Source organism: Rahnella sp. AA, from assembly GCF_002834385.1.
In the GTDB taxonomy this organism is placed as follows: domain Bacteria; phylum Pseudomonadota; class Gammaproteobacteria; order Enterobacterales; family Enterobacteriaceae; genus Rahnella.
This window is the reverse complement of record NZ_PITQ01000009.1, coordinates 177,347-230,899: the sequence shown is the minus strand read 5'-3', so window position 1 is coordinate 230,899 and position 53,553 is coordinate 177,347. Positions and strand designations below refer to the sequence as shown.

At 51.5% G+C, this 53,553-nt stretch carries 43 protein-coding genes and 6 pseudogenes; 30 read left to right on the top strand and 19 right to left on the bottom strand.

Features of this window, described 5'->3' with window-relative positions:
• A partial coding sequence (locus CWS43_RS20695) for a hemagglutinin repeat-containing protein (protein ID WP_198555889.1) occupies window positions 1-6,881 on the top strand: 6,881 nt, incomplete at its 5' end.
• Window positions 6,882-7,265 (top strand): hypothetical protein, encoded by a 384-nt coding sequence (locus tag CWS43_RS20685; protein ID WP_101078964.1) that lies wholly within the window; start codon window positions 6,882-6,884, stop codon window positions 7,263-7,265.
• Between the two features lie 44 nt (window positions 7,266-7,309).
• Here the strand turns inward: CWS43_RS20685 and CWS43_RS20680 are convergent, their stop codons facing one another.
• Complete coding sequence (locus tag CWS43_RS20680; protein ID WP_232777117.1) at window positions 7,310-7,525, bottom strand: SymE family type I addiction module toxin; 216 nt, start codon at window positions 7,523-7,525, stop codon at window positions 7,310-7,312.
• A 61-nt stretch (window positions 7,526-7,586) separates the two neighbouring features.
• Window positions 7,587-7,733, bottom strand: a pseudogene (locus CWS43_RS20675) (integrase core domain-containing protein); the annotation flags it as partial.
• A gap of 70 nt (window positions 7,734-7,803) precedes the next feature.
• On the opposite strand from CWS43_RS20675, the pseudogene CWS43_RS20670 reads away from it, so the two are divergent.
• Window positions 7,804-8,940: pseudogene (locus CWS43_RS20670) on the top strand (IS3 family transposase).
• A 36-nt stretch (window positions 8,941-8,976) separates the two neighbouring features.
• On the opposite strand, the pseudogene CWS43_RS27820 reads toward CWS43_RS20670, so the two are convergent.
• Window positions 8,977-9,859 (bottom strand): annotated as a pseudogene (locus CWS43_RS27820) (transposase); the annotation flags it as partial.
• 55 nt (window positions 9,860-9,914) lie between these two features.
• On the opposite strand from CWS43_RS27820, the gene CWS43_RS20645 reads away from it, so the two are divergent.
• The 7 genes and pseudogenes from CWS43_RS20645 (at window position 9,915) to CWS43_RS20615 (ending at window position 13,574) form a co-directional block, all read left to right on the top strand.
• Window positions 9,915-10,733, top strand: a complete 819-nt coding sequence (locus CWS43_RS20645; protein WP_101078959.1) for an HNH/endonuclease VII fold putative polymorphic toxin — start codon at window positions 9,915-9,917, stop codon at window positions 10,731-10,733.
• On the top strand, window positions 10,723-11,331 hold the full coding sequence (locus tag CWS43_RS20640) for a hypothetical protein (protein ID WP_101078958.1): 609 nt from the start codon (window positions 10,723-10,725) through the stop codon (window positions 11,329-11,331). Before CWS43_RS20645 ends, CWS43_RS20640 begins: the two co-directional genes overlap by 11 nt.
• Before the next feature lie 369 nt (window positions 11,332-11,700).
• Window positions 11,701-11,874, top strand: a pseudogene (locus CWS43_RS20635) (ShlA/HecA/FhaA protein); the annotation flags it as partial.
• A complete protein-coding gene (locus CWS43_RS20630; protein ID WP_101078957.1) occupies window positions 11,871-12,257 on the top strand; it encodes a contact-dependent growth inhibition system immunity protein in 387 nt (128 codons plus the stop codon). The pseudogene CWS43_RS20635 and the gene CWS43_RS20630, both read left to right, overlap by 4 nt.
• 94 nt (window positions 12,258-12,351) lie before the next feature.
• Window positions 12,352-12,789 carry a hypothetical protein gene (locus CWS43_RS20625; protein WP_101078956.1) on the top strand — a complete coding sequence of 146 codons (438 nt, stop codon included), beginning with the start codon at window positions 12,352-12,354 and terminating at the stop codon, window positions 12,787-12,789.
• Between the two features lie 249 nt (window positions 12,790-13,038).
• Complete coding sequence (locus CWS43_RS27815) at window positions 13,039-13,353, top strand: polymorphic toxin type 17 domain-containing protein (protein WP_369825907.1); 315 nt, start codon at window positions 13,039-13,041, stop codon at window positions 13,351-13,353.
• Window positions 13,350-13,574, top strand: coding sequence for an Imm31 family immunity protein (locus CWS43_RS20615; RefSeq protein WP_064540991.1), 225 nt, complete (start codon window positions 13,350-13,352; stop codon window positions 13,572-13,574). Before CWS43_RS27815 ends, CWS43_RS20615 begins: the two co-directional genes overlap by 4 nt.
• A 353-nt stretch (window positions 13,575-13,927) precedes the next feature.
• Here CWS43_RS20615 and CWS43_RS20610 read toward each other — a convergent pair whose 3' ends face one another.
• Together CWS43_RS20610 and CWS43_RS20605 are read right to left on the bottom strand one after the other, a co-directional pair.
• Window positions 13,928-14,455, bottom strand: a complete 528-nt coding sequence (locus CWS43_RS20610; RefSeq protein WP_101078954.1) for a cysteine hydrolase family protein — start codon at window positions 14,453-14,455, stop codon at window positions 13,928-13,930.
• A 261-nt stretch (window positions 14,456-14,716) separates the two neighbouring features.
• The gene (locus CWS43_RS20605) at window positions 14,717-15,634 is read right to left on the bottom strand and encodes an alpha/beta hydrolase (RefSeq protein ID WP_101078953.1); all 918 of its coding nucleotides are present in this window, start codon (window positions 15,632-15,634) and stop codon (window positions 14,717-14,719) included.
• A 110-nt stretch (window positions 15,635-15,744) separates the two neighbouring features.
• Between CWS43_RS20605 and CWS43_RS20600 the strand changes: the two genes are divergently transcribed.
• On the top strand, window positions 15,745-16,647 hold the full coding sequence (locus CWS43_RS20600) for a LysR family transcriptional regulator (protein ID WP_101078952.1): 903 nt from the start codon (window positions 15,745-15,747) through the stop codon (window positions 16,645-16,647).
• 129 nt (window positions 16,648-16,776) lie between these two features.
• Here the strand turns inward: CWS43_RS20600 and CWS43_RS20595 are convergent, their stop codons facing one another.
• Window positions 16,777-18,051 carry a YeaH/YhbH family protein gene (locus CWS43_RS20595; RefSeq protein ID WP_101078951.1) on the bottom strand — a complete coding sequence of 425 codons (1,275 nt, stop codon included), beginning with the start codon at window positions 18,049-18,051 and terminating at the stop codon, window positions 16,777-16,779.
• 37 nt (window positions 18,052-18,088) lie between these two features.
• Window positions 18,089-20,023, bottom strand: coding sequence for a protein kinase YeaG (gene yeaG, locus CWS43_RS20590; protein WP_101078950.1), 1,935 nt, complete (start codon window positions 20,021-20,023; stop codon window positions 18,089-18,091).
• Window positions 20,024-20,544: 521 nt separating this feature from the next.
• Between yeaG and CWS43_RS20585 the strand changes: the two genes are divergently transcribed.
• On the top strand, window positions 20,545-21,294 hold the full coding sequence (locus tag CWS43_RS20585; RefSeq protein ID WP_101078949.1) for a MipA/OmpV family protein: 750 nt from the start codon (window positions 20,545-20,547) through the stop codon (window positions 21,292-21,294).
• Window positions 21,295-21,405: 111 nt separating this feature from the next.
• Complete coding sequence (locus CWS43_RS20580; RefSeq protein ID WP_101078948.1) at window positions 21,406-22,260, top strand: aldo/keto reductase; 855 nt, start codon at window positions 21,406-21,408, stop codon at window positions 22,258-22,260.
• 84 nt (window positions 22,261-22,344) lie between these two features.
• Here the strand turns inward: CWS43_RS20580 and CWS43_RS20575 are convergent, their stop codons facing one another.
• Both CWS43_RS20575 and gapA read right to left on the bottom strand, forming a co-directional pair.
• Complete coding sequence (locus tag CWS43_RS20575; RefSeq protein WP_101078947.1) at window positions 22,345-23,214, bottom strand: D-hexose-6-phosphate mutarotase; 870 nt, start codon at window positions 23,212-23,214, stop codon at window positions 22,345-22,347.
• Window positions 23,215-23,382: 168 nt separating this feature from the next.
• Window positions 23,383-24,378 (bottom strand): glyceraldehyde-3-phosphate dehydrogenase, encoded by a 996-nt coding sequence (gapA, locus tag CWS43_RS20570; protein ID WP_198555888.1) that lies wholly within the window; start codon window positions 24,376-24,378, stop codon window positions 23,383-23,385.
• Window positions 24,379-24,728: 350 nt separating this feature from the next.
• Here gapA and msrB point away from each other — a divergent pair, with 350 nt between their 5' ends.
• Window positions 24,729-25,142, top strand: a complete 414-nt coding sequence (msrB, locus tag CWS43_RS20565) for a peptide-methionine (R)-S-oxide reductase MsrB (protein ID WP_101078945.1) — start codon at window positions 24,729-24,731, stop codon at window positions 25,140-25,142.
• A gap of 94 nt (window positions 25,143-25,236) precedes the next feature.
• Window positions 25,237-25,509, top strand: coding sequence for a YeaC family protein (locus CWS43_RS20560; RefSeq protein WP_101078944.1), 273 nt, complete (start codon window positions 25,237-25,239; stop codon window positions 25,507-25,509).
• 76 nt (window positions 25,510-25,585) lie between these two features.
• Here CWS43_RS20560 and pncA read toward each other — a convergent pair whose 3' ends face one another.
• From pncA to sppA, 3 genes are all read right to left on the bottom strand, one after another.
• Entirely contained in the window at window positions 25,586-26,215 is a 630-nt protein-coding gene (gene pncA / locus CWS43_RS20555) for a bifunctional nicotinamidase/pyrazinamidase (RefSeq protein ID WP_101078943.1), read from the bottom strand.
• 8 nt (window positions 26,216-26,223) lie between these two features.
• Window positions 26,224-27,237 (bottom strand): asparaginase, encoded by a 1,014-nt coding sequence (ansA, locus tag CWS43_RS20550; RefSeq protein WP_101078942.1) that lies wholly within the window; start codon window positions 27,235-27,237, stop codon window positions 26,224-26,226.
• A gap of 124 nt (window positions 27,238-27,361) precedes the next feature.
• Complete coding sequence (sppA, locus tag CWS43_RS20545) at window positions 27,362-29,215, bottom strand: signal peptide peptidase SppA (RefSeq protein WP_101078941.1); 1,854 nt, start codon at window positions 29,213-29,215, stop codon at window positions 27,362-27,364.
• A gap of 189 nt (window positions 29,216-29,404) precedes the next feature.
• Here sppA and CWS43_RS20540 point away from each other — a divergent pair, with 189 nt between their 5' ends.
• The 3 genes from CWS43_RS20540 to CWS43_RS20530 all read left to right on the top strand — a co-directional run bounded on the left by CWS43_RS20540 (window position 29,405) and on the right by CWS43_RS20530 (window position 32,437).
• Window positions 29,405-29,956 carry an NAD(P)H nitroreductase gene (locus tag CWS43_RS20540; RefSeq protein WP_101078940.1) on the top strand — a complete coding sequence of 184 codons (552 nt, stop codon included), beginning with the start codon at window positions 29,405-29,407 and terminating at the stop codon, window positions 29,954-29,956.
• A gap of 224 nt (window positions 29,957-30,180) precedes the next feature.
• A complete protein-coding gene (locus CWS43_RS20535; protein WP_198555887.1) occupies window positions 30,181-32,130 on the top strand; it encodes a DNA topoisomerase III in 1,950 nt (649 codons plus the stop codon).
• Window positions 32,123-32,437 carry a DUF1496 domain-containing protein gene (locus CWS43_RS20530; RefSeq protein ID WP_101078939.1) on the top strand — a complete coding sequence of 105 codons (315 nt, stop codon included), beginning with the start codon at window positions 32,123-32,125 and terminating at the stop codon, window positions 32,435-32,437. The genes CWS43_RS20535 and CWS43_RS20530 overlap by 8 nt, the downstream gene beginning before the upstream one ends.
• Before the next feature lie 65 nt (window positions 32,438-32,502).
• Here the strand turns inward: CWS43_RS20530 and CWS43_RS20525 are convergent, their stop codons facing one another.
• Both CWS43_RS20525 and xthA read right to left on the bottom strand, forming a co-directional pair.
• Window positions 32,503-32,898 carry a pyrimidine (deoxy)nucleoside triphosphate diphosphatase gene (locus CWS43_RS20525; protein ID WP_101078938.1) on the bottom strand — a complete coding sequence of 132 codons (396 nt, stop codon included), beginning with the start codon at window positions 32,896-32,898 and terminating at the stop codon, window positions 32,503-32,505.
• Between the two features lie 6 nt (window positions 32,899-32,904).
• Window positions 32,905-33,714 (bottom strand): exodeoxyribonuclease III, encoded by an 810-nt coding sequence (xthA, locus tag CWS43_RS20520; RefSeq protein WP_101078937.1) that lies wholly within the window; start codon window positions 33,712-33,714, stop codon window positions 32,905-32,907.
• A 255-nt stretch (window positions 33,715-33,969) separates the two neighbouring features.
• On the opposite strand from xthA, the gene tyrR reads away from it, so the two are divergent.
• The gene (tyrR, locus tag CWS43_RS20515; protein WP_101078936.1) at window positions 33,970-35,544 is read left to right on the top strand and encodes a transcriptional regulator TyrR; all 1,575 of its coding nucleotides are present in this window, start codon (window positions 33,970-33,972) and stop codon (window positions 35,542-35,544) included.
• Window positions 35,545-35,630: 86 nt separating this feature from the next.
• Here the strand turns inward: tyrR and tpx are convergent, their stop codons facing one another.
• A complete protein-coding gene (gene tpx / locus CWS43_RS20510) occupies window positions 35,631-36,134 on the bottom strand; it encodes a thiol peroxidase (RefSeq protein WP_101078935.1) in 504 nt (167 codons plus the stop codon).
• 132 nt (window positions 36,135-36,266) lie between these two features.
• On the opposite strand from tpx, the gene ycjG reads away from it, so the two are divergent.
• Complete coding sequence (ycjG, locus tag CWS43_RS20505) at window positions 36,267-37,244, top strand: L-Ala-D/L-Glu epimerase (RefSeq protein WP_101078934.1); 978 nt, start codon at window positions 36,267-36,269, stop codon at window positions 37,242-37,244.
• Window positions 37,245-37,374: 130 nt separating this feature from the next.
• Window positions 37,375-39,009 carry an ABC transporter substrate-binding protein gene (locus CWS43_RS20500; protein ID WP_101078933.1) on the top strand — a complete coding sequence of 545 codons (1,635 nt, stop codon included), beginning with the start codon at window positions 37,375-37,377 and terminating at the stop codon, window positions 39,007-39,009.
• 63 nt (window positions 39,010-39,072) lie between these two features.
• Here the strand turns inward: CWS43_RS20500 and CWS43_RS20495 are convergent, their stop codons facing one another.
• Entirely contained in the window at window positions 39,073-40,275 is a 1,203-nt protein-coding gene (locus CWS43_RS20495; RefSeq protein ID WP_101078932.1) for an MFS transporter, read from the bottom strand.
• 113 nt (window positions 40,276-40,388) lie between these two features.
• Here CWS43_RS20495 and CWS43_RS20490 point away from each other — a divergent pair, with 113 nt between their 5' ends.
• The 3 genes from CWS43_RS20490 (at window position 40,389) to CWS43_RS20480 (ending at window position 43,448) form a co-directional block, all read left to right on the top strand.
• Complete coding sequence (locus CWS43_RS20490) at window positions 40,389-41,324, top strand: LysR family transcriptional regulator (RefSeq protein ID WP_101078931.1); 936 nt, start codon at window positions 40,389-40,391, stop codon at window positions 41,322-41,324.
• A gap of 179 nt (window positions 41,325-41,503) precedes the next feature.
• Window positions 41,504-42,487, top strand: coding sequence for a zinc transporter ZntB (zntB, locus tag CWS43_RS20485; protein WP_101078930.1), 984 nt, complete (start codon window positions 41,504-41,506; stop codon window positions 42,485-42,487).
• 283 nt (window positions 42,488-42,770) lie between these two features.
• Window positions 42,771-43,448, top strand: a complete 678-nt coding sequence (locus tag CWS43_RS20480) for a hypothetical protein (RefSeq protein WP_101078929.1) — start codon at window positions 42,771-42,773, stop codon at window positions 43,446-43,448.
• 51 nt (window positions 43,449-43,499) lie between these two features.
• On the opposite strand, the gene ttcA is transcribed toward CWS43_RS20480, so the two are convergent.
• Entirely contained in the window at window positions 43,500-44,435 is a 936-nt protein-coding gene (gene ttcA / locus CWS43_RS20475) for a tRNA 2-thiocytidine(32) synthetase TtcA (protein ID WP_101078928.1), read from the bottom strand.
• Between the two features lie 110 nt (window positions 44,436-44,545).
• Window positions 44,546-44,810, bottom strand: a pseudogene (locus CWS43_RS27590) (site-specific integrase); the annotation flags it as partial.
• A gap of 476 nt (window positions 44,811-45,286) precedes the next feature.
• On the opposite strand from CWS43_RS27590, the gene CWS43_RS27285 reads away from it, so the two are divergent.
• From CWS43_RS27285 to CWS43_RS20455, 5 genes are all read left to right on the top strand, one after another.
• Window positions 45,287-45,625 carry a hypothetical protein gene (locus CWS43_RS27285; protein ID WP_157825419.1) on the top strand — a complete coding sequence of 113 codons (339 nt, stop codon included), beginning with the start codon at window positions 45,287-45,289 and terminating at the stop codon, window positions 45,623-45,625.
• 633 nt (window positions 45,626-46,258) lie between these two features.
• On the top strand, window positions 46,259-46,420 hold the full coding sequence (locus CWS43_RS27415) for a hypothetical protein (protein WP_232777113.1): 162 nt from the start codon (window positions 46,259-46,261) through the stop codon (window positions 46,418-46,420).
• Between the two features lie 109 nt (window positions 46,421-46,529).
• Window positions 46,530-46,763, top strand: a complete 234-nt coding sequence (locus CWS43_RS20465) for a YgdI/YgdR family lipoprotein (RefSeq protein WP_101078927.1) — start codon at window positions 46,530-46,532, stop codon at window positions 46,761-46,763.
• Window positions 46,764-46,881: 118 nt separating this feature from the next.
• A complete protein-coding gene (locus CWS43_RS20460; protein ID WP_369825906.1) occupies window positions 46,882-48,198 on the top strand; it encodes an alginate lyase family protein in 1,317 nt (438 codons plus the stop codon).
• A gap of 174 nt (window positions 48,199-48,372) precedes the next feature.
• Complete coding sequence (locus CWS43_RS20455; protein WP_101078926.1) at window positions 48,373-50,385, top strand: acyltransferase family protein; 2,013 nt, start codon at window positions 48,373-48,375, stop codon at window positions 50,383-50,385.
• Between the two features lie 187 nt (window positions 50,386-50,572).
• Here the strand turns inward: CWS43_RS20455 and CWS43_RS27810 are convergent.
• Window positions 50,573-50,647, bottom strand: a pseudogene (locus CWS43_RS27810) (hypothetical protein); the annotation flags it as partial.
• Between the two features lie 404 nt (window positions 50,648-51,051).
• Here CWS43_RS27810 and CWS43_RS20450 point away from each other — a divergent pair.
• Window positions 51,052-53,553, top strand: a 2,502-nt coding sequence (locus tag CWS43_RS20450; RefSeq protein WP_198555886.1) for a S6 family peptidase, incomplete at its 3' end; no start/stop codon positions are given.

Below are 53,553 nucleotides of genomic sequence, written 5' to 3'. Positions count from 1 at the left end.
TGCTGACCGCGAACAGCCTGACCAACGGCGGGCAGCTGCAGGGCCAGCAGAGCCTGCAGGCCAGGGTACAAAACGGCATCACCAACCTGAGCGGCGGCACGCTGCGCAGCCAGGGGACGTTAGATTTGGGGGCGCAGACGCTGCTCAACCAGGGGCAGCTGCAGGGCGACGGCGTCAGCCACCTGACCCTGACGGATAACCTGAACAATCAGGGCACGCTGCTGACCGGCGGCCAGTTAACGGTCTCCGCCCCCACGCTGACCAACACCGGCACCCTGCAGGCGCAGGGGCTGACGATGACCGGCGGGACGCTGAACAACGGCGGTACCCTGACCGGGCTGGGCGACAGCGCGGTAAACGTGACGCAGGTGACCAATCAGGGGCAGCTTCAGGGCGACCGTTTGCAACTGACCGGGAACGCCCTGCACAACACCGGCACCGTGCTGGGCAGCCAGACGCTGGGGCTTAACCTGCAGAACGCCGACAATCAGGCGGGCGGCAAACTTTACAGCGCCGGTAACCTGACGCTGGTGACGCCGTCGCTCAATCAGGCCGGCAGCCTGCTGGCACTGGGTGATATGACGCTGCAACTCGGGTCGGGCTTCACCCAGACCGGCACACTGGCGGCAGGGCAGAACCTGAACCTGAGCACGCAGGGCGACCTGAACATTCTCGGCACGCTGCAGGGCAACGGTATTCAGCTCAGCGCCACGGGTAACTTTGCCAACAGCGGCCAGTTGCACGGCGGCAGCGGTACGGTGGGCGTGGACGCGAACAACATCACCCTCAACGGCAGCGGCAGCGTGCAGTCCGGCGGGGATATCCGTCTCGCCAGCCGGGGCGTGCTGAACAACAGCGGCTTTGTCGGCGGGGCGGGCAACGTGGTGATGTCCGCAGCGGGTCAGCTGGCGAACAGCGCGCTGCTGTATGCCGGTAACAACATGCAGCTGCTGGCCGACAGCATCCACAACAACTACGGCGATATTCTGGCGGGCAACAGCCTGTGGCTGCAGCGCGACGCGGCGGGTAACGCCAGCAGTGAAGTGGTCAACACCTCGGGGGATATCGAAACCACCAACGGCGATATCACCATTAACACCGGACACCTGCTGAACCAGCGTGACGGGCTGAGTACGTCAAGTTCGTATCAGGCGGCCGCCAGCAGCCCGGCATCGAGCGGAGCCAGTACGATTAAGGTCAGGCTCGGTGATTTGAATAATGATGATCTGGGCATTTATCAGACGGATCATACATATCGTGACGACTGTGGCGGTGACTCAAACTGTGGGGGTAATAATTACGTCGAATACGATACAACCTGGGATTACCTCGCACCTAACCAACAAGGTTCAGTTCAAAAATACCTTGTAGGCTCAACTATCCTTGCCGCCAGTGCAAATGGAGGGGCGGGGCGTATAGCGGCTAATGGAAATCTGAATGCCTATGCAGGTACGTTAGACAATATCAGCAGCAATATCTTAGCCGGGGGAAATATAGGGTTATCCGGGAGTAACTTAAATAACCAGTCGTACCTTAACAGTGCTCAGAACGAATATATTGCTTATACCTATAGCGGAAAACTAGGTGCGGAACACGCTTCAGATGTTGATGTTAAGAACAAAATTAGCTCAGAACGGAGCGCAACCAATTATAAAGATGGCAGGGGCAACTCGGTAAATTCGACGGTTACCTATACCATATCAAGCGCTCCGGTATACGAAACCGTCAGCACTGGCGAAGGCCTCCGCGCCGTCATTCAGGCGGGCGGTGCGGTTAACGCCAGCTTCAGCAATAACATCAGTAACACCACCACCACGGCGAACGCGGGCGGCTTATCCCATGCCATCAGCGCACCGTCGCTGAACGGCACGTCTGGCCTGCAGGCGGTTAGCGCAACGAAGAGCGCTTCACTGGCGGCCGGTCAGAACCTGACCATCGGCTCAGTGCAGTGGAGCAATTCGGTCACCGATGCCCTGAAGCAAATCGGCAATCAGGGCGCGGCGCTGACCGATTATCCGCTTCCAGCCGGTAATAACGGCCTGTTTGTGGCGAGCACCAACCCGGCCAGCCCGTATCTTATCACCACCAATCCGCAGCTCGGCAGCATTGGCAAAACCGACCCGGCGCTGTTTAACGCGCTCAACGATTATCTTGCCCACCCGACCACCGGCGCGCTGACGCCTGCCGTGCAGACGGGCACGCCGTCTGACCCGCGCATTGAAACCGCGCCGGCCTATACCGACGAAAGCAAATTCATCGGCTCGGCCTACTTTATGAACCGGCTGAACCTGACGCCGGACTACGACTATAAATTCCTCGGCGATGCGGCGTTTGATACCCGCTACGTTGATAACGCGGTGCTGAGCCAGACCGGCCAGCGCTATATCGGCGGCACCGGCTCTGACCTGGCGCAGATGCAGTACCTGATAGACAACGCGGCCGGGCAGCAGGCCGGACTGGGGCTGCAGTTAGGCGTCAGCCTGACGCCGGAGCAGGTCGCGGCGCTGACCAAAAGCATCGTCTGGTGGGAGAAAACCACCGTCGACGGGCAGACCGTGCTCGCCCCCAAACTCTACCTCGCGGCCAATGACACGAATGCCGTCACCGGCAGCGTGATTTCCGGGAACACCGTCAATCTCGACGCGGGTCATATCGTCAACGCCGGCAGCACGCTTCAGGCGCAAACCCAGCTGGCGGCAAAAAGCAGCAGCACGTTGGATAACCTCAGCGCCGGGCTGATGGCCTCCGGCGGCAGCCTGCAGCTGAGCGCGCTGGGGGATATCAATAACATCGGTTCCTCGATTGCCGGACAAACTGTCGCGCTGGCTTCGGTCAGCGGCGACATCAATAACGTCACGCAGGCGCAGCAGTGGACGGCGGCACCGGCCACCGGCAAAGGCAAAACGGCGCAGCTGACCTTCAGTGATACCCGGACCGGGGATGTGGCGGGCATTTCGGCCACCGGCGGGCTTGCGCTGACGGCGGGTAATAATATCAACAACACCGGCGCAAAACTGACCGCCGGGAGCGATTTGCAACTGGTGGCGCTGGGCGATATCAACATCACCGGCAACGCGCTGAGCACCCGTAAATCGACGGCAAACAACAGCGCGCAGACCACCGGCAGCCAGGCGAGTGAAGTCAGCGCGGGCGGCAATCTGTCGGCCAGCGCCGGTAACAACCTGACGGTCGCAGGCAGCGCCGTGACGGCCAAAGGCGACACCACGCTGGCGGCGGTCAATGACATCAGCCTCAACGCGATGGACAAAAGCAGCCATCAGACCAGCGGTAAAAATAAAGCTGACGACAACAACGCCACCCGCACGGTGGTGAGCAGCGGCGGCAACCTGACGCTCAGCGCAGGCCGTGATTTGAACTCGCAGGCGGCGCAGCTGACCGCCGACCTTAACGCCTCGCTCAGCGCCGGTCGCGACGTCAACCTGAACGCGCAGCAAACCAGCACCTACAGCGAAACCCACGGCAATAAAAGCGTGAGTATCCGTGAAAATGTCGGTCAGGAAGGGACGACGGTTTCCAGCGGCGGGAGCACCTCGGTCACCGCCGGGCGGGATATCACCACACAAGCCGCGCAGGTTGAGGCCACCGGCGACCTGGCCCTGAACGCCGGGCGTGACGTGAACATCACCACCGCGCAGGAAAGCCAGTACAGCTACGACGAGAAGACCAAAACCAAGAAACACCTGTTCACTAAAACGACCACGCACACGATAAGTGAGGACTACGCGAGTCACGAAAAAGGCTCACTGCTCAGCGGAGACAATATCTCCGTTAACGCCGGTCACGATGTGAACGTGCAGGGCTCTTCTGTGGCCGGCGATCAGCAGGTCAGCCTCACGGGCGGGAATAACGTTGATATCACTGCCGCCACTGATGAGCAGTCCAGTTACCGGCTGAACGAGACCAAAAAGAGTGGCCTGATGGGTTCCGGCGGGATTGGGTTTACCCTCGGCTCAAGCACCTCCCGTTATAAAATGAATGAAAATGGCACAACCCAGAGCCAGAGTGTCAGCACTGTCGGTTCAACCGGCGGCACTGTCAGCGTGATAGCGGGCGGGCAGGCGCATATTGGCGGTGCCGATCTTATTGCCGGGAAAGATTTGAACATCAGCGGCGACAGCGTGGTGATTGACCCGGGCCATGACAAGCGCACGGTTGATGAAAGTTTTGAGCAAAAAACCAGCGGGCTTACCGTTGCATTATCCGGTGCGGCGGGGAGTGCCATTAATTCCGCCGTCAGCACAGCAATGACGGCGAAAAGCGAAACCGACGGGCGTCTGGCGGCGCTACAGAGTACGAAAGCGGCGTTGTACGGGGTTCAGGCTGGTCAGGCGATGGCACTGAATGCCGCAAAAGGGAAGGACGACTCGGCATCCTTTGGCGTCAGCGCGACATTAGGCTCGCAAAAGTCCTCATCCCGTTCGCACCAGAGTTCGGATGACGTCATCGGCTCAACACTGAATGCGGGGAATAATCTGTCCGTCAGTGCGACGGGCAAGCGCAGCGAAGCGCAAAGCGGTGACGTGGTGATTGCCGGCAGCCAGCTCAAAGCTGGTGGCGATACGACCATCAGTGCCAGCCGGGATATTTTACTGGCCGGCAGCGCGAATACCCAGCAGTCGGACAGTAAGAACAATTCGAATGGTTTTGGTATTGGCGTTGATGTCTCGCTGGGGAAAAACACGGGCTTTGCGATTACGGCCAACGCCAACAAAGCCCAGGGGGCGGATAAGGGCAACGGAACGCAGTGGGCTGAGACCACCCTCGACAGCGGCAAGTCGCTGACGTTGCAAAGCGGGCGAGATACCACCTTACAGGGCGCACAGGTCAGCGCGGAAAATGTGACCGCGCAGGTCGGGCGCGATTTAACCCTCAGCAGCCTGCAGGACGCTGACAAATACGATTCCAGGCAGAGCAGCATTTCGGGGGGGATAAGCATTCCTATTGGTGCGAGCACCAATGCCGGCGGACAGTTCAGCTACAGCCGCGACAAAATCACCAGCAACTATGACTCCGTGCGCGAACAGACCGGGATTTACGCCGGTCAGGGCGGTTATGACATCCACGTAGGTGACCATACGCAGCTGAACGGCGCGGTGATTGCCTCGACGGCGGATGCGGCCAATAACAGCCTCAATACCGGCACGCTGAGCTGGACGGATATTCAGAATAAAGCCGATTACAGCGTCCAGCATCAGGGGATATCGCTCAGCAGCGGCGGCGGGATTGCCGGAGATTTGCTGTCTAATATGGGTAACCTCGCGATGATTGGAGCCGGCGGCAGCGGCCACGAAAGCGGAGTGACGCGGGCGGCGGTGTCTGAGGGAACCCTTGTTATCCGTGACACGGCGAACCAGCAACAGGACGTCGCCAGCCTGAGCCGCGATACGGCGAACGCCAATGGCAGCATCAGCCCGATTTTTGATAAGGAGAAGGAGCAAAACCGGCTGAAACAGGCGCAGCTGATTGGTGAAATTGGCGGACAGGTCAGCGATATCATCCGGACACAGGGGGCGATTGCCGGAGAGAAAGCCAGCCGTAACCTGCAGTCCCGGGCCGAGGCGAAAACACAGCTGCAGGCGGAAGGGAAAGCCAACATCACAGAGCAGGATGTGACTGACCGGGCTTATAACAATGCGATGAAGGAGTATGGCACCGGCAGCGATATGCAAAGAGCGGCGCAGGCGGTGACGGCGGTGCTGCAGGGGCTGGCGGGTGGTGATATAGGCAAAGCGCTGGCTGGCGGGCTTTCACCGTACATGGCGGGCGTTATCCATGATATGACCACCACCACGGTGCAGACGGCAGGCGGCCCGAAAGAGGAAGTGAATACACCGGCCAACCTGATGGCACATGCGGTGCTGGGGGCGATTACCGCACAAGTCAACGGCAACAGCGCGCTGGCGGGGGCTTCGGGCGCGGTGATGGGTGAATATATCGGGCAGCAGCTTTATCCGGGGATTGCGCGCAAAGATTTAACGGAAGCGCAGAGGCAGTCCATATCGACACTGGCCACGCTGGCGTCCGGGTTTGCGGGCGGGCTCACCGGTGACAGCGGCGCTAATGCGCTGGCCGGGGCGCAGGCCGGGAAAAATGCCGTTGAGAATAATCTTCTGGGCGGCACGGAAAGCGGTCAGGAGAAATTTGTGCAAGAGCATGGCAAAAACATCATGTCGTGCAGCACCGATCCCGGCTCAGCATCCTGTCAGAAAGGACTGGCGATGCAGGATGCGCTGATGGTGGCAATCCCCGCCGGACTCGGCGGTGGTGCGCTGGCCGCTGCCTCACCAGAACTTGCGGCAGCGGCAAAGGCAGCGATACAGGCTTGTTCAGGAAATGTCGTGTTATGCCTGAATAATGTCGGTATCCAGATGTCGGAAGCGTTGGTGCCGGGGGGCGTTGGTGCCGGGGGCGCGGTTGGTATCGGCAAGACGGCAGCAGAAGCAACGGCGGCGAAGGCTGAAGCCGTAGCGGCAAATGCTGCGAAAAATAGCCAGTTGCCGACAGGAACGGTATTCGACTCTATTAAAGGTACTCAACCTGTATATCCAGGCTCAGTCATACCTAAATCATTTGAGATGACGTTGCCGAATGGGCAAAAGGTTTGGGTACATGGGAATGCTACTGAGCATATGGCAGAATATGCTGCATCTAAAGCCGTCACTCACACACCTGAAGCTGTGAGACTAGCTAGTCAACAAGAGCTAAGAAGCTTCCAGGCAGCTGTAGACACGGCAACAAAAAATAATATGCCCTACGGTGAAAGGATTACTGCCGATGGCTGGCAGCTAGAAATTAAACCTCCTCGTGCAGCGGGTGAGTTGCCAACAATTATCCATGCTCGTTACTTAGGATCACATTAAATGGATATAGAAATTACAAGCCCGGCCAATATTACATTGGACGTAATTGAAATCGATGAACATGTTCCATCGTTGAAGTTTAACGTGATGATTAAGATAAATAAATTTAACTTTAGTGTAGATGCTTGTTCGCATGCCTGGATAGAGTGTCAACATATCGATGAGTTTATTGAGAACATGCGAAATAGTGAGTTGGCTCTTCTTAAAGATATGAATGGCTGTTTTGAATTATTATTGAATCCTTCTTTAGGATGGCTCGAATGGTCTTGTGCTAAAGAGGATTTAGATGGATATATTACCTTATGCAAAGGTCGAGAAAAGCTAACTGAAGAAGCAAAGTCTGCAATATATACGGCCTTTATTAACTATCCTAAATGGTGGTAGTCATCCAAAAAAATCCCGGCCATCGAGCCGGGATTTTTGCATTATCACTCAGTCGCCAGCCGGATGATCATCTGCTCCGGCGTGGTGATCACCTCGATCTTCTGTCCGGTCGTAAAGCCCAGCTCAGCCATCCAGTGGCCGCGCAGGGTGATCGACGGTGAAGGCCGATGCTTCAGGTGGTCGCGGACATATCCCACGGTATAACGTCTTGATTTAGTTGTGGACGTGTCGGCCTCTGACTTATGATGCGTGCCAGCCATAATCAACTCCTTGTGACCCTGACCCCGAATATGATCCAGTCATAATCAGGAATAACCGGCTTCAGGTTGGTTGCTTATTCTGGCAACCTACAGATTTTTCGGCAAATTCAGATGGGGTCATCCAGCCCAGCGCAGAATGGGGACGACTCTGGCTATAGTGTATGCGCCAGGCTTCGATTTTGCACCGGGCATCCTCCATCGACATAAACCCGTTTGATCTTACCCGCGAATAGTGGACACGCAGCTAAGTGAGTAAACTCTCAAGTAAGAGGTGACTCATGACAAAACCAGTATTAGCCAATAAAAAACCCCGTAAGCAACACACACCTGAATTTCGTCAGGAAGCCCTGAAGCTCGCTGAACGCATTGGCGTTGCCGCTGCAGCTCGCGAACTCAGTCTGTATGAGTCGCAACTTTATGCCTGGCGCAGCAAACTGAAAAATGCACATTCCTCTTCCGAACGTGAGCAGGAAATGGCTGTTGAAATTGCCCGTTTCAAGCGACAACTGGCGGAGCAGGCAGAGGAACTGGCTATTATCCAAAAGGCCGCGACATACTTCGCGAAGCGCCTGAAATGAAGTATGTCTTTATCGAAAAACATCGGGCTGAGTTCAGCATCAAAGCGATGTGCCGTGTGCTTCGGGTTGCCCGCAGCGGCTGGTATGTCTGGTGCCTGCGTCGCCATATAATAAGCCCACGCCAGCAGTTCCGTCTCCGTCGGTAAGGCATCTACTGAGGCAAAACAGCGTTATGGTGCGCCTCGTCTGGCTGACGAACTGCCGGAGTACAACATCAAAACCATTGCTGCCAGTCTGCGTCGTCAGGGACTGCGGGCAAAAGCAACCCGGAATTTCAGTCCGGTCAGCTATCGTGAACATGGTCTGCCAGTATCGGAGAATCTGTTGAATCAGGACTTTAGCGCCGGTGGCCCGAACCAGAAGTGGGCGGGCGACATCACGTATCTGCGCACAGACGAAGGCTGGTTGTACCTGGCGGTGGTGATCGATCTGTGGTCGCGAGCCGTCATTGGCTGGTCGATGTCGTCGCGTATGACGGCACAACTTGCCTGCGATGCACTGCAAATGGCGCTCTGGCGGCGTAAACATCCGGAAAATGTCATTGTTCACACTGATCGTGGGGGCCAGTACTGTTCATCGGATTATCAGGCCTCACTGAAACGACATAATCTTCAAGGAAGTATGAGTGCAAAAGGCTGCTGTTATGGCAATGCCTGCGTGGAAAGTTTCTTTCATTCGCTGAAGGTGGAATGTATCCACGGAGAACGCTTTGCCAGTCGGGAAATAATGCGTGCGACGGTATTTAATTATATCGAGTGTGACTACAATCGCTGGCGTCGCCACAGTGCGTGCGGCGGTCTCAGTCCAGAACAATTTGAAAACCAGAACCTCGCTTAGAGTTGTGTCCACATTACGTGGGCAAGATCAGTTCTCGTTCAGGCATTCCTGCCGCAGCCTGCCGTTGAATGATTCCACCGTGGCGTTATCCGTGGGCGTACCCGGTCGCGAGAAGTCAATCCGGATATCACGTTCGTACACCCATTTATCCAACATTTTTCCAGCAAATTAAGAACCATTATCAGTTTTCAGGAGCTGTAGCAGCGGTCGCCTCAGCGCAATGTTATTCAGCATCTCAGCCACTTCTGAAGACCGCAGGTTCTGGCCCACGCAGATCCCCAGACATTCGCGCATGTAGATATTGATTATCGTCAGCAGGCGCAGCCGCCGACCGTCAAACAACGCATCGGAGACAAAATCCATACCCCGTAAGTGGTTGGGATACAGCCCCTGCTAACGGTAGAGCCGGTAGATGCGCTTGTGGTTATCACGCCAGCCTTCACGTTTCAGCATGACGTGTACCCTGCGGTAGCCGTAGTGGACCCGGGTTTCGGTTATCTCCCTGATGCGCAGTCGCAGCGCACTGTCGTCTGCCGCAACGGAGCGGTAGCGGAACGAACTGCGGCTGACCTGCAGCGCAAAGCAGACTTGTCTCTCACTGCACCATAGCGGGTCTGTAAATCCCTGACCCACTCGCGCAGGCGTGCCAGCGTCAGCTCTTTTTTGCCAGCACATCCTGAAGCATGGCCTTGTCGATGCTCAGATCGGCAACCAGCTTCTTCAGGCGAAGGTTTTCTTCCTCGAGCTGCCGCATATGTTTCAGTTCTGAAGGAGAAATCCCGCCGTACTTTTTGCGCCAGGTGTAGAACGTGGCATCGGAGATGCCCAGCTTGCGGCAGACTTCCGGTACGGGCGTACCCAGCTCAGCCTGCTTCAGGGCAAAGACTATCTGCTCTTCGGTGAATCGTGACTTTTTCATCGGCACAACCTCCGCTCGTGAGGGAGTGAATATCATGCCGGAATTCTGTTTCTGAATGGAGCAGGATTTCGGGGTAGGGTCAAATACGCTGAATGCCATTGTTCAGGGCGGGAGGCTAGCCGTGCAAGGTTGCGCTGAAGTTGCAGCGTGCCGCAACGCCCTTATTGAAAAAGGTCTTGGTGCTTTGCTGGGTGTGGGAGCAGCAAAAACCGCATTAGATAACCTCTCTTCAACAGAACAGAATTATGTTTTTAGTGTAGCGTTGTCAGGTAAAGCCGATCTGATCGAGAAACTGACGCCAGAGCAACGCGCTGCCTATGATTATATGATAGGGCAGGATCAGAAAGGTTTAATTACCATCTTCCCGCAGCCAGACAGAGATCTTACTGGCGGTAAGTTGGTAAATCCGGCGCAGGATGAGAGTAAAGGAACATCGTTGGTTACGCCGGATCAGAGTGGTGGGCAGGGCGTAAGTAATACCGGCAATACGGATGGGCCAATTAGCACTGGGGGGAGTTCCACTACAACGCCAGTTGCTGAGCAGAATCCTGATGATTTGGCTTATCTGGCCAAAGGGGATAAACCTGCAAACTTATCACCTGAAGGCTCTAAGAGGGCTGGGGCATTTAATGAGGCGAAACGTCAATCGAATGTGCCTGTTAGCCAAAGTCCTAGTAAGGTATATCAAAATGTAGACAAGCGTGGTAATCCACAGTCAGGGTATATCTATGAATTTGACGTTCCCAAATCGGGTGGCGGAACTCAGAAAGTATATATAAGAGATGATGCAGATGGTCATTTCTTTGGTGAGGGGGATTCTCAGAACCGAGGTCCACATTTTAATGATCAGAAAGATAACCACTATGACTACTAAGCTTATTGTAAGACATACTAGGGACATCTCTTGCTCAAATGAGATTGCTGACTTTGGCACAAGATATGCTATTGATTGTGAGAATATTTCAGCAGTGAGCTGGGAAGTGCCTGGCTCTTCAAGGCGTGAGTTAGGTGAGTTTCTATTGAAAAAAATAATAAGGGAAATAAGTCCTAACTGCCTGAATATTCATGTCATGGTTGAATTGTCAGCAGAACAACCTAATAATGCGATAGTTAAGTATAAAAAAACATGGGGGCTTATTAAGGATTGTGGGGTAAAGGTCGATAATATCGATGATAAATTTAATTTTGAAAGGAAAGGAAAGTCTGGACTTATCCTATCTGGTATAGGTAGTTTTAAGCCCTCTCAGGAGGATGTTATATCTGGTTTGATTAATAAAGTGGAGAAGGTTTATTTTTCAATCGGGAACGATATTGGTGGATGTTACTCTTCTAGTGTTCCAATTGATTGGATGAGATGTGTTTGGGATAATGGTGGTATTGTTTTTATCCTATTAGGATATTTTGATGAGCCTGCTTGTGAGGTTGTTGCAATGGGCCATGCTACAACTCTTACTTCTGCTAGAATTCTATAGTGGTAATGCTCTAATCATTCCGGACACTTTGTTAGAGATATAATGAACAACACTAACGACGTGAGAATACGAAAAAAACGTTTACCCATGAGTTCAAACAGGAATGCATCAATCTTGTTCTTCACCATTAATACTCGGTGACCCAGGCTACTGAACCAATGAATACTGGTCTTTCAACATTGCAGCGGTGGTTATGTCAGTATCGTGGAGAAGCCAGGGGGATACCCCGACCGCCAGCGCCATAACACCTGAACAGCGGCGAATACAGGAATTGGAAAAGCAGGTACATCAGTTGCAAAGCGACAATGACCTATTATCACAGAGACGGATATGACTGACCGGGCTTATAGCAATGCGATGAAGGAGTATGAGAGTGGAGGGTATTCGGATCACATGCAAGAAATGCAAAATACTCTCAGGGGGTCGAGAAATCATGCGGATACGTTGAAAAATGTAAATAATCGTGAAGCACAGGCTGCAGATGGCAGAGCAACCGATGCCATTAATAAAATAGAATCAACTTTAAAAGTACATGGGATATGATTACCTTCCGTAAGTTAATAGGAAATATAAACGTAACTAAGGAACTAAGTCAGCAATCTTCGCTTGAGCAATGGTTCGAACATGTTCTTGATATACCGATTGAAGAGTTGACAGTGGAAGATCTTTGTCGTGCTATCCGGCAGGGGTTATGCATAGATCAACTGATGCCAAGAGTATTGGAAGTACTTGCTGATGATCCATTGGCTGGAGAATATTATGATGGGGAGTTGATAGCCGCTTTGTCAACAATAACAGAAAAGAATCTGAAAGGTCAGAGAAATAATTTTATTAAAATACAGAGATACATAAACCAGCTAGCACCCTCAGATATTAGCGTTGATTTAAGATGCGATATTTTAAAAATCAACAAAATACTTGCATAATAATTCCCGTCCCTCGGGATGGAGACTAAATTCAATAGTTACAGAGTTCTTTAACAGCGGCGGGAAAACGAGAATACAACTGCAGGCAGAAGAAATGAAATGTAATCAATTGATGAAAAAGGAAATGAAACGTGCCGATTGGAGGAAGCTATCTCTTCCTGATGATTTGCAGGCATGGATTAATGGTGGTTTTGTAGAAGATGACGACTGTGTTTTCTTGCGATCTTTATACAAGAATTATCAAGAGTTAAGTAATTTCCCTGACAGGACAGGGGTTGAATGTTTTGTAAACTCCTTCCACATTGACGATTACGTATCTGAGCGGTATCTGGATTACTCATTTTTATTTTGCGAGCAAATATTAGCTTGCTGGAAAAATTACAATCAGGCTCAGAAATTAAATGTGATTATTTCTCATGATGAATTTGGTGCAGTAGTTAAGTTCCATGTGAAGCGTCAGGGCGAAAATTGGTTAAGTAGTAATCTTGAAGGATATGAGGAAGCAGTTTTGGAAACAAGTGAACCTATTTAAAGTTAAAACGCTCCCAGCGCGTGGGCTGGAAGCGTTGGTTTTAGCGGTCAGACTCTCCGTGCCCGCCATTGTTCCTGATCAGCGACAGTTACCTGAAAGAGCCTCAGTTCCCGGACAGGAAATGTTTTGTCATTACTGTCATGCCGACGGTATGACAAAACCCCCCGGATAATCAGTCCGACAAAACGTCCTCATCTCCAGACTAGTGATCTCCTCCCAATATCACCTCTGTTCAGGTGGCCAAATTCAGTGTGCCACTACAGTGCAGCACAACCGTGGTCGACCAAAGGTCGTATAAAGTATGTTGAGCTTCCAACGAGTGGAAAAATCCGTTATGTACCGCCGGAGGATTATTCGGCGTCACAACCGTTACCAAGAGGGCCAAATAATGGGTATTTCGATAGGTTTGGTAATGAATGGGTGAAAGGTCCATCCCCCACAGCTGGTCAGGCATTTGAATGGGATGTCCAGTTATCTCGGACAGGCAAGGCGCAGTTAGGCTGGGCAACTCGTGATGGTTCCCACCTAAATATCTCGCTTGATGGGAAAATTACACATAAATGATGAATATGAAAATTGATTTCTACCAAGAGGTTCAGGTTGTTCCTGATGCGAAAAACAGCAAATACGTTGGCCGTAAAGGTGTTGTTTTGGGGATCAGTGAAGAGGATGGAGTTATCTATGGGTACGCAGTGATCCTTCATGATAAAGAAAATACAGTTTATTTTGAAAAAGACGATCTTGTACCTACTGGCGTCGTTTTTAAAAGAGAAGATTTCTACTAATACAACTCACATTAATCCCGCCCTTACCCGGCGGGATTTTTTTACGTCTTATGTCGGCGACCAAACGCAACTGAACGGTGCGGTGATTGCCTCGGCGGCGGGTGCGGCGAACGCCAATGGCAGTGTCAGTATCCCGCTTAACCGAGCCATTCACTTTTAGAGATCTTCCGACATACTGATTATGTCCCTGAGAAGATCGCTATGCGTAAAGCCCGATTTACCGAGCACCAGTGTAGAGGAGTTCCGGCGGTTCTTTATCTTTGTGTTAGCGGTTTACCTCTGGGGTTAGCCCGGTAACATTTAAGTTCAACCCCGCATGATAAGCGGGATTTTATAAATGTTATCGATGGGTATCAGAACTCACATTCACCAGCCGACATAAGCTTAACGAACGGGCCGTTTAATGTCCGGTTGTGATGAGCGATGATGACATCTGCTGATAGCACCGGGCTGTCCACCGTTGTGTGCGCATCGGAAACCAATACCGGATGGAATCCGAGCTCAGCGGCGGCTCTGCATGTGGTATCTATGCAGAATTCTGTTTTCATTCCGGTAATAAACAACTGATCGATATGTGCAGATTGCAACCACGCGCCTAATTCTGTTCCTGTGAAACAATTTGGCCGTGTTTTATCAAAAACATTATCTGCAGATGCATCGATATTTAATTCCGGAATTAACTGAGTCAGCGGACTGCCGGGTTCGATCGGTGAACCGGATGGCCCTGTGTGGCGAACGGCGAAGACGGGCGCTCCGGCAAGACGGGCTTTATCAATCAGCAGATTTATATTTGCCAGGACCTGCGCTGCAGCATAGGGCTTATCCGGGCCATGAAATAAACCAATCTGCATATCAACGACAAGTAGTGCGCATTTTGACATGGTGTTCTCCTTGGTTTTGCCAGTAAGCCAGGAGAAATGTCAGCACCCGGCCATTACTGGCGGGTTGGGGGATTGGCTTTTAACGCACAGCATCCTCACAACCCGCAGTGCAGGTTGTGGTCAGGGATGTCTGGGCGGTGCATCTAAAAAGTATCATCACCAGACAGTATAAAAATGCGGGTGATGAGTCAACAGGTAAAGCCTGCACCTGTAAGTGTCTGACTTGCTGACTGAAAATTCCGCAACGGTAGTCACCGCGAATTATGACCAATTTGTGTTCAGAAACGCAGCAGCTTCATCAAGTGCAAAGCGCGCAGCGGGCAACTCTGCCACCGAACTCTGGAAAACATGGTGCAAGCCTTCAAAAATATCCAGATTAACCTGTCCTCCTTTCTCTGCAGCAGCCTGCGCATAGCGTCGTGCATCATCCAGAAGTAACTCATCTCTGCCCACCTGAATGGCGACAGGTGGCAGCCACTCAGGTATCTGATATAGGGGCGAGGCTCTCCCGTCCTGCGGGTTTGCACCAGAAAGATAAGTCGTTGCGGCATCTTCGAGTACGTGGGGGTGAAATATAGGGTCGTGCGTTTCGGGTGAATGGAAAGAATGACCACTAAACGCCAGGTCCAGCCAGGGTGAAAATACCGCAACGGAAGCAACGGCAGGGTATTTCGTTTCGTGATTTAAAATCGCCAGCGCCAATGCGCCACCCGCTGAATCACCGACGAGCGCGATTTGCGCTATGCCCTGAGCGGCTAACCATTGCCGGGCGCGCGAACAGGCATCATATGCGGCGGGGAAAGGGTGCTCGGGTGCAAGCGGGTAATCCAGCACAAAAGCGGCAATCCCTGTACGGGCAGCAACCTGGCTTGCGAAACCACGATAAGCCTCTGCGGAACCCAGCATGTAACATCCACCGTGTAGAAAAAGAATCGCTTTATCGGAAGGAGCGCCCGTGGGGCGAACCCACCAGCCACGGATGCCGTCCTGGTCGACTTCCTGTAAATCGATTCCGGCTGAAATTGGGGTTTTCGCCAGCATCGCATCATAAACCTCTCTGCGTGAGCCCTCAAAGGAAGCAAAGTGCTGACCAATACCGGCCAGAACGGTTTGTTCAATAGCCGATCCCTCGGCGGAAAGTGGATGCTCCCTGACGAGCAGATGACCGGTGGTTGCCATAATTTGTCCTTTGTCTTTGCGGATAAAATGTCTGAGGAAAGAGTGTATGTTATATGCAGTATTAGGATAAATTTGGGTTTTATTTTGATATTAACAACAGGTTGTTTCTAATGGATCGACTGACAAGCATGAGTGTATTTGTGAAGGCCGTGGAGCTGGGGTCTTTCTCGGCGGCGGCAGATGCGTTGTCGATGTCGCCACAACTGGTGGGTAAAAATGTATCTGCACTGGAACACTATCTTGGGGTTCGTCTGATAAATCGTACTACGCGGCAGCACGGGCTGACTGAAGCAGGGCGGCACTTTTATGAGCGCGCGAAGATAATCCTGGCTGAGGTTGAAGCAGCGGAATCATTTGCTCAGGAAGTCCATTCAAAGCCACGCGGGCATCTGAGAATAAATGCACCGGTGACATTTGGTATCAATGCTCTTGCACCCCAGTTGCATCTTTATCTGCAGCAAAACCCTGATGTTTCTGTAGAACTTACGCTGACGAACCGGCTGGTTGATCTTATTGACGAAGGATACGATGCTATTTTCCGCGTCGGAAAACTGGCCGATAGCGGTCTGATGGCCAGGGACCTGATGCCATACCGTTTTATTGCCGCGGCCTCACCGGCTTACCTGGCGAAAGCTCCGGCTCTCAGCACTCCGGAAGATCTGGTTAACCATGAGTGTCTGATTTTCTCCCACACCTCTTTACGAGCGCATTGGTTTTTTGAAGGGCCCGAAGGTGTGATAAGTGTCCCTGTGGCGGGAAGACTCCTGATGGACAGCGGCGATGCAATGATAATTTCAGCCGTGGCTGGCTTCGGCATTATCATGCAACCTTCAGAGCTGGTAGAAAAATACATTGAATCAGGGGAGTTGATCAGCATTTTACCTGACTATGTGATACCCACCCGTCCGCTGCATATTCTTTATGCTCCTGATCGCAGGGTGACGCCGAAATTACGCAGTTTTCTTGATTTTATCATGAAGAAATTCGGTCCCGAACCGGCACGCCAATGTTAGAAGACGCAGGAAGGTAGTTCCTCAAAACGATGAGTAAGCCATTGATCCAATTGAAAGGGGATGTGCACTCAAAAAGAAGGAAAACAGCCGGTAAAAGTGGCTTAACCGGCTGTTTTTAAGAGTTAAAGGCTAGTGATCCTGAACCTGCTTGTGGAAGAGTTCCCGGAATACCGGATAAATATCTTCCTGCTCGCGGATATGTTGCATGGCGAAATTATCGAATTTCTCCTGCAACACTTCATATTCACGCCACAGCGTCTGGTGGGCACGGCGGGTGATCTCGATGTAGCTGTAATAACGCACCATCGGCAGGATCTTCTGTGCCAGAAGCTGGTGGCACAGAGGGGAATCGTCAGCCCAGTTGTCGCCATCGGAAGCCTGCGCGGCGTAAATATTCCACTGCGCCGGATCGTAACGTTCCTGGATAACTTCATCCATCAGTTTCAGTGCGCTTGAAACGATGGTTCCGCCGGTTTCCTGCGAGTAGAAGAACTCCTGTTCATCCACTTCTTTAGCTTGTGTATGGTGACGGATATAGACCACGTCAACGTTTTTATACGTCCGGCTCAGGAACAAATAGAGCAGGATATAGAAACGTTTGGCCATGTCTTTGGTTGCCTGATCCATAGAACCGGAGACATCCATCAGACAGAACATCACGGCCTGGCTGGAAGGCTCAGGGCGACGCTCGTAGTTGCGGTAGCGTAAATCAAAGGTGTCGATGAACGGCGTTTTGGCGATTTTCGCCCGCAACTCGGCGATTTCTTTACGCAGCCGTTCTTCTTCCAGTAATTGCGCCGGTTCGCTGTGTTCGACCTCGGTCAGCGTCGATTCCAGCTCACGCAGCTCCCGTTTTTTTCCCGCAGTCATCGCCGTGCGGCGAGCCAGGGAATTTTGCAAAGAGCGCACCACACTGATGTTCGCCGGCACGCCGTTAGACGTATAGCCGGAGCGGTGGGTTTTGAATTCGGTCAGCTGTTTATGCTGATTTTTTCTCAGGTTAGGAAGCGCCAGATCTTCAAACAACAGATCGAGGTATTCGTCTTTGGAGATCTGGAAAGAAAACTCGTCTTCGCCTTCACCGTCCTGGCTGGCATCGCCCTGACCACTGCCGCCGCCACCGCCCCCTTGCGGTCGTTCGATACGGTCATTTTGCACAAAGTGATCGTTGCCGGGGTGAACACGGTGGCGTAAGCCACCGCGACCCTGATGAAACATGGGTTCGTTAATATCAGAATTGGGGATCGAGACCGACTCCCCGCTGTCCACGTCGGTAACCGAACGCTTGTTGATGGCCTCGGCAATCGACTGTTTGATTTGCGACTTGTAGCGGCGCAAGAAGCGCTGGCGGTTCACCGCGCTCTTGTTCTTGCCATTCAGCCGACGGTCAATGAAATAAGTCATATTTCCCCCAAACGACGTTGCCAACTCTCCTCTCTGGTTACGAGGATTTTCTCACGCGCAGGTACCATTCACACAGCAGGCGAACCTGTTTGCGTGTATATCCTTTCTCCATCATTCTGTCGACAAAATCATCATGTTTCTTCTGTTCATCGGTCGACGTCTTGGCGTTAAACGAGATAACTGGCAGTAATTCCTCGGTATTTGAGAACATTTTTTTCTCAATGACCGTGCGTAGTTTTTCGTAGCTGGTCCAGTTTGGGTTGCGGCCGCTGTTGTTGGCGCGGGCACGCAGCACGAAGTTGACAATTTCGTTGCGGAAATCTTTTGGATTACTGATCCCCGCCGGTTTTTCGATTTTTTCCAGCTCTGCGTTCAGGGATTCACGGTCAAACAACTGTCCGGTATCCGGGTCGCGGTATTCCTGATCCTGGATCCAGAAGTCAGCATAGGTGACATAACGGTCAAAAATGTTTTGTCCGTATTCTGAATAGGATTCCAGATAAGCCGTCTGGATCTCTTTGCCGATGAATTCAGCGTATTTCGGGATCAGATAGCCTTTCAGGTGTTCCAGATATTTTTCAGCGATATCCTGCGGGAACTGCTCGCGCTCGATTTGCTGCTCCAGAACGTAGAACAGATGGACCGGGTTCGCAGCGACTTCCACATGATCGAAGTTGAAGACGCGGGACAGAATTTTAAACGCGAAACGCGTCGACAGCCCGTTCATCCCTTCGTCCACACCCGCATAATCGCGGTATTCCTGGTAAGACTTGGCTTTCGGGTCGGTATCTTTCAGGCTTTCGCCGTCATAGACGCGCATTTTGGAATAGCTGCTGGAGTTCTCCGGCGTTTTCAGACGCGAAAGAATGGAGAAGCGGGCCAGCGTTTCCAATGTGCCCGGCGCGCATGGCGCGTGCGAGAGTTCACTGTTGCTGAGCAGTTTGTCGTAGATTTTCATCTCTTCGGAAACGCGCAGGCAGTAAGGGACTTTGACGATGTACACACGGTCAAGAAACGCTTCATTATTCTTGTTGTTACGGAACGTCACCCACTCAGACTCGTTGGAGTGCGCCAGAATAATCCCGTTGAACGGCAGGGCAGAGATCCCTTCGGTACCGTTATAGTTACCTTCCTGTGTGGCGGTCAGCAACGGATGCAGCACTTTAATCGGTGCCTTGAACATCTCGACGAATTCCATCACACCCTGGTTTGCGCGGCACAGTGCGCCGGAATACCCGTAAGCGTCCGGATCGTTCTGCGCGTGGTTTTCCAGTTTACGGATATCCACTTTCCCGACCAGCGCGGAGATGTCCTGGTTGTTTTCATCGCCAGGCTCAGTTTTGGCAATAGCGATTTGTTCAAGAATCGACGGCCAGACTTTCACGACTCTGAATTTCGTGATGTCACCGCCAAATTCGTGCAGGCGTTTTGCCGCCCATGGCGACATGATGGTGCCCAGATAGCGCGGAGGAATGTTGTATTCTTTTTCGAGAATATGCGCATCTTCCTGCGGATTAAACAGACACAGCGGATGATCGTTAACCGGGCTGCGTTCACCGTTGGCGCTCAGCACATAAATCGGTACACGTTGCATCAGGGATTTAAGCCGTTCGGCCAGTGACGATTTGCCGCCACCCACCGGGCCCAGTAAATAGAGGATTTGTTTCTTTTCTTCCAGCCCCTGCGCGGCGTGTTTCAGATAGGAGACAATCTGCTCGATGGCCTCTTCCATGCCGTAGAATTCTTCAAATGCAGGGTAACGTGCAACAACACGGTTCGAGAATAAACGCGACAGGCGTGGTTCAAGCGCGGTATCTACCATCACTGGTTCACCGATTGCCATCAACAGACGTTCCGCCGCATTGACATAAGCACTGCGATCTTGCCGTGCAATGGTAAGAAATTCCTGCAGTGTGAACTCTTCGTCCTTGGCAGCCTCATAGCGCTGGCGATAATGGTCAAATATGTTCATACGATGCCCGTCCTTCGTTATTTTACCTTTCGTTTTTGAAGCGTTAGCGCAACTTCAATGACTTCGGGTATAGCACAGGTTAATGAGAGCTAAGCCCCCGGAAGAAAGATCTCCCACCTGAATACAGCAACCCTTATGCCAACTTGCAGAACCCCTTTGACGCTGACAGTTGCGATGATTTGAAAACTGTCATAAATCGGTGGGACGGGTGACCGTTCAGGCTAAGTCTTTCATCTATTTATAAGCGTAGTTTGGCATTAAGAAAATTTCCTCTCTGGTTTCGCCGTTTTTTAAGTCATTTCAATGACTCAGTTGACCGGAATGCTCTGAGAAGCCTTGCAGGACGTGCTTTGCAGAGCGGAAGTTATTTCTTTAGTCATTTTTATTTCATATTTTGCATATAAATTGTGCGATCGCTTCGTTTTTTCAGGGTAAGGTTTTTAGAGAACGAGAAATGCTAAGCGTGGCCCTTACGCTTCATTTACACTACCGACGATTTTTTACTTAATGGAATTAAGACAATGAAGATTTTGAACCTAAAAACACTGTCCATCGTGGGCTCGGCAGTGCTTTTCAGCCATGCCGCTGTCGCCGGAACCTGGCAGTTGGGTGCCTCTGCCCTGGTCGCGCCCGATCCTTATCGTGGTGATAACGATCACGTTTATCCGGTGCCAATCATCAATTACGATAATGATGATTTCTACTTCCATACCCTGATGGCCGGTTATTACCTGTGGAATGATGATGCTAACAAGCTGAGCGTCACGGCCAGCTACTTCCCGTTAAGTTTTGATCCAAGCGACAGCGACGATAACCGCATGAAACGTTTGGATAAACGTCATTCAACGCTGATGGCGGGCCTGGCTTATTCGCATAATGCGCAGTGGGGGACAATCCGCGCCAGCTTTAACGCCGATACCCTTGATACCAGCAACGGCATGACCGCCGATCTGGGTTATCTTTATGCGATTAAAGGCGCTAACTGGGCCGTTGTGCCAGGCGTTGGTGTGACCTGGTTCAGCTCAAATCTCAACGACTACTATTACGGCGTGACCAAAGACGAATCGCGCCGTAGCGGTTTCCACAGTTATTCTGCGGGTGACAGCTTTAGCCCGTATGTTGAAATTTCTGCAAAATACAACTTCACGCCAGCGTGGCAAGCTTTCGTAACCGGCCGCTACCTGCGTTTGTCCAGTGAAGTTACTGATAGCCCGATCATCGAAAATGACTGGACGGGTGTATTGTGGACGGGTGTGACCTACAGTTTTTAATTAAGCTGGCACTTTTATGGTGCGCAATCTGCACATTAATGGGGCGTTTCGCCCCATTTGCACATTTATAGTTCACCACTCTTTTTTGTATGACCCGGCAGGAGGAAACAGATGAAAGCGAAGACTGTGCAATTGCCTGATGGCACGACAGTACCCGCAATCGGGCAAGGTACCTGGTATATGGGCGAACGAAATAGTGAATTTCGTTCAGAAGTCAATGCATTGAAACAAGGGCTGGATGCCGGCATGACCCTGATCGACACCGCAGAAATGTATGCGGAAGGCGGGGCCGAAAGGGTGGTGGGTGAAGCTATTGCCGGGCGCCGTGATGATGTTTTTCTGGTGTCAAAAGTGTATCCCCATAACGCTGGTGGTGCGAAAGCCATCACGGCTTGTGAGCAGAGCCTCAAAAGATTGCAGACTGATTGCATAGATTTGTACCTGCTGCACTGGCGTGGTTCGATTCCGTTACATGACACGGTGGCCGCGATGGAAAAATTGCAGCAGGCGGGGAAAATCCGCCGCTGGGGAGTATCAAACCTGGATACGCAAGACATGCAGTCGCTGTGGAAAGTCCCCGGGGGTATGAAATGTATGACCAATCAGGTGCTATATCATGCGGCCGCTCGGGGGATTGAGTTTGATCTGCTCCCGTGGTGTGAGGAGCACGCGGTTCCTGTTATGGCATATTGCCCGCTTGCACAGGCAGGGCAATTACGTCATGACGTTCTGACCGCACCAGTCATGCAGCAAATTGCCAAAGCGCGCGGGGTCAGCAGTTCGCAGATTGCACTGGCATGGGTAGTGCGAAGCGGTAACGTGATTGCCATTCCTAAAGCGGTCCAGCCACAGCATGTGAAAGAGAATGCCGCAGCATTAACGCTAAATCTGACAGAAGACGAAATAGCACAAATTGATAAAGTATTTCCGGCACCGCGCCATAAAACGCCGCTGGATATGGTCTGAAGTGACGGCACTCGTCAAAAAAAGCGACAAAAATAGGGGCCATTTGGCCCCTTTGTCATTTCTGCTGCAAACAAACTCACACCGTTATTTACGGATGGAGAAAGTGACAGCCAGACGCGCCGGTGCAGCATGCGTAGAAGTATGCTGATGAGAAACTTGTGCTGTTTCCACGCAGACCATGGTTTTATAACCGTCATCCGGCATATCGGCCATGCTGACAGACAGTGCAGAGCCCGGGTTCCAGGCAACAACGTCAGCATTGTTTTCGTGTGCAACAACCAGCGTGCGTTTTAGCACCGGGTCAACAATCTCGCTGACTGCCTGAGGCTGGGTGTAGATACGATCAGTCTGCCCGGTGAAGGTCAGATCGCCGCCTTCCTCTTTCACTTTTGCACCATCAACTTTATCAATGAAGTGAGCACCAAGGCCTTTGACTGTCACGTCAGCAATATCACCGATGTTAAAATAGGTATGCAGGGCGCTGTTGGCTTTAAAGTCGCCGGTAGATTCCAGCTCAATGTGGCAAGTTTCGCCCAACGTGAAGCGTGCAGTCAGCACAAATTCGTGCGGCCACAGTTCCAGACTTTCAGGAGAACTTTTCAGCGTGAGGGTCAGGATAACGCCTTCATTGCTTTCTGTATGGTCTGTCAGAGCCCACGGGAAGTTACGCGCAAAACCGTGAGAAGGTTTACCTGCCGGACCAAACCAGGGCCAGCAAATTGGAATGCCTCCGCGGATGGCTACGCCGTCTTTGAACGCACTGGCGCTGCTCATCCACAGCACAGGCGCTTCGCCCGCAGGCTGCCATGATAATAAATGCGCACCTTGTAAGGCCACTGCCGCTTTTACTTTTGGATGAGAAACAACAATCACCGGCAGCTCGTCAATCTGACGCTGGCTGATAGTTGCTGAAATTTGATTCACGACCGGAAGAGAAAAGAGTTGTTCTGTCATTATCTAAAGTCCTGTCAGAGTTATAACAATCACGATTTAGAACCAAGACTACACATGAACCAAACCTATCTGTTTGATCGCACTCATGTGCTGATAAGAAAGTGCATCCGACAGAAAGCAAAAGGGCGACTTTCGTCGCCCTTTAATCAGTTCATCAACATCAGCCAATTATTTGGAGATGTGAGAAATCAGGTCCAGAACTTTGTTTGAGTAGCCAGTTTCGTTGTCGTACCAGGAAACCAGTTTCACAAAGGTGTCGCTCAGAGCAATACCTGCTTTAGCGTCGAACACGGAAGTCAGTTTTTCACCGTTGAAATCGGTAGAAACAACGTCGTCTTCGGTGTAGCCCAGAACGCCTTTCAGTTCGCCTTCAGAAGCGGCTTTGATTGCTGCACAAATTTCTTTGTAAGAAGCCGGTTTTTCCAGACGAGCAGTCAGGTCAACAACAGAAACGTTAGGGGTAGGAACGCGGAACGCCATACCTGTCAGTTTACCGTTCAGAGCTGGGATGACTTTACCTACTGCTTTAGCAGCACCGGTAGAAGAAGGGATGATGTTCTGGGATGCGCCGCGGCCGCCGCGCCAGTCTTTGTGAGACGGGCCATCAACGGTTTTCTGAGTTGCGGTAGTTGCATGAACAGTGGTCATCAGTGCTTCAACGATACCGAATTTGTCGTTGATAACTTTAGCCAGTGGTGCCAGGCAGTTAGTGGTGCAAGATGCGTTAGAAACGATTTCCTGACCTGCGTATTCTTTATGGTTTACGCCCATAACGAACATTGGGGTGTCATCTTTAGATGGACCAGTCAGAACCACTTTTTTAGCGCCAGCAGCGATGTGCTTACGTGCTGTTTCGTCAGTCAGGAACAGGCCAGTTGCTTCAGCAACAACGTCAACGTTAACTTCGTTCCATTTCAGGTTAGCTGGATCACGCTCAGCGGTAACACGGATGGTTTTGCCATTAACAACCAGGTGACCGTCTTTAACTTCAACAGTCCCGTTGAAACGACCATGAGTTGAGTCGTACTTCAGCATGTATGCCATGTAGTCCGCGTCTAACAGATCGTTGATTGCTACGATCTCGATGTCAGAACGTTCCTGAGCAGCACGGAAAACAATGCGACCGATACGGCCAAAACCGTTGATACCTACTTTGATAGTCATATATTCCACCAGCTATTTTTTTAGTGAATAAAAGGTTGGTTGTAAAATTACAAAAACCTTGCTGAGCGTCAAGCGGAATCGTGTCAATTATTGCTGTAAGTCAAAGCGACGACCTACTGTTGCTCGCTTATTGCACGTTCCGTTTTTTTAATCGGCTTACAACCATATGTGGGCGAAAAACTGAATATAAAGTGCCGGAAGATCAGGAGTGTGATCGCCATCACAAGTTGTGAGTCGGGCAACGCTGATGGCATACAGTTTAGGACAAAAGAGGCAGACGTGTTGTTAATTTTTTGTTATTATAAACTGTTATTTTAGTTGATTTTTAAATTCGTCAGAGAACGATAATCATGGGCGTTGTTACCAAATCCTTTTTCTTCCTCTCGCAACTCACTGAAATAAAAAGTCATATAACCCGGAGTCACGGAACAGAAGCGCCGTATTCTGGAAAACTGCTGCATAACAAACGTGACGGCCTTTACCATTGTCTGAACTGCCATACACCGCTGTTTTGTTCCGGGGCTAAATACGATTCCGGATGCGGCTGGCCAAGTTTCAGTCAGCCACTGTGCAAAGAGTCAGTTAAATATCTTACTGATATTTCGCACAATATGGAGCGTATGGAGATCCGCTGCTCGAACTGTGATGCACATCTGGGGCATGTTTTCCCTGATGGTCCGCAACCTACCGGCGAGCGTTATTGCGTAAATTCTGCTTCAATGAGTTTCACTAATGCTAAGAGTGGCGATAAAATCACCGGTTAAACGTGTCGAAAACACTGTTGTAATCTTACCGACAAAATCGATTCAGCTATTATTCAAAATTGCATGAATAATCTCAGCGGACATAAGGCCTCAGATGGAAATTAATCAACTTATTGATGTGATGACGCCGGAAATCTACGCGCGCCTGGCACTGGCTGTCGAACTCGGAAAATGGCCCGACGGCGTGCCGCTGACGCCTGAGCAGAAAGAGTACAGCTTGCAGGCTGTGATGCTGTATCAGTCGCGTCACAATGTCGAGGCACAACATATGAGCATCGGCACCGACGGACAGATTGTCACCAAAAGTAAGCAGGAACTGAAACAACAGTTTGCCCAGGACACGCTGATTAAACTCAAACCTGAGTGAGCTGGCGGTTTGTGTGAAGTGATGAAAGGCGCGTTAAGCGCCTTTTTTGCAGCCGGAGTGGGGCAAAACCGGGGGCTCACCCGATCAGCACTGCCGAAGTCCCAATCTGTGCGCCAGCCTCACGCATTGCTTCCACCGCCTGAGCGCTGTCGTGTGGCCCGATATTCACGCCACGGCAGCCATCGGTCAGCAATGTGACCGCATACCCCTGCGCCAGTGCGTCCAGCACCGTGAACTTCACACAATAATCTGTCGCCAGCCCCATGACATAGAGATGCGAAATCTGCGCGGCCTTCAGCCAGCCGTTCAGCACGGTAGTCGCACGGTGGCCGTTATCGAAGAAAGCGCTGTAACTGTCGATTTCTGCGTCCGTGCCTTTTTGCACCACAAAATCCAGCAGCCGGGTATTCAGGGACGCATGAAACTCCGCGCCCGGTTCCTGCTGAACGCAGTGAACAGGCCACCAGACTTGCGATAACCCGTTCAGCTCGCCTGAAGTCCAGGCTTCCTGATGCGAGTTTGCGGCAAAACTTTTGTGTCCTGCAGGGTGCCAGTCCTGCGACGCCACCACGGGAATATCGCGCTTTTTGCACCATGACATCATCTGATTCGCGACGGCAATGACTGCGTCCCCGTCGTTCACGGCCAGAGCGCCACCCCGGCAAAAATCGTTTTGCAGATCGACCAGCAACAATGCAGATTTCATATCGCCCCTTATTCGGTCAGTTCACCACGCAGATTTTGCTGCATCAGCTTGCGGATTTCTTCCGGAGAATGCGACTGACTCAGCAAATAATGCAATTTGGTCAGTGCGGCTTCCACGGTCATATCGAACCCGCTGATTACGCCGGAATGCGCCAGCGCATTGCCTGTTGCATAGCCGCCCATATTGACGCGTCCGGAGATACACTGAGTCAGATTGACCACCACGATGCCGCGCTCAGAAGCCTCTTTCAGCACTTTCAGCAAATCACCTTTTTGCGGAGCATTACCCACGCCGTATGACCGCAAGATCAGCGCCTTTACCGGCTGCATCAGAAAGTTTTGCACAACTTCAGCGGAAATCCCCGGATAAATGGTGACGACGCCGATAGGCTGCGGGGTAATGTGATGGACTTTCAGTTTCGCTGCGGGAACCTCTGGCAGCGACGGCGTGGAAAGGCGGCGGATGTGGATCCCGGCTTCAAGCAACGGAGAAAGGTTGGGTGAGGCAAAAGCATCAAAACCGTCGGCATGCGCTTTAGTACTGCGGTTGCCGCGATACAGGCGGTTATTGAAGAACAGGGTGACTTCGTTGACCGGATGATTCGCCGCGATATACAGCGAATTGAGCAGGTTAATTTGCCCGTCAGAACGCAAAGCTTCGAGAGGGATTTGTGACCCTGTCACAATAACCGGTTTGCTGAGGTTTTCCAGCATGAAGGAAAGTGCTGACGCCGTGAATGCCATCGTGTCGGTGCCATGCAGGATCACGAAACCGTCGTATTCATCGTAATGAGCCTGAATATCGTCGGCAATATGTTGCCAGTCTTCCGGCGTCATATCGGAAGAATCCATCAGCGGAGCGTATTCCTGAATGGTAAATTCCGGCATTTCAGGGCGGTGGAACTCCGGCATCAGTGCCAGTTGTCGCTGTAAATGGCCGGAAACCGGAATGTAACCCTGTTCAGAACGCTGCATACCAATGGTGCCGCCGGTGTAGGCAACGTAAATCGATTTTTTATTCATCAAAGATGTTCTTTTTTAAAAGGTGAAAGCAACTGCGCTAAGTATAAGGGCTGCATCCGCTATAAAAAAGCCCGGAGGACTCATGGCATGAGGCTCCGGGCCGGGTATGACGGATATTTAAACGTTACTTCACATCACCACACGTCAGGCAAAGGGCATAGCGGTTTTGTGGATCGTTCATGTTGCTGAACAGGTCGGCCTGAGATTTCAGCTCCATCGCCATTTTGCTCACCGGCGCAGGCAGATAGGCCTGAACCACAGCGGGCAGCATTGCATGAACAGATGCGCTCACTTGTGAGAACACCATATCGCTCAGGCTGGGTTCGCTGACGTACCAGTTCAGCTGCCATTTCGGCAGTTTCGCCAGATCCGCAGCTTTCTTCACGGCGTCATCGAAATCACCCAGTTCATCAACCAGGCCATTGGCTTTGGCGTCAGAGCCGATCCACACATGGCCTTGTGCAATCTGATCAATCTGCTCAGGCGTTTTGTGACGGGAATGAGCCACCAGGCCAAGGAAGGTTTTATAACCGTTCTCGATATTCAGTTGCATCATTTGTGAGAATTCTGGCGGCAACGCCTTCGTGGATGCAATATCTGCCAGCGGTGATGTTGCGACACCGTCGGTATGCACGCCCGCGTAATCCAGCGTGTTCTGATAGGTATTGATCACACCAAAGATGCCGATAGAACCGGTGAGGGTGCTCGGGCTGGCAATAATGTAATCAGCCGGTGTTGAAATCCAGTAACCGCCTGAAGCCGCCATCCCGCCCATCGAGACCACAACCGGTTTGCCTGCCGCTTTCGCCGCAGCCAGCTCAGAACGGATGACTTCAGATGCGCTGACGCTGCCGCCCGGGCTGTTAACGCGGAACACAATCGCTTTCACTTTCGGATCCAGACGGGCATCGCGAATTTGCTGTGCTGTCGTATCTCCACCCACGGCACCCGCTTGTTCCTGGCCGTCATTAATTGCGCCAGTCGCAAAGATCACGGCAATTTGCGGGTCGTTGTTGTCCGGTTTTTGCTTCGGCGAATAATCGTAGATGCTGGTGTAGTTAAAGTCCTTGGTGGTTTTGTTCCAGCCAAACGCTTTCACCATATCGCTGTCTGCTTCAGTGCGCGAGGCCAGCGTATCGACCAGTTTGGCTTTCAGCGCGTACTGCGCCATGTCACCGCCTGTCGCCTGAATCCCCGCCAATACACCCGCCGCGCCTGGGAACAACTGGTCCGGGGTTATCTGGCGGTTTGCTGACACTGTGTTGAGGTAGTTATTCCACAGGCCGCCAATCCAGCGGCTGTCCGCCTCACGGGCGGCAGGTGACATATCGTCACGGATCAGCGGTTCCACTGCGGATTTATATGTCCCGACGCGGAAAATATTGGTGGTGACTTTGAGCTTATCCAGCAGCGATTTGTAATACAGATTATTGGTCGCAAAACCGTGCAGATCTACCGCGCCCTGTGGCGACAGATAGATTTTGTTGGCGTAGCTGGCCAGATAATATTGCGACTGATTGTAGCTGTCGCCGATGGCATAAACCGGTTTGCCGGCATCGCGGAATTCACGCAGCGCCTTGCCGATATATTGCATCGAAGACTGGTCAGTGCCGGTGAAATCGCTCAGCTGCAACACAATACCGGTGATATTTTTGTCATCTTTCGCATCACGAATGGTATCGACCAGGTCAAACAAGGAGTTTTCCTGCAACCGGCTGCTGGAGGTGCCCAGCAATTCGCGACCCCACTGGCGTACTTTATTGTTAACTGATGGCTTATCGACCACTGAACCACTCAGGTCGACCAGCAGTGCGCCTTTGGTTGTCTCGACCGGCTTGTCCTGTACGGCATACCAGATGCCAACACCGGCCAAAATGATCAGAATAAGAAATACGTTGAGAATGAATTCTCTGACGAAATTAAGAAGACGCCAGGTCCACTTAAAAAAACCGGCGATAATTCGCCACAATGTGCGCATGGTCTCTCCAACAAGACGGATAAGTTCCGCTATCCTAATGACCCGCTGGAGAAATGTCAGCTTTAAATCATGTCAGAATTTGGCAACGGCGCATTATCGGAAAGCCGTATGCGCATTAGAAAAAGATGCCGCGCCTATGTTAACGTAAGGTTAATAGCAATTATTCTCAGATATCAGCAGGAGTTTCAAATGGACGCTTTGAATTTATTACTTAACCGCCGTTCCGCTTCCCGCCTGGCCGCCCCTGCACCTGCGGGTGAAGCCTTACAAAACATCATCAACGCCGGGATGAGAGCACCGGATCACGGTGCGCTACAGCCCTGGCGTTTTGTGATTGCGCAGAACGATGGCCTGACCCGTTTTAGCGAGGTGCTGCGTGCGGCGGCAATCAAAGATGGCGCGGATGAAAAAGCGATTGAGAAAGCGACTCAGGCTCCGCTTCGCGCGCCACTGATTATTACTGTTATTGCGGCCTGTAAGGAAAACCCTAAAGTGCCGCAGTGGGAACAGTTGTTATCCGCCGGGTGTGCGGTTCACGCGATGCAGATGGCTGCGCTGGCACAGGGGTTTAACGGTATCTGGCGTACTGGCGCCTGGACCGATCATCCCGACGTCCGCAAAGCGTTCCATTGTGGCGAGAACGATAGAATTGTGGGTTTCTTGTATCTTGGTACACCACAACTGAAAGCCAGCCTGCAGGTGATTCCAACCGACAGCACCCCGTTTGTTTCTCACTTTTAAGCGCTTGCCATGCGCAAATTAACCGGTTTTATCTCGGTGTTTTCTGATTAAACCGGTTTTTAGCTGTCTTTGTGAGCAGCCGTCATTGCATTAGCTTCCGACCGTCTTACTTATTACGCCGCCAGCGGCTAACATAGCCACCTCTGCATGATGAGGACGTAGTGAATGAAGGATGGGAAAATGGAAATCATAGTCGTGATCGCACCACAGGCAGGTGCTGCCTGATGCGTCTGTTCATTGCCGAAAAACCCAGCCTTGCCCGCGCGATTGCGGATGTTTTGCCCAAACCACACCGGCGCGGTGACGGATATATTGCCTGCGGTAACGATCAGGTGGTGACCTGGTGCGTCGGCCATTTGCTCGAACAGGCACAGCCCGATGCTTACGACAGCCGCTTTGCCCGCTGGTCACTGGCTGATTTGCCGATTATTCCTGAAAAATGGCAGCTTCAGCCGCGCTCCTCTGTTGCCAAACAGCTTAACGTTATTAAACGGTTATTACTGGAGGCCTCGCAGGTTGTCCATGCGGGCGACCCGGATCGTGAAGGGCAGTTGCTGGTGGATGAGGTGCTGGATTACCTCGAACTCACGCCGGAGAAACGTCAGGCAACGCAACGCTGCCTGATTAACGATCTCAATCCGCAAGCTGTTGAGCGTGCCATTGAGCGCCTGCGCGATAACCGTGATTTTATTCCCCTCTGTGTTTCGGCGCTGGCCCGCGCACGCGCTGACTGGCTCTACGGCATCAACATGACCCGCGCCTATACTATTTTAGGGCGTAATGCCGGATACAACGGTGTGCTTTCCGTGGGCCGCGTGCAGACGCCAGTGCTCGGGCTGGTGGTGCGCCGTGATGAAGAAATCGAAAACTTCGTGCCGAAAGATTTCTTCGAAGTGAAAGCGCACATCGTCACGCCCGCCGAAGAACGTTTTATCGCGCTGTGGCAACCGAGTGAATCCTGCGAGCCTTATCAGGACGAAGAAGGGCGTTTGCTGCACCGCCCTCTGGCCGATCACGTGGTGGCGCGTATTGCCGGCCAGCCGGCGATGGTCACCGGCTATAATGACAAGCGTGAAAATGATATTGCCCCGTTACCGTTCTCATTATCCACGTTACAGATTGAAGGCTCGAAGGCCTTTGGCCTGAGTGCACAGCAGATTCTGGATATCTGTCAGAAACTGTACGAAACGCACAAATTGATTACGTACCCGCGTTCAGATTGCCGATATCTGCCAGAAGAACATTTTGCCGGGCGTCACGCCGTGCTGAATGCCATCGGCGTTCACCGTCCGGATTTAATGCCGCAGCCCGTTGTCGACACCGATCTGCGCAACCGCTGCTGGGACGACAAAAAGGTTGATGCGCACCATGCGATTATCCCGACGGCGCGCAGCAGTCACGTAAATCTGACCGATGACGAACGTAAAATTTATGGTCTGGTAGCGCGCCAGTATCTGATGCAATTCTGCCCGGACGCGGTTTACCGCAAATGCGTTATCGATCTGGATATCGCTGGCGGTAAATTTATCGCCAAAGCCCGTTTTCTGGCCGAAGCCGGCTGGCGTACGCTGCTCGGCAGCAAAGAGCGTGACGAAGAAAACGAAGGCACGCCGCTGCCGGTAGTGGCAAAAGGTGACGAACTGCTTTGCGAACGTGGCGAAGTGGTTGAGCGTCAGACGCAGCCGCCACGTCCGTTTACCGATGCAACGCTGCTTTCTGCGATGACTGGTATTGCGCGTTTTGTGCAGGATAAAGAACTGAAAAAAATCCTGCGCGCTACTGACGGATTGGGCACGGAAGCGACGCGTGCAGGGATTATCGAGTTATTGTTCCGCCGCGAGTTTTTATACAAAAAAGGGCGTTATATCCATTCCAGCGACACGGGCCGCGCGCTGATTCATTCTCTGCCGGACATTGCCGCACGGCCAGATATGACTGCCGACTGGGAATCCACGCTGACGCGTATCAGTGAAAAGAGCTGCCGTTATCAGGATTTCATGCAACCGCTGGTCATGACGTTGCAAAACCTCATCATGCAGGCCAAAACGAACCGGGTGTCATCGGCATTTCGCAGTCTGCCTTCCAAACCGGCTGGTGCGATGGCGAAAAGCAAAAGCGCCCCTAAACGACGCAAAACGAGCACCAAAGGGAAGGGAGCAGACAGTGATGAATAACGTATTAATGAGCAAAGTGCTGGCGGCGTTGGCGGTCAGTTGCACGTTGCTGGCAGCACCGGCGATGGCCAACCGCAGCAATGTCGGTAATGGTGCAGACGTCGTCGTACCATTACCCCCGCAAATCTGGGAAAACAGTGGCAACAATACCAACACCGCGCCGACATGCAGCAGTTGCTGTATTTACAACAATCAGGTGTATACCGAAGGGGCTGTGGTGACTGCCGACAGCGTCGTGCTGCAATGCTCGCGGGATCCACAGGTTGTGGGGACCAATGAATTGAGATGGGAAGTGCTGAAGAAGTAATGTTCAGCATCAATAAAAAGGCGCAGAACTGGCAACAGTCTGCGCCTTTTTTAGTGATATCTGCTTTAAACCGTAAATTTCGCCAGATAGGCCTCGATTAGCGGAACATCAGCAGGGGCCAGATTAAATGACAGGACATCAGCAGGCGATATCCAGCAAAAATCAGAGTGACACTGTAACGTAATACTCCCCGTAAACCCGCTGACCCGCCAGCCATGCAGGCGTATCTTGCGTGAAGGCTGCTGCACTTCGCTGGTGGCGATGAAATCTTCCACCGTTGCGATGATGCCCATTTCTTCCAGTAGCTCGCGCGCCAGTGCTTCCGGCTGGCTTTCCCCGGTTTCGACTTTCCCGCCGGGGAACTCCCATAAACCGGCCTGGTCGCTGCTGCCATCACGTCGGGCGAGCAGTAATTTGCCTTCGCGTTCGATCAGCGCGGCGACCACATCAATCGTTTTCACCCTGCGTTACTTCAGGTCGAATGTCGCCCAGATTGGCGCGTGGTCAGACGGTTTTTCCATTGCGCGGATATCGTAATCGATACCTGTCGCGATACAACGCTCAGCCAGAGGATTGCTCGCCAGAATCAGATCGATACGCAGGCCACGGTTTTCGTCGAAGCCGCGTGAGCGGTAGTCGAACCATGAGAATTTATCGGTCGCTTCCGGGTTAGCGGCGCGGAAGGTATCAACCAGTCCCCAGCCTTTCAGGCGATCCATCCACTCACGCTCTTCCGGCAGGAAGGAGCACTTACCGGTGCGCAACCAGCGCTTGCGGCTGTCCTCGCCGATACCGATATCCAGATCTGTCGGGCTGATATTCACGTCGCCCATCACAACTACCGGATTATTCACCGACAAACTGGTGTTCAGATAATCCTGCAAATCCCGGTAGAACTTCTCTTTGGCCGGGAATTTGGTCGGATGGTCACGGCTTTCGCCCTGCGGGAAGTAACCGTTAATCACTGTCAGAACACCTTGCGGTGTTTCGATGTCAGTCATGATTATGCGGCGCTGGGATTCCTCATCGTCACCGGGGAAACCACGGCGTACTGCCACCGGTTCCTGTTTGGTCAGCATAGCCACGCCATAATGGCCTTTCTGACCATGATAAAACACGTGATAACCGTACTGGCTCACGTCCTCCAGCGGGAACATGTCGTCATGTACCTTGGTTTCCTGCAAACCGATCACGTCTGGCTGGTGCTGCTCGATAATTGCCGCAAGCTGATGTGGGCGGGCGCGCAATCCGTTGATATTAAAGGAGACAAACTTCATAGTCGGGAACCATTTGGCGATGAAATCAGAAGGGCGATAGTAGCAGAAAAAGGGAGGAATGGCGAAATCAGACCACCCTTAAAATGGCAGCAAAAATCTCAGCCAAGGCAAAACGCATACCCGATCATAATGGCAAGCCGATTTCCACCCGTGAATTATTTTGTCAACTTTTCGTGACAGTCTCTTCTTCCTGTGTACATGAAAGAGTATTATGCCCGAAGCGATTCCCGCACCGGCAGAAAAAGGTCAACACTGATGCGTCTGGAAGTTTTTTGCGAAGACCGCCTGGGGCTCACCCGGGAACTACTCGATCTACTGGTTTTACGCAGTATTGATTTACGCGGTATCGAGATTGCCTCGATTGGCCGCATTTACCTTAATTTTTCCCAACTGGATTTTGATACTTTTCGCGCCCTGATGGCAGAAATCCGCCGTATCGACGGCGTGACGGATGTCCGTACCGTGTCGTTTATGCCTTCCGAACGTGAGCATCGTGCCCTGCGTGCGCTGCTGGTGTCTATGCCGGAACCGGTTTTCTCCATTGATATGAAAGGCAAAGTTGAGCAGGCCAATCCGGCGGCGATGGCGTTGTTCGAACTTGATGAGGACAAAATCCGCAACGTGACGGCGGCCAACCTGATCACCGGTTACAACGTCACGCGCTGGCTGGAAAGCGAAAATGCTCAGCCGCATTCCGAACGCATTGTCATCCGCAGCCAGGATTTCCTGATGGATCTCACACCAATCCACGTTGATGATGAAGATGAGAAAGGCGGGATCGCCGGTGCTGTGGTGATGCTTAAATCGGCTGCACGCATGGGACGCCAGTTGCAGGATCTCACGGTTAACGACGACAGCGAGTTTGACCACATTGTCGCCGTGAGCAGCAAAATGCGCCATGTTCTTGAGCAAGCCCGCAAACTGGCGATGCTGGATGCGCCTTTGCTGATTGTCGGCGATACCGGAACGGGCAAAGATCTGCTGGCTCACGCCTGCCATCTGCGCAGCGCGCGTGGCAAAAAACCGTTCCTCGGCCTCAACTGCGCCTCGTTGCCGGATGATGTCGTCGAGAGTGAACTGTTTGGTTATGCCGCGGGCGCGTATCCCAATGCGCTCGAAGGCAAAAAAGGGTTCTTTGAACAGGCCAACGGCGGCTCGGTATTGCTGGATGAAATCGGTGAAATGTCGCCGAGAATGCAGATTAAGTTACTGCGTTTCCTCAATGACGGCACGTTCCGCCGCGTCGGCGAAGAGCATGAAGTCAAAGTGGATGTGCGCGTGATGTGTGCCACGCAGAAGAATCTGGTGGAGCTGGTCCAGCGCGGAGAATTCCGTGAAGACCTGTATTACCGTCTGAACGTGCTGAGCCTGACACTGCCGCCGCTGCGCGATCGTCCTGCGGATGTCATGCCGCTGACCGAGCTGTTTGTGGCGCGTTTCTCAGATGAACAGGGAATGCCGCGGCCAAAACTGTCCCCGCAGCTGGCGAATTATCTGACGCACTACGGCTGGCCGGGCAACGTCCGTCAGCTCAAAAACGCTATTTACCGTGCGCTCACACAGCTGGAAGGTGGAGAACTGCGCCCGCAGGATATCGTTCTGCCAGATTTTGATGCTGAAGTGACAATTGGCGAAGAAGCGCTGAACGGTTCGCTTGACGATATCAGTAAACGTTTCGAGCGTTCGGTACTGACCCGTCTTTACCGTACTTATCCAAGTACGCGGAAACTGGCCAAACGTCTGGGTGTTTCTCACACCGCGATTGCCAATAAACTGCGTGAATACGGCCTCAGCAGCCGTCGTGGCGAAACCGGCGACAGCGAAGAGTAATTCACACGCACTGAATGCTGTTCAATAAAAAAGCAACGGACTAATCCGTTGCTTTTTTTATGGTTAAAATTTGCCGCGAAACCTGATTACTTCAGAACAGCCAGCGCCGACTCATAGTCAGGTTCAGTGGTAATTTCGTTCACCAGTTCGCTGTACAGCACGTTGTCCTGGCCGTCCAGTACCACTACGGCACGGGCAGTCAGGCCTGACAGCGCACCGTCGGTGATGCCCACGCCATATTCGGATTTGAAGTCTCCGCCACGCAGCGTCGACAGGGTGACCACATTGCTCAGGCCTTCTGCGCCGCAGAAACGGGACTGCGCAAATGGCAGGTCAGCAGAGATGCACAGCACAACCGTGTTGTCGATTTCGCTCGCAAGCTGATTGAATTTGCGTACTGACGTCGCGCAGACGCCGGTATCAATGCTTGGGAAAATGTTCAGGACTTTGCGTTTACCCGCGAAGCTGCTCAGGCTGACATCAGAGAGATCTTTAGCGACCAGGCTGAACGGCTTGGCGACGTCGCCTTTTTGTGGGATTTTGCCAGCAACGGTGACCGGGTTGCTCTGAAAGTGTACTGTCTGGGTCATGATTATTTCCTATGGACATTGGAGTCAAACGGCTTTCAGTTTAGGGGAACAATTGTAGGTTGGATATAGATTAAATGCTAAATACTTGTATATCTTATATATGCCCGTTTGAGTATATACCGAGGAGCCGTTATGAGAAGTGTCCGCTTTTATCCGGAAGCCTGGCCGTTGCATACGGCATTTGTGATCTCCCGCGGCAGCCGCACTGAAGCGCGCGTAGTCACTGTCGAAATCGAAGAAAAGGGCATTCGCGGGGTGGGAGAATGCACGCCGTATCCCCGCTATGACGAAAGCGAAACCTCGGTGATGGCGCAAATCGCCAGCGTTGTCACGGCGGTTGAACAGGGCGCAACACGCGAACAGTTGCAACATTTGCTTCCCGCCGGAGCTGCCCGAAATGCTCTGGATTCCGCATTATGGAACCTTGAAACGCAACTGACCGGCCAGACGCTCTGGCAGCTCACCGGCACGGAACCGCTGGCGTCAATCAGCATGGCGCAAACCGTCAGTATCGGCACGCCGGAAGAGATGGCGGAAGCCGCGCTCGCGCTGCAACAAAAGGGCGCAACGCTGCTGAAGATTAAACTCGATGACCGGCTGATTGCCGAGCGCCTGGTGGCAATCCGCGCGGCCGTGCCAAAGGCTTCCCTGATTGTGGATGCCAATGAAGCGTGGCAAAGCGACGGTCTGGCGGCACGCTGCCAGTTGCTGGCCGATCTCGGGATTCTGATGCTCGAACAACCGCTGCCTGCGGGTGAAGATTCCGCGCTGGAGAATTTCATCCATCCCCTTCCAATTTGTGCCGACGAAAGTTGCCATACGATTGAAGGGCTTCCGGCGCTGAAAGGGCGTTATGAGATGGTAAATATCAAGCTCGATAAAACCGGCGGGCTGACGGGCGCACTGCGGCTGGCGCAGGCGGCGTACGCGCAGGGCTTTGAAGTCATGCTGGGCTGCATGTTATGCACCTCGCGCGCGGTGCGTGCCGCACTTCCGCTGACGGCGGGCGCAAAGTTCATCGATCTTGATGGCCCGACCTGGCTGGCGCAGGACGTTGAACCCGCGATGAAGTTTCATTGTGGCGGAATCGACATCGCCGGTTCCGAATAATTTCTCGCCTGTTGCCGTTGTTTTGTGCGCGAAGGCAAATCTGTAACGATTTCCTGTAGGGGATTGCGGTAACAAATGATAAAACTCCTGAATATTTCAGGGCTGGCCCCTTATGTGTTCAGGAGAATTTATGCCGCAGGGAAAATCGTTTCCTCTCTTATCGTATTCCGCCTGTGCCGCGCTGGTGGCACTGATTTCCGGTCAGGCTTTAGCCGCGCAGGTTCCCGCTGGTACGCAACTTGCCGCGAAACAGGAAATCGTCCGTCATATCAAAGATGAACCTGCTTCCCTAGACCCTGCAAAAGTGGTCGGCCTGCCGGAAGCGCAGGTGGCACGGGATTTGTTCGAAGGTCTGGTGAACCAGGATGCTAACGGGAAAAGCATTTCAGGCGTCGCCGAAAGCTGGCAAAACCAGAACAATCAGGTTTTCCTGTTCACATTGCGTAAAGACGCCAGATGGTCGAACGGCGATCCTGTGACGGCGCAGGATTTCGTGTACAGCTGGCAGCGTCTGGTGGATCCGAAAAGCTTATCCACCGGTGCATGGTTTGCGGCGCTGGCGGGTATTGCTAATGCCGATGCGATCATTGCCGGGAAAATGCCGGTCGATAAACTCGGTGTTACCGCCATCAGCCCGACGCAGCTGCGCGTTACGCTTGACCGCCCGGTGCCGTTTTTCGTCAGCCTGCTGGCGAACTTCAGCCTGTTCCCGGTACATAAAGCCACGGTGGAAAAATTTGGCGATGACTGGACCAAACCCGGCAATCTGGTGGGCAACGGCGCGTATGTGCTGAAAGAGCGCGTCGTGAACGAAAAACTGGTGCTGGAGCCAAACCCGAATTACTGGGATCACGCGCATACTGTGCTGACAAAAGTCACTTTCGTGCCGATCAATAAAGAGTCCAACGCGACAAAGCGCTATCTGGCCAATGACATTGATATCACTGAGTCTTTCCCGAAAGATCAGTACAAAAAACTGATGCACGATATTCCGGGACAGGTCTACACGCCGTATCAGCTCGGCACCTATTATTACGCGTTTAACACCCGTCGCGCGCCGACTGACGATGCCCGTGTGCGTCTGGCACTGTCGATGAGCATCGATCGTACCGTGATTGCCGAAAAAGTGCTGGGCACCGGCGAAAAACCGGCGTGGCGCTTTACGCCTGACGTCACTAACGGTTTCAAACCGGTGAAAAGTGAAATGGAGCAGTATTCGCAGGAAGAGCTGAATGCGCAGGCCAAAGGGCTGCTGGCGGCGGCGGGTTATGGCCCGAACAAACCGCTGCATCTGACCTTGCTGTACAACACCTCTGAAAGCCATCAGAAGATTGCCATCGCGGTGGCCTCGATGTGGAAAAAGAATCTGGGGGCAGATGTAAAACTGGTTAATCAGGAATGGAAAACCTATATCGACAGCCGCAATACCGGCAATTTCGATGTGATCCGCGCGTCATGGGTCGGCGATTATAATGAAGCGTCAACCTTTCTCTCCCTGCTGACGTCCACACACACCGGCAACATCAGTAAATTCAGCAACGCCGGTTACGATAAAGTGATTGCTGAAGCCAGCCGTGAAACCAGCGACGCGCGCCGTAACGATGACTACAACAAGGCCGAGCAAATCATCGCCAGCCAGGCACCGATTGCGCCGATTTATCAGTACACCAATGGCCGCCTGATCAAACCGTGGGTGAAAGGCTATCCGATCACCAATCCGGAAGACGTTGCTTACAGCCAGGAAATGTACATCATCAAACACTGATACTGGTGTCTTCTCAAAATGCAAAAAGCGCCAGTCACGGCGCTTTTTGTTTTTATCTGACGGTCAGCTTTTACGGCTGAACAAACGGACCAGCAGGGCGGCGGCCGCAGCAACGGTGGCCAGCAGAACCACACCCGTCCAGCCACCGGCTTCCAGTGCTTTACTGCCCAGCGCGGCACCGGCTGACATCCCGATAAACACGACGGTAAACAGCAGGGCGTTCAACCTGCCGCGCGCCGCCGGTTCCAGGCCATAAACTAATGTCTGGTGAGCAACCAGCGAAGCCTGAATGCCTAAATCGAAGCCAATGGCGCTCAGCACAATCAGTGCAAGCTGTGCATGAGGTGATAACAGCGGCAGCAGGAACATTGCGGCGAACGACAACATAACCAGCGCAGAACCTATTTGTGTGACACGCGCCGGGCCTTTCTTATCGGCTAACGTACCGGCCAGCGGTGCTGCCAGAGCGCCTGCGGCTCCCGCCAGCCCAAATGCGCCGGCAACGGCACTGCCCAGATGGAAATGTTCGTTGAGCATAATCGCCAGCGTCGACCAGAACGCGCTGAACGCAACGGACAGCAACCCCTGAGCCAGCGCCGCATGACGCAGTGTCTTATAGTTTTTCCACAATCCGAACATCGAATGCAACAGACGGGCATAGCTGATGCGCGTATCGGGTGTAAAACGTGGCAGAACCCGCCACAGCGCAAAACCAATCAGCGCCACGCTCACCGCCGCCAGCTGATACATCACCCGCCAGCCAAAATATTCTGCAACAAAGCCGCTGACCACGCGGGAAAGCAGGATCCCGACCAGCAAACCGGTCATCACCGTCCCGACCGTTTTACCTCGCTGCGCCGCCGGAGCAAGATGCGCGGAAGCGGGCACGATATCCTGCGCCATGGTCGCGCCGATACCGGTGATCAGGCTTGCCGCGAGTAATCCGTGAATGCCGGGGACAAAGCCGCACAGCAGCAGCGCGACGGCCAGCAAAATACTTTTGAGCAAAATAATCGTCCGGCGATCATGGCGGTCGCCCAGCGGGATTAAAAATAAAATGCCCAGCGCGTAACCGGCCTGCGTCAGCGTCGGAATAAGCCCGACCGACGTCGTGCTGGCCTGTAAGTTCCCGCCCATAATCCCGAGCATTGGCTGGCTGTAGTAAATTGAAGCGACGCTTAATCCGGCGCCAGCGGCCAGTGTAAAGATGATTTTGCCGGAAAGCGCCGTGCCGGAAACGGCTGACGTGCTGGTAAGTTCTGACATAACGTGATCCCCGATGGATTAATTTATGAATATGATTGCGTGGACTGCATTCTTCTCCTGAATGGTTATAAGTGGTAGCCTGCACAAAGGTAAAACTGTTATACGTGAGGCGTATGAATACACCACTTACCAGCGGTATCGACCGTATCGACCTGATGCAGACGTTCGTCCGTATTGTTGAAAGCGGCAGTCTCTCCGCCGCCGCAGCCCAGCTGGGCACCAGCCAGCCAACGGTCAGCCGCCGCTTGCAGTCGCTGGAGAAAATGCTCGGCGCCCGGCTGATTCTTCGCACCACGCACGCCATGAAACTGACCGACGACGGCGAGCGGTGTTATGCGCAGGCCAAATTATTGCTCGAACGCTGGGCGTCGCTGGAAGACCAGTTGCACAGCGCGGGAGATGAACCTGTGGGCATTCTGCGCGTGCGTGCGCCGCATGCGTTCGGGCAGGATCAGCTGATTGCCCCTCTGACACGTTATTTGCAGCATTATCCGGGGCTTTCTGTCGACTGGATGCTGAATGACCGCACGCCGGATTTTATTTCCGAGGACATCGACTGTGCTATCCAGGTGGGGAATGTTGCGGAGCCCTCGATGGTCGCCATTCTGCTGGCAGAAGTGCCACGTATCGTGGTGGCCACACCGGCTCTGTTGCGACAGCACCCGGTCTCCCAGGTTGGTGAGCTGGCAAGGCTTCCCTGGATAGCCTTTAGTACCTATTACCGTAACGAAGTGTCATTACGCCATGATGACGATGGCCGGATGGAAAGTTGTGCCATCGCACCCCGCATGTCGACCGACAGCTTATACGCCGTACGTAAGGCTGCATTGTCCGGATTAGGGGCGGGCATTGTATCGGCGTGGATCGTCAAAGAGGATATTGCAGAAGGGCGGCTGGAACGCCCATTGCCTGGCTGGAACGCACTGCCGTTGCCGGTTTACCTGGTTTATCCGTATTCCAGCTATTATCCCGCGCGTCTGCGTAAGTTTATCGAGATAATGCGCAATGTGATGCCGGATCTGGCCGAAACGCAGGCACCGGGCGGTTAGAAACACTCTGCTATATCGCGAAACAGTTAACTGCGTGTGGTTAACATTTTTTGTCCGCATACATGGCATGATCTTTTTTGTTGTTAAAGGTGAACGATTCACGCCTTTGTTGAGTTTTTGAATTTCAGGGACTTAACGCTAAACTGAGTAAAGATAACGAAGAAAAAGCGAGGAACATCGTGGAAGTCATTAAGGGAAAAGAACTACAGGTTTCAGATGCTGTCTACGCTTTTCAGATGGACGGTCAGGGTGGCGTGAATGGCATCAGCCCGCAATGTGTCGCCAGTGATGAGAAACCTTGCTGGCTGCATCTCGATTACACACTTCCTGCCAGCGAAAAATGGATCAACAGTACGCCGGTCTTGCCTGACAGCGTGCGCGAAGCGCTGGCCGGCGACAGCGTACGGCCTAAAGTTATGCGCGTAGGCGAGGGGACGCTGATCACACTGCGCAGCATTAATCTTAATGCCGATGCGCGACCGGATCAGCTTGTGACTATCCGGGTTTACCTGACGGATAAAATGATTGTCTCCACACGACACCGTAAAGTGTTTTCGATGGAAGAGATGATCGGTGATATGCAAAGCGGCAGCGGGCCGAAGAACACCGGCCGCTGGCTGGTGGAGATTTGCGATGCGCTGACCGATCAGACCAGCAATTTCATCGAAGATTTGCACGATAAAATTATCGATATCGAAGACGATCTGATGGAGCAACAAGTGCCGGAGCGTGGGCAAATGGCGTTGCTGCGTAAGCAGCTGATCGTTTTGCGCCGGTATATGGCCCCGCAGCGCGATGTGTTCTCGCGTCTGGCCAGTGAACGTCTGCCCTGGATGAATGATGACGATCGCCGTCTGATGCAGGAAATCTCCGATCGTCTGGGCCGTGGTCTGGATGACCTGGATGCCAGTATTGCCCGCACCGCGGTGTTGTCGGATGAAATCAGCTCGCTGATGGCCGATTCCCTGAACCGCCGGACTTATACCATGTCGCTGCTGGCAATGGTCTTCCTGCCTGCTACATTTCTGACGGGGCTGTTTGGTGTCAATCTGGGGGGGATCCCGGGGAATGCATCGCCGCTGGGTTTCGGTATTTTTTGCGGATTGCTGGTGGCATTAGGTGGAGGTGTCGCACTGTGGTTGAAAAAAAGCAGATGGCTGTAAGCACTTAACTCTTTAAAAAACAATAAAAAAAAGCCGGTCATAAGACCGGCGTCGTTCGAATTAAATTGTGCTATGCATTAATTCTAAAAATTTGGAAATAAGACAATATGGAGCACAACGCCCATCGCTTGACGTTGCATTCACCTGCGAAATAGATACTGCACTGATTTAGCGATTCTAATGTTGATTTCGCTCAATCTTTTTGAGGTTTATACCCCGAGGAGTGCATTCACCCCCACTTTGGGGCGGGATGAGCGCATTTTGAAAATGACAGGAGTTTGCTTTGCATAACAGGGAAATGATTCATCAGGCGTATGAAGACACCAACCGGAGAACGCTTAGCGTTTGGGACGCTCACCCGGACATCGGTATTCACCGGGCTGAACCCTTCTATCACCCTGACAGGCTCGCCATTACCAGTGGTAATCGTGCCGGGTTGTTGATGGCACCGTTATTGTCTGCGTTAGAAACCTGCATTCAGGATGAGCCGCTGGCCGATATCGCCCCCCTCAATGGTATGCACTTTACTTTCTTTGCGGTCACGCAGGCGCTGTATGACAAGCCTGACGATGCAGAGGAACTCGAGGGGCTTATCGAAATCTTCAAACAGCATTGCGACGGCCATGTTATGCATATCAGCGAACTACGCCTGGTCGCGCTGGCCGATCAGTTGTTGCTGGCGGGGATCCCCGATGCAGAAAGTTTGCGAGTCAGGCAGGCGTTGGTGGATCACCTGCTCAGCACATCATGGGCCGGGAAAATCAGGGAGCGGTTCCCTCATACGGAAATTCCGCAACTCTTCTGGCACAGCACTTTGCTGCGCTACAGTGCGCAATATCTGCCTGTAACTTTGCGGGAATTCTTTCGCGACAATCAGCATAAAAATTACGGCTCACTCAGCCTGCCGGTCAAACTGATGATGACCAATTACAACTGGAGCGAAACTTTTACGCTGGCCTGAAGAAAAAAGCCCGCATTCGCTGCGGGCTTACAGTGTTCAACGCTGAGCGATTTATTTAATTTCGAGAACGTTCAGGCGCTCAACCGGCGCTGCGATTTCGTCATCTTCAGGCTGCCAGCCAGCGGGTTGCATCGGAATATCTTCACGGTCAAATGCCAGATCTCCGCCATCAATCACTTCACCGCCGTGCTGAATTCCTTTGAAATCGAACAAATTCATATCATTAAGATGTGAAGGCACCACGTTTTGCATCGCGCTGAACATGGTTTCGATCCGACCCGGATACTTTTTATCCCAATCCTTCAGCATATCGCCGATCACCTGACGTTGCAGGTTAGGTTGAGAACCGCACAGATTACAAGGAATGATCGGGTATTCGCGGGCAATCGCAAAACGCTCGATATCTTTTTCCCGGCAGTATGCCAGCGGACGGATCACGATGTGTTTACCATCATCGCTCATCAGTTTCGGTGGCATGCCCTTCAGCTTACCGCCATAGAACATGTTGAGGAACAAGGTTTGAAGGATATCATCGCGGTGATGGCCAAGCGCAATCTTGGTACAGCCCAGTTCGGTTGCGGTGCGGTATAAAATCCCGCGGCGCAGGCGTGAACACAAAGAACAGGTGGTTTTACCTTCCGGGATCTTATCTTTGACGATGGAATAGGTATCTTCGGTGACAATTTTATATTCCACACCAAGAGTTTCTAAGTACTCAGGCAAAATATGTGCCGGGAAGCCCGGTTGTTTCTGGTCAAGGTTGACCGCCACCAGAGAAAAATTCACCGGCGCGCTTTGTTGCAGATTGCGCAAAATTTCCAGCATGGTGTAGCTGTCCTTGCCGCCGGACAGGCACACCATAATGCGGTCACCTTCTTCGATCATTCCGAAGTCCGCAATCGCTTTACCCACATCGCGACGCAGGCGTTTTTGCAACTTGTTGAGGTTGTATTGTTCTTTCTTATTAAATTCTTGAGTATCTGACATTTTTTGGCTGTTCAGTTCGTTTTAGGGCGCAACAGGCATAAGCCTGCCACGCGAGTTTCTTATTCTGCATGCCGTTCGGGGGCTTTTAAGCTTCATATCCTGTCGGGTGCATTCAATCCCGCAGTCATCATCAGGCATGCGTACGTGTGGCGCGTATGATACGGATTACGCCGCCGAATGTCAGCGCGTTTTGTAGCAGCGTTCCAGCGAGCGGCAAGAGTTGAGAGGGAGTCATAGGTTTTTTGTACTCCTTTTTAAACCGGGCATAAAAACAAAATGTAAACTCTGCTGCTCGGTTTTTCCGTACTCCCGGAGAGGGTAGGGTTTCTCGTCGCGGGATGGTTTTCGATGGCAACTAAGATGACGCCATGCTTCGATGAAACCATGAGCAAATGAAAAAATAAAGCTCCGGAAAAATATTATTGCCACATGGCATTTTTTGCTAAAAAAATTACGGATGCCATACAGCATCACTGTTTTTTTTGGGAAATAAAAAACATATAAAATAATCACTTAACAAATTTCATTTTCATTGTTGATTATTTCATGATGAACAATTTCAATAAACCTTATTCAACCAATTGATATATATAGAAATATAAATAACCATTCATTTCTTGTGGTTTTATTGTATTCGACTAATATTCATTGGAGCCCGCTAAGAACAATGGGCATAAAAATTCAATGCATGTGACTTCCTTTATAAAGATCAATCAAGTAAGCGTTGCTCAAGAGAGATGCTATTAAATTTAAATAGTTGAATCCTTGTTGTTAAATATTCATTTTTAGTAATGGATGTGACTGTTTTATGTCTGTCAAAACTTACCTGTTATTTAAAAGAGGATACTGCCATGTCTAATGTTTCAGTGAGCTCTATTAATGTGGGCTTTGTAGATAATGAATTATATATTATAGCTATTCCAAGTAGTGGGTATGGGTCCACTGAAGTTTTGCACTATAACTCCGGCTATAATGATCAATGCAACATAGAAATTATACCACAACACATTCTTTCTTCCGGGCAATATGTGTTGAGTTTTGTTGTGATAAATTGGGGGGGGCCGGCAGCCCTTACCGCGACATTAACAATGAGCGATGGTAGCACACAGCCTGTAAATATGCCGACAAACTCCTCGGCTGGCACAGGTGTTGTTTTCACTAAAAATATCCCCATCACTGTAGGTGGCTGAGGCCGGTTTACACAAGCCAGCAGTAGTAAAGGATATGCTGTGTGCAAGAGCGATCGATGCAGACCGCTCTCTTGATTTTTGAAAGTATTGAATAACTCACAGTCTGGAAATAAATGCCATCAATAATGAGTATTCTGCGGAACAGGATATAAAATCGTGTAGCGTCATCGATTTTTGAATCTATGCCCGTCAGCTTTTCCAGACTAAAAAATTGCTCACGGAAATACAACATTGACACTCTATGATTGTTGTGAAGAACATAAATATGTTTTTACGATGCTAATACGTGAAAATTTACTAATTTTCGGTAGCGGCATCAAATCCGGCTGCGCAGGTGCGTGGCCTGTTTCCATCTGTTCACCCTAATCTTCCTTCCCTTCCAGAGCAGCCCTCTAAGATTTTATGATACGGATTACGCCGCCGAATGTCAGCGCGTTTTATCGCAGCGTTCCGCGGGAAACCGCCACATTCAAGGTTGGATAAATCAGGTTCACAGATTATTTTGGTAAAGGTTGGGTAAAAAGAGGCAACTTTCTTCAAAATTTGCCGTTAACCAAACCACGGTGTTTAGTTTTAAGCGATGGGGAGCTGAGCGTGGAAGATTCAAAAGTAGCCTTTGAAGAAGCCTGCAGAATGGTAGGCGAATGTTGTCTGATGTTTGCGCAAAATGGCGAAGAAATTAGCCGGGATCGGGTTGCTCTGTGGCTTGGGCGTGTCCAGGAGGAGGCCATCGACGCCATTGGTGAGCCAAATGACGCATTGCAACTGGCAATAGCCCGTCTGAAAGGGGTGTGAACCACGGCGCGGGCAAATACAGATGTTTCTCAATGAATAAGGGAGGATGCTGGCTAAGCTTAGTCAGTACCCGTTAAGTCAGAATCCCATTTCATTCAGGAGGAAGTATATGAAGAGGAACAACCTTATCGCCGCATCGCTGGCTGCTGTTGCAATATTTTTTGTGGCAGGGTGTGCATCGAATCAGGCGATTAAAACGACGGACGGAAAAACCATCGTTACTGACGGTAAACCTCAGGTAGATGACGATACAGGTCTGGTATCCTACAAAAATGCAGAGACAGGCAAAACCGAACAAATAAACCGTGATCAGGTCAAAAATATGAGCGAACTGGATAACTAAGTTATCTGAACGTATATTTTATCTGATGTTCAACCCGCTGATAAGGCGGGTTTTTTATGGTCTGCATTGCATGCGGCTGTAGGGGTTGCTGCAATGGCTAGGTTTGATAGGGGAAAAAATGACGTTATCGCAATGGCGTACACCTTTTGCCGTGCTCATTCTGATGGGAGGATGCTGGCAAGCAAAGGCGGCGGAACCTGCATTTTTAAACACAGCGCAAATGGCCGTTGTGCGTCAGCAGCTACACAACCACAGTGCGGCACCGCAAACGGCAGAGGCTTATCAGCATCTGCTGGCAGCGGCGAATGGCGCCCTGAAAAAACCGGATCTCAGTGTAACGGAAAAAGGAATGGTTCCCCCTGGCGGGTCGAAACATGACTATCTCAGCCTGAGCGCTTACTGGTGGCCGGATGAAAGTAAGCCTGATGGTTTGCCGTGGATCCGTAAAGACGGGCACGTAAATCCGGCCAGTAAAAACGATCAGAGCGACGGCGTACGGCTGGCGGATTTCACGGCGCGAGTACAGAACCTCACGCTGGCCTGGTATTTCTCCGGCGAACAAAAATATGCCGACAAAGCCGCCAGTTTACTGCGTACCTGGTTTATTACACCGGAAACCCGAATGAATCCGAATCTGAATTTTGCGCAGGGTGTACCGGGGATCTCGCCGGGGCGTAATGCAGGGGTGCTGGATGGCCGTTATTTTTCTACGCGCATTGTGGATTCGCTTGTACTTTTACAGGGCAACCGGGCATGGACTGGCGATGACGAACAGCAGATGCGAACGTGGATGCAGGACTATTTACACTGGCTGCAGGGCAGTAAAATCGCGAAAAAGGAAGGACGCACGCAGAATAATCACGGCAACTGGTATGTGACCCAGTTGTCAGGTATTGCATGGTATCTCGGCGATAAAGCGGTGATCGGCGATATGGCGAAGTTGATGAAAAGCAAACTGGATGTGCAGCTTAAACCCGACGGCACTCAGCCCGCTGAACTGGCGCGCACCCGCTCGTTCCATTACAGCTATTTCAATTTGCAGGCAATCAGCATGATGGCGGTGCTGGCGCAGAAAAACGGGATTGATCTCTGGCGCTATAAAACCCCGGAAGGCGGCAGTGTCCTGACTTCACTCGATTTCATGGCGCGCTTTACTGATCCGTCAGTACCGTGGCCGTATAAAACGATTGATCAGATCCGTGTGCGCCCCTTACCGCTGCTCTCCTGGGCAGATAATGCGACTGGCGAGACACGCTATGAACAGCAAATCCGCAGCGCCACCTTTAGCTTACCGCCAGCAGTGAAGCAGGCTTCCGGGGGTTATCACGAAGATGCCACGCGCGGTGCGGTGATGGAGGCGGAACGTGAGACGTGGTTGCTGACGTTACCGTCTTTTGCGGCCGGTTATGTCCCCGCTCAGGCAAAGGAAGGTTGATGTAACGTCAGGTCGTGAAAGGGGGCTGGCTTACTGGTTGCGCCCCCGGGCTGACGCGCTGAGATAGGTAGTTACATGAAATAAAAGAATTTTTGATGAAAAACACCTCAAGTTTTAACAGGCCGTACCGATAAACACTGTCCTTATTGTGTTTTAATTGATGGTATTGGTTACATGGTATTTTCATTACAGGATAAAACTTCACCAAAATTCTACCGGCGGGACATTGATGGCCTGCGAGCCATCGCCATTATTCTTGTTGTGATCTTTCACAGTGGTTTATCCCTTTTCCCATCAGGATTCATTGGCGTTGATATTTTCTTTGTTATTTCTGGTTATCTCATCACCAACATAATTACCTCAGATATTGATAAGGATGCATTCAGCATAAAGGAGTTTTACCGCAGAAGACTCTGGCGCATCCAGCCTGCGCTGATATGCATGTGGTTTTTTGTCTTTATTTTCGCCACGCTGATTTACTTACCCGATGACTATATCAAATACTTCCATAGTCAAAAATATTCGAGCCTGTTGCTGGCCAATCAATTTTTTTCCAGGCAGTCAACGGAATACGCATCTCCAGATTCAGCCATATTCCCATTGCTCCATACCTGGTCACTTGCCATTGAATGGCAATGGTATCTGCTATTGCCCGTCATCCTGATCAGTGCCAAAAAACTGCGGCCAAAAACCAGCCTGGCAGTCGTTGTTAATACGCTGTTTGTGTGTGCATTATGTGCTTCATTTATAATGGTGTTTTTAAATCTCCCCGGGAAGTATTACTCGCTTTCCGCCAGGATGTACGAGTTTCTCGCGGGCGGGGCAGTTATTTTTCTTGAGAGAAAATATAAAGACAACTTCAATAATATTATCCTGAATAATATTATCTCTTTGCTTGCCATCATAACTCTTATTGGTGTTGCGCTATCGCAAGGGGTGCTCAATAACTATCCGAATAATTATGCCCTGGTGGTTGTTCTCTCAACCTGTGTACTGTTATTTTCCGGCGGATTCAATCAGGAAACGATCTCCACGAAGGGGCTAAGGAGTGCCCCGGCGGCTTACATGGGGAAGATTTCCTATTCACTCTATCTCTGGCACTGGCCTGTTTTTGCTATAAATAATTACATTTATGGCAGTGTGGATGTGACAAGAGTCATCGTCTGTTTGTGTATTACATGGGTACTCTCCGTGATGACGTACTCTCTGGTGGAAACGCCATTGAGAAGAAAAACGATGTCATTCACCCGGACTTTGGCGATATTGATTATTTTACCCGTCATATGTTCAATAGTTGCGAATAAACTGGTGGACAACCATCAGGGATATTCATTACGTCTGGGGCATAGTTATGATGATGCGTTCAAACTTCAGCAAGTTTATTCTCAAAAAGCACATAACCGGCCAGGTTGTCTTGATGGTAAACAAATTCCTTCAGAGTGTGAATTTGGGGATTTGAAATCCGGTAAAACAGCATTAATGATTGGTGATTCAACTTCAAATCAATTCTGGGGTTTTTGGGATGTCATGGGGCAGAACGCACATGTTAAAATAACAGCGCTCAGCACACCATCATGCCTCTCTCTTCCCGGTATCTACCAGTTTGACTGGTGGATATATAAAAGTCAGACGTATGATAAATGCTATGAAAACACCCGGCGTTATTATGAACTGATTAAAAAACAGCATTATGACTATGTCATTATCGGTGAGATCTGGGAGCAATATTCCCGCGGCCCATGGTTAATTAATTCACCTGAAGATCCGCGAAGTCAGGCTTTATCAGAGGCTCGTATGGAAACGGCGATGCGTGCCGCGTTAAATGCGGTCACCGCCAGCGGCGGTAAACCCATCATCATGCGCACCATTGCGCCGATGCCTGACGGATATATGGCCTGCCGGGATAAAGAAGCGGTTCTGCGGCATCCCTTTAACAAACAAGCCTGTGATGCAAACCCATCGGGCAGTTCTGAAGATGACTGGATCCTTGGTCTGTTCAGAAAAATGTCTGAATCTTACCCGACACTTACGTCAATTGATCCTAAGAAAATTCAATGCCCTGACGGACGGTGTCTGACAGAGTTGGGCGGGATAGGGATATATCGCGATGTGGGGCATATTACGGATTATGCTTCTTATACTTTTGGAGAACGCTATCTGTCACAGGAAGGTAACCCGTTAAAATAGCGTCGTGATAATAACCTCTGCGCAGATGTGGCCGCCGGTTTTTCAGGCGGCCACTGTTTTTTGTTATGCGTAAAATCCTCTTTGGGCGCCCACACTGGCGCTAAACTCATTCAGCCGCCTTTCCCGCCAGCAGAGCCAAAAAGTCATACTTTTTCTGCCGCTGCATATAACTGCTCTGCCACTTCAGGTTGCTGAGCGCCAGGTCGTAACCGTGTTCTTCGCACGGGCTGTACGTGATGACAAGCGACGGCCCCGGATAGGCTCCGTCTTTTGCATTAACGCTTTAATTCTCACTCTGTGATGCAAAAATGTAACTAATATCACAACCGCTTACGTCTGCAATGCCAGACGGTGAATAGACTTTCCATGACTATTACTGCTCGCTGACGATGTTTCCGCCACCTTTAATTGATTTATTGTTTTAATTTAAAGACCCTAAAGGTTATTTAATGTAAATAGCATTACTTCTTAATATATAGGCTGATGTATACATATGGAATATTTATATTATTAACATTAATAACTGAATTATCATGTTACGTTTCTTTTTAAATCGTTCATGCGCATGCTATTGTTTTAAAGCTACTCGAAAGCCAGTTTTTATTATTTCCCCGCCTTTATTTTTTGCAAGGTGGTTGTATTTTTTTATGTTTAAGGATGAATAAAATGAAATTCAAGAAAAAACTGCTCCCTAGCTTAATATTGAGTATATTGAGCGGGCAAATATATCCAGCCTCTGCCGTATTAATGCGTGATGATATCAGCACTCAGGTATATCGTGATTTTGGTGAGAATCGGGGGGTGTTCGCGGCAGGCTCAACAAATATTCCCATTTATCATACTGATGGTTCTTTAAGCGGAATTATAAATGTGATGCCTGATTTTAGCGCCAACGCTGACAGGGGGAATATGACGTTAATCGACCCTCAGGTAACCGTAACGGCAGACCATGTTACCAAAATTACCGATGCGTCTTTTGGAAAACGTTATCTGCAATTAGATTCAACTTTATTCAGCGGTGCGGAAAAATCATCAAGCTATGAATTGATGAATGAAATTACAAAGGAAGCGTATACCGTTACCTCTCCGGGCGACTATAAATTAGTGCGACAACGCAGCATTGTTACTGATGCAGCGCCTGCGGAATTATTTACTGATACGAGCCAACTTAAGGCTGGATTGCAGATAGCGCGTGTCGGAGGGGGATATTTTACCGTTGCTACAGGTGTCGGAAAAAGCACTCCTGCTGAATACATTCCGCATTTTGGGCAGGGATCGGGACCCACGGCGGGTGGGCTGAATATCGTCGGAAATGTGACCTTAGGTTCTAATGGTATTTATACATTAACCTATAAGTTTACATCGGATGAAAAGACAGCTCTGGACGCCGGTGCGAGACCCGGTGACAGCGGGAGCGGGGTGTGGGCGTGGGACAACATATCTCAAAGCTGGAAATTTATGGGTATCCATACCGCCCATAGTGGTGATGCCGGATATGACTCTTTAACGCTATACATGAGAGCAGACCCGGGCTGGACACAGGAGACCCTTAACAGCTTCAACGACCCGTCGGTAAATACACTTAAGGCTTCAGATGTTATTTATATCGGAAATCAGAATATTTACAGCGGTGAGGGGGATCTCACCCTTAACGGCAAAACGATACGCTATCACGGTATCGCTACCTACTTTCCGAAAAGCGAACGGGAAGAAGAAGATTATGAGACCAATAAAAACCTGATCTTTGGCGGGGCTGGCGGCACACTCCAGCTGACCGCCCCCAATCTCGATATGGGCGCAGGTTCACTCACCTTTAAGTCTGATTACATCCTTTCCGACGGCGGCAACAGCAGCCGGCGCATGAATTCGGCCGGCTACATCATTAATGCCGGGGCGACAGTCATGAGTAATCTGACCGGCAGCGCGGGTGATATCTGGCGCAAAATTGGCCTCGGGACGTTGGTGATCGGCGGCTCGGGTATCAACCATGCGGGCATTTATACCGGTGACGGCCTGACCGTTCTGCAACGCCAGGGAGGTCATGCGGCGGATACGATGCACATCAGCAGTGGCCGCGCGATTGTTCGCCTGGGTGCTGCCAATCAGCTTGACGGTACCCAGGTAGGTTTTGGGACGAAAGGCGGGGTGCTGGATCTGTACGGTCAGTCTCTTACCTGGAACGATATTATCCATATGGATAACGGGGCAACGATTGGCAACAGCCATGCAAATACCCTCTCTAACTTCACCTTCACCGGCAGTGGCCCGAAAACTTATCTGGGCAACTTTTTCGACGGCGGTTCTGCGGATAAGGGCCTGCTGCATCTGGCGTATGCGCCGGGCGTAGCTGGCTCCTCCTGGACACTGAAAGGTAACGTTAATACCCGCGGTGGCATGGACATTACCAAGGGCAATCTGGCGGTGCAGGGTGCGCTGACGTTACACGCCGGGAACTATATCGATCCGACGCAGTATGAAACGGCGTTTTTTGATCTCGGCGACAGCCTGGTGAAGCTGACCGGTAGCCAGTTTACGGTGGGCCGTAATGCTATGGCTCGAGGGAACTTCGTGCTGGACGATGCCTCATCCATGGTGGTGACATCGGGTGGCGCATTAAGCAACAGCCAGCAGGGCATTGATGAAGGTGCGTATCTTGATGGTCGCGTCACGCTTTCAGGTACGAACTCTGTTCTGAAAGTGACGCCAGAGGAGGGCTTCCTCGTACGAATCAATGCCGCGTTAAGCGGTGCGGGTCAAGTTGTGAAATCCGGCGCAGGTATTCTGGCACTGGGGGGAAACAACGATTTTACCGGTGGTCTTCTGCTTTCTGCAGGCAAAACGATTGCAGGTAATCTGAACGCGTTGGGTGCGGCAACCAATATTGTCACGGTGGCGAAAAATGCCATTCTTGACCTGAACGGTAACAGCGTTCTCAACACTCTCAACCTTGCGTCCGGCACGCTGGTGAACAGCAAGGCCGGGGCGCTTAAACTAGGCACTCTCAGCCTGAGTGACAACAGTACAGCCACCTTTAACGGCACCACCGATACAACAACGATTGGAAAATATCAGCTCAACGGCAAACGTCTGACCGTGAACAATATCAAAACGTCATTTACGGATAATTCTCTGACTGACGGTGATATCGCCTTTAATAGCAGTAACGTC

Excerpts from the sequence above, each read along its gene's own strand:
- CWS43_RS20685 (WP_101078964.1), top strand. The coding sequence starts at position 6,882 with ATGGATATAGAAATTACAAGCCCGGCCAATATTACATTGGACGTAATT.
- CWS43_RS20680 (WP_232777117.1), bottom strand. The coding sequence starts at position 7,525 with ATGGCTGGCACGCATCATAAGTCAGAGGCCGACACGTCCACAACTAAA.
- CWS43_RS20645 (WP_101078959.1), top strand. The coding sequence starts at position 9,915 with ATGGAGCAGGATTTCGGGGTAGGGTCAAATACGCTGAATGCCATTGTT.
- CWS43_RS20640 (WP_101078958.1), top strand. The coding sequence starts at position 10,723 with ATGACTACTAAGCTTATTGTAAGACATACTAGGGACATCTCTTGCTCA.
- CWS43_RS20630 (WP_101078957.1), top strand. The coding sequence starts at position 11,871 with ATGATTACCTTCCGTAAGTTAATAGGAAATATAAACGTAACTAAGGAA.
- CWS43_RS20625 (WP_101078956.1), top strand. The coding sequence starts at position 12,352 with ATGAAATGTAATCAATTGATGAAAAAGGAAATGAAACGTGCCGATTGG.
- CWS43_RS20615 (WP_064540991.1), top strand. The coding sequence starts at position 13,350 with ATGATGAATATGAAAATTGATTTCTACCAAGAGGTTCAGGTTGTTCCT.
- CWS43_RS20610 (WP_101078954.1), bottom strand. The coding sequence starts at position 14,455 with ATGTCAAAATGCGCACTACTTGTCGTTGATATGCAGATTGGTTTATTT.
- CWS43_RS20605 (WP_101078953.1), bottom strand. The coding sequence starts at position 15,634 with ATGGCAACCACCGGTCATCTGCTCGTCAGGGAGCATCCACTTTCCGCC.
- CWS43_RS20600 (WP_101078952.1), top strand. The coding sequence starts at position 15,745 with ATGGATCGACTGACAAGCATGAGTGTATTTGTGAAGGCCGTGGAGCTG.
- CWS43_RS20595 (WP_101078951.1), bottom strand. The coding sequence starts at position 18,051 with ATGACTTATTTCATTGACCGTCGGCTGAATGGCAAGAACAAGAGCGCG.
- yeaG (WP_101078950.1), bottom strand. The coding sequence starts at position 20,023 with ATGAACATATTTGACCATTATCGCCAGCGCTATGAGGCTGCCAAGGAC.
- CWS43_RS20585 (WP_101078949.1), top strand. The coding sequence starts at position 20,545 with ATGAAGATTTTGAACCTAAAAACACTGTCCATCGTGGGCTCGGCAGTG.
- CWS43_RS20580 (WP_101078948.1), top strand. The coding sequence starts at position 21,406 with ATGAAAGCGAAGACTGTGCAATTGCCTGATGGCACGACAGTACCCGCA.
- CWS43_RS20575 (WP_101078947.1), bottom strand. The coding sequence starts at position 23,214 with ATGACAGAACAACTCTTTTCTCTTCCGGTCGTGAATCAAATTTCAGCA.
- gapA (WP_198555888.1), bottom strand. The coding sequence starts at position 24,378 with ATGACTATCAAAGTAGGTATCAACGGTTTTGGCCGTATCGGTCGCATT.
- msrB (WP_101078945.1), top strand. The coding sequence starts at position 24,729 with ATGGGCGTTGTTACCAAATCCTTTTTCTTCCTCTCGCAACTCACTGAA.
- CWS43_RS20560 (WP_101078944.1), top strand. The coding sequence starts at position 25,237 with ATGGAAATTAATCAACTTATTGATGTGATGACGCCGGAAATCTACGCG.
- pncA (WP_101078943.1), bottom strand. The coding sequence starts at position 26,215 with ATGAAATCTGCATTGTTGCTGGTCGATCTGCAAAACGATTTTTGCCGG.
- ansA (WP_101078942.1), bottom strand. The coding sequence starts at position 27,237 with ATGAATAAAAAATCGATTTACGTTGCCTACACCGGCGGCACCATTGGT.
- sppA (WP_101078941.1), bottom strand. The coding sequence starts at position 29,215 with ATGCGCACATTGTGGCGAATTATCGCCGGTTTTTTTAAGTGGACCTGG.
- CWS43_RS20540 (WP_101078940.1), top strand. The coding sequence starts at position 29,405 with ATGGACGCTTTGAATTTATTACTTAACCGCCGTTCCGCTTCCCGCCTG.
- CWS43_RS20535 (WP_198555887.1), top strand. The coding sequence starts at position 30,181 with ATGCGTCTGTTCATTGCCGAAAAACCCAGCCTTGCCCGCGCGATTGCG.
- CWS43_RS20530 (WP_101078939.1), top strand. The coding sequence starts at position 32,123 with ATGAATAACGTATTAATGAGCAAAGTGCTGGCGGCGTTGGCGGTCAGT.
- xthA (WP_101078937.1), bottom strand. The coding sequence starts at position 33,714 with ATGAAGTTTGTCTCCTTTAATATCAACGGATTGCGCGCCCGCCCACAT.
- tyrR (WP_101078936.1), top strand. The coding sequence starts at position 33,970 with ATGCGTCTGGAAGTTTTTTGCGAAGACCGCCTGGGGCTCACCCGGGAA.
- tpx (WP_101078935.1), bottom strand. The coding sequence starts at position 36,134 with ATGACCCAGACAGTACACTTTCAGAGCAACCCGGTCACCGTTGCTGGC.
- ycjG (WP_101078934.1), top strand. The coding sequence starts at position 36,267 with ATGAGAAGTGTCCGCTTTTATCCGGAAGCCTGGCCGTTGCATACGGCA.
- CWS43_RS20500 (WP_101078933.1), top strand. The coding sequence starts at position 37,375 with ATGCCGCAGGGAAAATCGTTTCCTCTCTTATCGTATTCCGCCTGTGCC.
- CWS43_RS20495 (WP_101078932.1), bottom strand. The coding sequence starts at position 40,275 with ATGTCAGAACTTACCAGCACGTCAGCCGTTTCCGGCACGGCGCTTTCC.
- CWS43_RS20490 (WP_101078931.1), top strand. The coding sequence starts at position 40,389 with ATGAATACACCACTTACCAGCGGTATCGACCGTATCGACCTGATGCAG.
- ttcA (WP_101078928.1), bottom strand. The coding sequence starts at position 44,435 with ATGTCAGATACTCAAGAATTTAATAAGAAAGAACAATACAACCTCAAC.
- CWS43_RS27285 (WP_157825419.1), top strand. The coding sequence starts at position 45,287 with ATGTCTAATGTTTCAGTGAGCTCTATTAATGTGGGCTTTGTAGATAAT.
- CWS43_RS27415 (WP_232777113.1), top strand. The coding sequence starts at position 46,259 with ATGGTAGGCGAATGTTGTCTGATGTTTGCGCAAAATGGCGAAGAAATT.
- CWS43_RS20465 (WP_101078927.1), top strand. The coding sequence starts at position 46,530 with ATGAAGAGGAACAACCTTATCGCCGCATCGCTGGCTGCTGTTGCAATA.
- CWS43_RS20460 (WP_369825906.1), top strand. The coding sequence starts at position 46,882 with ATGACGTTATCGCAATGGCGTACACCTTTTGCCGTGCTCATTCTGATG.
- CWS43_RS20455 (WP_101078926.1), top strand. The coding sequence starts at position 48,373 with ATGGTATTTTCATTACAGGATAAAACTTCACCAAAATTCTACCGGCGG.